Here is a 40,745-nt window from a genome sequence, read left to right as displayed (position 1 = left end):
CGCCACGGCGGGCGGCGGCACGGGGGCCGGGGCGGTGGGCGCGGGCGGCGGCGGGGCTACCGGAACAGGGGGTGGCGGCGGCAACGCATGCCCGGGCAGCGGCAGCACGTGGGAGGCGAAGGCACGCCACAGCGCGCGGTCCTCGTCTGTCAGGGTGCGAGCGCGGCGGGCCATGGTCCGTGTCTTACAGGCGGCGGGCGGCGGGATAAACCGCCGGATTCACTCTGGCTGCTGCGTCGCATCATCCATGGCGCGGCCGGCGCGGTGGCGCCGCAGCATCCACAGCCCCAGCGCCGCCGAGACGACGAACAGCACCACAGCCAGGATGATCTGCCCCTGCCGGTCCACCGCCACGCCGCTGCCGGCGAGCGCGAAAATCACCGTCTGCGGCAGGTAGCCGACCGCGGAACCGGCCAGGAAGGCCAGCAGCGGCAGGCCCGAAAGCCCGGCCAGCAGGTTCAGCGCCAGGTTGTTGCCGATCGGCAGCAGCCGCAGCGCCAGGGTGGTGTTGAAGGGGCTGGCCGCCAGCACGTCCCGCAAGGCCCGCAGCCGCCGGCCGAAGCGCCCGGCCAGCCGCCGTTCCGCCCAGCCACGCCCGACAAGCGCGGCCCAGCCGAACGCCGCCGCGCAGCCCAGCAGCTGCGCCAGCAGGCTCAGCCCGCCACCGATCCAGGCACCGAAGGCATAGCCACCGAGGAACGCCACCGCCTGGCGCGGCACGCCCACGGCGCAGGCCAGCGTGCCAAGTACCAGGAAGGCGGTCTCGCCCCATAGCGTCTGCTGCAGGCCGAAGCGCTCGACCCAGGCTTCCGGCCGGCCGCCGCCCAGCTCCCGCACCAGCCAGCCACCCAGCGCCAGCCCGGCCGCCAGCAGGGCCAGCTTGCCCAGGGAGGCCAGCCGGGGCGGAATGGCGGGCCTGCCGGTCGTAGATTTGCCGGTCATTGATCCCGGGCGGGCAGCAGTTGCGGGCGCTTCCAGCGCCGTTGCAGCCACATCACGCCCATCAGGTCGGTGATGCCGACCAGCGCGCGGTCCAGCGTGCCGTAATTGGAAACGCCGCGCGTGCGCGGCCGGTGGTTCACCGGGCGGCTGACGACGCGCCCACCCACCCGCAGCACCAGGGCCGGCAGGTAGCGGTGCATATGATCGAAGGGCGGCAGCTCCAGGAACAGCGCGCGCGGGAACAGCTTCAGGCCGCAGCCGGTATCCGGCGTCTCGTCGCCCAGCAGCCCGGCGCGGATGCGGTTGGCCCAGCGGCTGGAGAGCCGCTTCACCTGGGTGTCCTTGCGCGTCACCCGCCAGCCGGCGGCCAACAGCCGGGCATTCTCCGGCTCGGCCTGCACGAAGGCCCACATCGCCGGGATATCGGCCGGGTCGTTCTGCCCGTCCCCATCCAGCGTGGCGATCCATTCGGCCCGCGCCGCGCGCACGCCGCTGACGATGGCGGCGGACTGGCCGCAGGACGCCGCATGCCGCAGCACCCGCAATGTGGGCGTCACCGCCGCCACGCTGGCCAGCGCCTGCGCCGTGCCGTCGGTCGAACCGTCGTCGATATAGATGATCTCATGCGCCACATCCGCCAGCGCCGCCGAGATCTCGGCCACCAGGGGGGCGATGTTCTCCGCCTCGTTGCGCACGGGGACGACAACCGCCAGCAGGGGAGAGGCCGGCATCTGCGCCGAGGGGATTACGTCTGACATGTGGAGGCGCGGCGTAGCAGGCACCGCAGCACCGAACAAGCCACATGGCATGCAGCCCTGCCCAACGAGGCCACGGGGCCTGGCCTCCCCGGCAATGTCCGGCCGCACCCCGAACCGCCGACGCGCCCCTGGCGCGTGAGGCATCCGCACCCGCAAGATCAGCGCGCCACCAGGCCCGCCCCCCGCCGCGCAGCCGCAAAGCGCCTGAGAGCCCCGACATACCGGCGAGGCACAAGCGCCGCCGGCTGTGCTAAGAAGCCGCCCTATCATGCCCTTCGATGTGCCCCCCTCCCCAGCCCCTCTCTCCCGCGATGCCGCTGACCGGCAGGCCATCGCCCGCTGGCTGCTGGCCGTGGCCGGCATGGTGTGGGTGATGGTCGCCCTGGGCGGCGCCACGCGGCTGACCGGCTCCGGCCTCTCCATCATGGAATGGGCGCCGCTCTCCGGCACGCTGCCACCGCTCTCCCATGCCGAATGGCAGCGGCTGTTCGACCTGTACCGCACCATTCCGCAATACCAGCTGGTCAACCAGGGCTTCGGGCTGGAAGGCTTCCAGCGCATCTTCTGGCTGGAATGGTCCCACCGGCTGTGGGGGCGGCTGATCGGCCTGGCCTTCCTGCTACCGCTCATCTGGTTCTGGGTGCGCGGCCGCATCCCCGCCGGGCTGAAGCCGCGCCTGGTGGTGCTGTTCCTGCTGGGCGGCATGCAGGGCGCCGTCGGCTGGTTCATGGTCGCCTCGGGGTTCGAGGCGGACCGCACCGCCGTCTCCCCCTACCGCCTCGTGGTGCATCTTGGGCTGGCGCTGCTGCTCTACGGCGTGCTGCTGTGGACGGCGATGACGCTGCGCCACCCCGAACGCGACGCCCCCGCGGCCGCCGCCCCGCTCCGCCGCCTGGCGCACCCCACCGCCGGGCTGGTCGTGCTCGCCATGCTGGCGGGCGGCTTTGTCGCCGGGCTGAAGGCCGGGCTGGACTACAACACCTTCCCGTTGATGGATGGCCGGCTGGTGCCCGCCGGCTACGCCATGCTCTCCCCCTTCTGGCTGAACTTCACCGCCAACATCGCCGCCGTGCAGTTCAACCACCGCCTGCTGGCCACCCTGGCCGGGCTGTGCGCGCTGGCCCTGGCCTTCTGGGGCGCCCGCGTGCTGCCCGCCGGCCGCGCCCGCACCGCGCTGCTGGCGCTGGGTGGCACCGTGGCGCTGCAATACGCGCTGGGCGTCGCCACCCTGCTGCTGGTCGTCCCCGCCTGGCTCGGTACCCTGCACCAGGCGGTGGCGGTGGCGGTGCTGACGGCGGCGCTCGCCACCCTTCACGCCCTCCGCCGGCCCAGGACAGCATGAACGACAGCGCCACCTTCGCCGGCACCTCCCCGGAGGCTGCCGCACTGGCGGTCGCTCCCTTCAACGTCATGGTCTTCGATGGCCAGGGGCAGACCCGCTTCGTCAGCCGCGAAGCGGTGCGCCAGCTGGGCCTGCCGCCGGGTACCGACCTCGCCGGCCGCCCCATGCTGGAAGTCGCCCGGCTCTGCGCCTTCCGCGGCTCCCTCGGCCCCGGGGACCCGGAGGCCCTGGCCCAGCAGCTGATGGCGGTGGACCGCAGCAAGCCACACCGCCGCGTCGTCCGCGGCAATGATGGCCGCTGGCTGGAGATGACGTCGGAACCGCTGCCCGATGGCGGCTTCGCCAGCTACGCCTACGACATCACCCACCACCACCAGGCCCGCGCCAACCTGACGGAGGACATGCGGCGGCTGGAAATGGCGCTGCAGCAGCAGCCCGGCGGCGTCGGCGTCTTCGATGCCGAGAAGCGCCTGCTGCTGCACAACGATGCGTATGAGCGCGTGCTGGGCATGATCCCCGGCACCCTGCATCGTGGTACCTCGCTGGCGGACGTGCAGGCCAACGTGCTCGGCCAGTACGGCATGGACCCCGCCATCCGCGAAGCCAATGCGGAGCGCAGCCAGATCGACCGCAGCAGGCCGCATGACGAGGTGCGCACCCTGCCGGATGGCCGCACCATCCGCACCACCAGCCTGCCCATGGCCAGCGGTGGCTTCCTGGTAACGGTGGAGGACGTGACGGCCCTGCGGCGGGCGGAAGAGGAAGCCCAACTGCGCTTCGCCACCCTGCGCGGCGTGCTGGCGGCCCTGCCCTATGGCATCTGCGTCTATGATTCCAGCCAGCGCCTGACCATGGTGAACGACGCCTACCAGCGCATCCTGAAGGGTGCGGAACTGCAGGTGGGCGAATACCTGCTGGACATCTGCCGCCGCCGCGAAGCCGCTGGCGAGTACCCGCCCGGCATCACCGCCGAGGATATCTACCAGCGCCAGTTCCGCCGGGACCAGCCGCCCCGCACCCGCCGCCGCCACGACGGCACCATGATCGAGGTCCGCAACGCCCCGCTGCCGGATGGTGGCCACATCAATGTCGTCGCCGACGTCACCGCCCTGCACCAGGCGGAAGCCAAGGCCAAGCAGCGCGCGGACCTGCTGCAGGCGATGCTGGACAACATGCGCCACGGCGTCTGCCTGTTCGACCGCGAGTCCCGCGTCGTCGCGCTGAATGGCCTGGCGCGGCAGTTGAACGGCCTGGAGCCGGAGGAATGCCTCCCCGGCACCACGCTCACCGAAATCCGCGAGTTGCAGCGCCTGCGCGGCGAGTACCGCGAGGGCCACATGGCCGCCTACTACGCCTGCATGGCGCCACCGGACAAACGCTCCAGCTACATCCACCAGCGCCTGGACGGCGTGGTCGTCGAGGTCAGTACCGACCCGACGCCGGATGGCGGCTTCGTCCGCACCTATGCCGACGTCACCGAGGAACGCCGCATCCGCCGCGCGCTGGAGGAAGCCCGCCGCACGGCGGAGGATGCCAGCTCCGCCAAGACGCGCTTCCTGGCCACCATGAGCCACGAGCTGCGCACGCCGCTCAACGCCGTCATCGGCTTCTCCGAGGCCCTGCTGGCGGAGGACGGCATGCCGCCCAGCGGCATGGAATTCTCCGCCGCCATCCTCGATGCCGGCCGCCACCTGCTCTCCCTGATCGACGACATCCTGCAGGTCTCCCAGCTCGGCAGCGGCGGCATGGCGGCGCAGACCCGCGCCCTGTTCCTGCCCAGCGTGCTGGACAGCGCCCAGCGCCTGATGCGCGGCGCCGCCGACCAGGCCGGCGTCGCCTTCGTGGTGGAACCGCTGCCGCAGCACCTGCCCCGCGCCCAGGCGGATGAACGCCGGCTGCGGCAGATCCTGCTCAACCTGCTCTCCAACGCCGTGAAGTTCACGCCGTCCGGCGGCACCGTCCGGCTCGCCGCCACCAGCCTGCCGGATGGGCAGGTCGACATCACCGTCACCGATACCGGCATCGGCATCGCCGCCGAGGACCTGCCCCGCGCCTTTGAACCCTTCGTGCAACTGGAAACGACGCATGACCGGCGCTATGGCGGCTCCGGCCTCGGCCTCTACCTCGCCCGGGCCTTCGCCCGCACCATGGGGGCGGAGCTGACGCTGGAAAGCACACGGGGTGCCGGCACCACCGCCCGCCTGCGGCTGGCCGCCGCCCGCACCCCCGCACAGGAGCAGACGGCATGAGCGCCCTCGACACCACCGACCGCCTGTTCTTCCGCGAGCTGGACCCGACCGCCGCCACCCGCATCCTGCAGAACGCCCTGGCCGGCGCCGAGGATGGCGAGCTGTTCCTGGAATACCGGGAAAGCGAGGCCATCAGCCTGGATGACGGCCGCATCCGCACCGCCAGCTTCGACACCACGCGCGGCTTCGGCCTGCGCGCCGTGAAGGGGGAAGCCGCCGGCTACGCCCATGGCGGCGACATCTCCGAACCCGCGCTGAAGCGGGCGGCGGAGACGGTGCGCGCCATCTCTTCCGGCGCCTCCGGCAGCCTCGCCGTTGCGCCGCGTGCCACCAATGCCCGCCTCTATGTGCCGGACAACCCGCTGCCGGAGATGGACTTCGCCGCCAAGACCGCGCTGCTGGCCGCGATCGATGCCCATGCCCGCGCGCGGGACCCGCGCGTCACCCAGGTGATGGCCAGCCTGACCGGCGAATGGCAGGCGGTGCAGATCCTGCGCGCGGACGGTACCCGGGTCGCCGACCTCCGCCCCCTGGTGCGCCTCAGCATCGCCGTGGTGGTCGAGGCCGATGGACGGCGGGAGACCGGCAGCCACGGCCTCGGCGGCCGCTTCACCTACGGGCAGATCACCAGCGAGGCCACCTGGAAGGACGCCATCGAGCAGGCGCTGCGCCAGGCGCTGCTGAACCTCGACGCCGTGCCCGCGCCGGCCGGGGAGATGGAAGTCGTGCTCGGCCCGGGCTGGCCCGGCATCCTGCTGCACGAAGCCATCGGCCACGGCTTGGAAGGCGACTTCAACCGCAAGAAGACGTCCGCGTTTTCCGGCCTGCTCGGCCAGCGCATCGCCGCCCCCGGCGTCACCGTCGTCGATGACGGCACGATCCCCGACCGCCGCGGCAGCCTGACCATCGACGACGAAGGCACCCCCACCGGCCGCACCGTCATGATCGAGGACGGCATCCTCAAAGGCTTCATCCAGGACCGGCAGAACGCGCGGCTGATGGGCGTGGCACCCACGGGCAACGGCCGCCGCCAGAGCTACGCCCACGCCCCCATGCCGCGCATGACCAACACCGTCATGATGGCCGGCCAGCACAGCCCGGACGAGATCCTCGCCTCGGTGAAGCGCGGCATCTACGCGGTGAATTTCGGCGGCGGCCAGGTGGATATCACCAGCGGCAAGTTCGTCTTTTCCGCCTCCGAGGCCTATCTGGTGGAGAACGGCAAGATCGGCGCGCCGGTGAAGGGCGCCACCCTCATCGGCTCCGGCGCCGATGCGCTGACCAAGATCTCCATGATCGGCAACGACATGGGCATGGATCCCGGCATCGGCACCTGCGGCAAGCAGGGCCAGGGCGTGCCCGTGGGCGTCGGCCAGCCCACGCTGAAGATGAACGGCCTGACCGTCGGCGGCACCGCCGTATGAGCATCCGTCCGGCGCGGCCCGGGGAAGACGCCCTGCTGGCCGCGCTGGTCGAACGCGCCTACGCCCACTACCTGCCCGTCATCGGCCGCCGCCCCGCCCCGATGGACGACGACTACGCCGCCCGCATCGCCGCCGGCCAGGCCTGGGTGCTGGAGGACGACGCCCGCATCCTCGGCCTTCTGGTGCTGGAAGATGCGCCGGACCACCTCTGGCTGGACAACATCGCCCTCGACCCCGACCTCGGCCGCAAAGGCCTCGGCCAGTTGCTGATGCGCTTCGTCTTCGATGAAGCCAGACAGCGCGGCGTGCCGGAAGTGCGGTTGCTGACCAATGCGCTGATGACCCGCAACATCGGCATCTACCAGCGGCTGGGCTTCACGGAATACGACCGGCGGGAGGAGAATGGATTCTTCCGCGTCTATATGCGGGCGGCTGTGGATTGAGGCCGTGGCCAGGGGGCGCTGCCCCCTGGAACCCCCGCCGGGGTGGAAAGTCCACCCCGGGCCCCGCTGCCAGTTTTTCTGGGGCCTAGATGCCCAGGCGCGGCGCCGGACGGATGGCGCATTCAAGAGATATCTAAAAGGCCCCGCGGGCTGAACCCTCAGTCGCCGAGGATCATCGATCCTCGGCGCATCCCCACCATACCAAAAGCAAAAACAGACGGCGGGGTCTGGGGTGACCCTGTCACCCCAGTAGGGGTGTCCAGAGGGGGCAACGCCCCCTTTGGCCAAGACGCCGTGCCTTCAGGCCTGAGAGCCGAGCGCCTCGATCAACGGCCGCAGTTCTTCCAGTTCCACATCCGTCAGGTCGCTGATCGGCGAGCGCACCGGCCCGGCGCCATGCCCGACGATGGTCGCGCCGGCTTTGACGATGGAGACCGCATAGCCCGGCTGGCGATTGCGGATCTTCAGGTAGGGAAAGAAGAAGTCGCGCAGGATGCGGTCCACCGTCGCGGTGTCCCCCGTCGTCACGGCCTTGTAGAAATCCAACGCCGTGCGCGGGATGAAGTTGAACACGGCGGAGGAATAGGTCGGCACGCCCATCGCCAGGTAGGCGGCGGCGTAGACTTCGGCGGTAGGCAGGCCGCCCAGATAGGTCAGCCGGTCACCGAGCGCGTTGTGGACCGAGACCATCGCCTCGATCTCGCCCACGCCGTCCTTGAAGCCGATCAGGTTGGGGCACTCGTCGGCCACGGCCAGCAACGTCTCGGCGGAGACCTTGCAGTTGGCGCGGTTGTAGACGATCACGCCCAGCTTGGTGGACTTGCACACCGCGGCGATATGCGCGCGCAGCCCGGCCTGGGAGGTCTCGGTCAGGTAGGGCGGCATCAGCAGCACGCCGGCGGCGCCAAGGCGCTCGGCCTCCTGCGCGTACTCGATCGCCATGCGGGTGCCGTAGCCGGCGCCGGCCACGATCGGCACCTGGCCGCCAGAGCCTTCGATCGCCGTCTTCACCACGTCGGAATATTCGCGCTGGGTCAGCGAGAAGAACTCGCCCGTGCCGCCGGCGGCGAACAGCGTGGCGGTGCCGTAGGGCGCCAGCCATTCCAGGCGGGCGCGGTATCCGGCCGCATCGAATTCACCGGCGGCGGTGAAGTCGGTGACGGGAAAGGAGAGCAGCCCGGTCGGCAGCGCGGCCTTGAGCTCGGCGGGGGTAAACTGGGCGGTCATCCGTATGGCGTCCTCGTTGGGATGGCGAATTTGTCAGTTGTCATACAAGTTCCATTCCCACCCCGCAAGCCCGCCTCAGCTTTCGGCAGAGGCCAATTGTACCAAGGCCTTGCGCAGCCGTTCCCGGCTGTTGGTCAGGTGCAGCCGCATGGCGCCCCGCGCACCCTCCGCATCCCCGCGCCTGATGGCGTCCAGGATATGCGCGTGCTCCACCTGCAAAGTGCGCAGATACAGCACCTTGGCGGCCGCATCGTCCTTGAACAGGTCGATCCGCAGGCGCGGCAGCAGATGGGGGGAAAGCCCGGTCATCAGCGTGCGGAAATAGGCGTTGCCGGAGAGGTCGGCGATGCACAGGTGGAAGGCCTGGTCATGCACCGTGGACTGCTCCGGCGTCTCCACGCTGGCGTCGAACTGGGCAGCAATCCGCTCCAGCGGCTCCACCGCCGCCTCCCCCCGCCGCTGCGCCGCCAGCGATGCCGCCTCGGACTCCAGCGCGATGCGGATCTCCATCAGCTTCAGCACATCCTCGGCCGCGCCGATCTCGGAATGTTCCAGCCGGTAGCTCAGGGGTTGTGAAGCGGGGTCCAGCACGAAGGCGCCCCGGCCCTGCCGCGTCGCCAGCCGCCCGGCGGCGCGCAGGCTGGATATCGCCTCCCGCACCACGGTCCGGCTGACATGGTAGCGCTGCATCAGCTCCCGCTCCGTCGGCAACTGGTCGCCCGGCTTCAGCTCGCCCTGGGTGATGCGGCTCTGCAGGTCGTGCGTCACCTGCTCCGTCAGGCTCAGCCGGCGGGGTTCCTGGATGCGGGGGATGACAAGTGAGACACGATCGGCGGACATGGAGAACCTTGAAGTGGGCGCGGCAGCAAGGGGCTTGCATCGGCTGCGGGGCAGAGTTATCTGCCTAGCATAATTGGTCTGACAACAGACGACAAATGGTGCGGAGCTACCGCACCGGAGGAACAGGACAGGATGGACACGTCGCGTCAACGCGCCGTGGGGCTGCCCGTCAGGCTGACCCCGTGAGATACGATTTCGATTTCGCCGTCCTGCTGGATTACTGGCCCGACTTCCTGGCCGGCGCCTGGGTGACGTTGCAGCTGACCTTCCTGGCCACCGTCTTCGGCATGGCCATCGGCACACTCTGCGCCATCGGCGCCCGCGGCAAGCGCCGCTGGCTGGCCCGCGCCATCGGCATCTATGTCGAGATCATCCGCAACACGCCGTTCCTCATCCAGATCTTCTTCCTTTATTTCGGCCTCGCCAGCGCCGGGCTGCGGCTGCCGGTCTTCACCGCCGCCGTCATCGCCATGGTGTTCAACGTCGCCGCCTATTGCTCGGAAATCATCCGCGCCGGCATGGACACGGTGCATCCGGGGCAGATCGAGGCGGCGCAATCCCTCGGCATGTCCACCCCCACCATTTACTGGGACGTCATCCTCCGCCCAGCGATCGAGCGCGTCTATCCGGCGCTGACTGGCCAGTTCGTGCTGATGATGCTCTCCTCCTCCGTCGCCTCGCAGATCTCGACCGAGGAACTGACGGCGGTGGCCAACAACGTCCAGTCCTTCACCTTCCGCAGCCTGGAGACCTTCCTGGCCATCGCGCCGATGTATCTGGCGCTGGCGGCGCTGCTGAAGCTGTCCTTCTGGGGCATCGGCCTGTTCGCCTTCCCCCGCCGACGCCGCCTCGGCACCGCGCTGTAGGGGCCCGGCATCATGGATATCGTCTTCAACTGGAGCTACTTCGGCTACCTGCTCTACGGCGCCATGTGGACCCTGGTGCTCTCCGCCTGCGCCTTCGTGCTCGGCGGCGCCGCCGGCTTCCTGGTCATGCTGGCCCGCACGGCGCAAAGCCGGCTGATCCGCCAGATCGCGCTGGTCTACGTCGAAATCATCCAGGGCACGCCGCTGCTGGTGCTCCTGTTCATCGCCTATTTCGGCCTTGGCGTCTTCGGGATCGAGGTGCCGCCCCTGGTCGCCGCCGCCATCTCGCTGATGATCAATGCCAGTGCCTTCCTCGGCGAGATCTGGAAGGGCTGCGTCGAAGCCGTGCCGCGCACCCAGCGCGAAGCCGCCGAATGCCTGGCGCTGACCCGCTGGCAGGCTTTCGTCGATGTCATCCTGCCGCAGGCCGCGCGCATCGCCACGCCGCCGACCGTCGGCTTCATGGTGCAGATGCTGAAGAACACCTCCCTCGCCTCCGTCGTCGGCTTCGTGGAGCTGACGCGCGCGGCGCAGGTCATCAACAACTCCACCATCCAGCCCTTCCTCGTCTTCGGCATCGCCGGCACGATGTATTTTGTCCTGTGCTACCCGCTGACGGCGTGGAGCCGCTCCCTCGAAAGGACGCTGAATGTCGGCCGCCGTTAACGCCCCCGCTGTCGCGCTCCCCGCTGTCGCTCTCAAGGACGTCCGCAAGAGCTACGGCCCGCTGGAAGTGCTGAAAGGCGTCTCCTTCGACGTCGCGCCGGGCGAGGTCGTCGCCATCATCGGCGCCAGCGGTTCCGGCAAGTCCACCGCGCTCCGCTGCATCAATGGGTTGGAGAGCATCCAGGCCGGCAGCATCGAGGTCTGCGGCCACCATGTCGGCACCCAGCGCAGCGATGCGGAACTTCGCGCCCTGCGCCAGGATGTCGGCATCGTCTTCCAGAGCTACAATCTGTTCCCGCACCTGACGGTGGAGCAGAACGTCACCCTCGCCCCCCGCCGCGTGAAGCGCATCGGCAACGCAGCGGCGAAGGATCTCGCCCGCGCCTGCCTCGCCCAGGTCGGGCTGGCGGAGAAGGCGGATTCCTACCCGGAGCAGCTCTCGGGTGGCCAGCAGCAGCGCGTTGCCATCGCGCGCAGCCTGGCGATGCAGCCCAAGGTCATGCTGTTCGACGAAGTGACCTCGGCGCTCGACCCGCACCTCACCGGCGAAGTACTGCGCGTGATGGAGAAGCTGGCGCGGGACGGCATGACCATGATCACCGTGACGCACGAGATGGGCTTTGCCCGCCGCGTGGCCAACCGCACCATCTTCATGCGCGACGGCCTGGTCTGGGAAGTCGGCGGCGCCGAGATGTTCGCCGCCCCCAGGACCCCTGAGTTGCAGAGCTTCCTGGGCAGCGAGCTTTAGGCCCGCAACCCACCGACCGGCCCAAATCAAGAATCAACAGAGGACGACCACAGGAATGACCACCATCAACCGCCGCACCCTGCTCGCCGGCGCCGCCGGCCTCGGTGCCACCAGCTTCATCGCGCTGCCCGCGTGGGCGGACAGCCTGGCCGATATCCAGAAGGCCAAGAAGGTCCGCATCGCCGTGGCGATGGGCATCCCCCTCTTCGCCTTCATGGATGCCGGCCTCAACCCCACCGGCTCGGATGTCGAGACGGCGAAGATGGTCGCCAAGTCCCTGGGCGCGGAGCTGGAGCTGGTGCAGATCACCAACGCCGCCCGCGTCCCCACCATCCAGACGCGCAAGGCCGATATCCTCATCGCCTCGCTCGCCATCACGCCGGAACGCAAGCGCGCGATCGACTTCACCATCCCCTACGCGACGCTGGACATCATCGTGGCCGGCATCCCCAGCCTGGCGGTGAAGGACTATGCCGGCCTCGTCGGCAAGCGCATCGGCGTGACGCGCGCCACCGTCAACGACGTCATGGTCACCCAGAACGCCCGCGGCGCCGAGATCATCCGCTTTGAGGATGACGCGACGCTGATCACCGCCGTCGTCTCCGGCCAGCTGGACCTCGTCTCCACGCAGACCGCCGTGCTGGCCAGCATGAACGAGAAGCGCGCCGGCAACACGCTGGACGTGAAGTTCGTGCAGCAGGAGCTGAATCTCGGCATGGCCTTGCCCAAGGGCGAAGACACGCTGAAGACCTGGCTGAACGAATGGATCCGCACCTCGTTCAACAGCGGCGAGCTGAACACGATGTTCAAGAAGTTCCACAACCGCGACCTGCCGGCTGACCTGATCAACCGCGAGACCTGATCGCCCTGGGGAGGGGGGAAGAGGAAGGCTGGGGAAGGAATTCCCCAGACCCCTTCTTTTCTGTTTTCAAGTTTTTGGGGCGTGGCTGTCGAAACGGTGCACCTGAATGACGGCTGGGTGCGCCGGAGGTCCTAGACCTCCGGCGACTGACGGTTCAGCCCTTGTGGCCCATTTAAAAATCATCAAGCAGCGTCCGCCCTCAGTTCTGAAGCGCCACACCAAACTCGAAGAAATAAAGAAGGGGTCCGGGGAATTCATTCCCTGGCCTTCCCCCCTTCAGCAGCCAAAAAAAGGCGGGCCCCAACCGGGACCCGCCTTTTCCGTCAAACGATGTGGGAGAGCGCTTAACCGAAGGCCCAGCCGCGCCCGGCGATCAGCGAGATCAGGAACAGCACCAGGAACACGACGAACAGGATCTTGGCGATGCCGCTGGCAGCCGAGGCGATGCCGCTGAAGCCAAGTACGCCGGCCACCAGGGCGATGACCAGGAAGATGAGAGTCCAGTAGAGCATGGCAGGGAGTCCTTAGAGGCCGGGGTGGATCGGGGTCATGCCCGACCGGCGGTGCCGTGCGCGTGCCGGGGCGGCAGGTCCAGCATCACGCCGTGGCGATGCTGGATGCGCCCGATCAACCGGTCCCGCTGGCCCCGGCGGATGGCGGTCTCATCCGCCACCAGCCTGCCCCAGCCTTCCCTCATCATGCCCGTCATCTGCTTCCAGCTGCCGGCGATGCGGTCCCGTGTCATCGGGCCTGTCCTCCGCTCCGTCCCCGCCCGGCCCATCCGGTGGTACGATGGCAGAGCAACGTGACGGATGACGCCCCGGTTTCAGCTTCGCTGTTCGCTCACTCGATCGGCACCGTAGAGGACACGGCCTGGTAGGTGGCGATCGCCAGCGCCAGCGGCTCGAAGGGCTTGGAGATGACGAAGGCCGGCTCCACCCGTTCCGCCGTCAGCAGCCGCTCGGGGTAGGCGGTCACGAAGATCACCGGCACCTTCAGCTGTTCCTGAATACGGCCCACGGCGGTGATGCCGTCGCCGCCCGCGCCCAGGTTCACGTCGGCCAGGATCAGGCCGGGGCGCTTGGTCTCCGCCAGCCGCACCGCCTGCGCCTCGGTCGCGGCGACGCCGACGACGCGGTGGCCGCAGGCTTCCACCAGCTGCCGCACATCCATGGCGATGATCGGCTCGTCCTCGATCACCAGCACGTCCGTCGCGGCGGCGCTGCGCAGGGCGGTGCGGGCCTCTTCCAGCTCGGTCTCGGCCACCTCGGTGGTGATGCCCAGCACGGCGGCCGCCTCGTCGAGCGAGAGTTCCTCCAGCGCCGTCAGCAGCAGAAGCTGGCGCTGGCGGGCGGGCAGCACCGCGCCCTGCGGCGGCTTGGCCGGCGGCGGCGCCAGCCGGGTCACGCCAGCATATAGCGCCAGGCGGGCCGGCAGGTCCGGCAGCCCGGCCTTCAGGGCGGCGCCCACCAGCGCGTCGCCGGCGCTCTGGCCGCCGGTCAGGGCACGGGCGTAACGGCGGGCCGGCGGCAGGCTCCGCAGCAGATCGGCTTGGGTGACGGCGTTCATGGAGGGCACCTCATGTCAGTCCTGAAGTCTGGCACTGTTTTGCGCGTTGTGGGAAAGGTCGCCAAGGCGTTGTTTATCGCAAGATGTCCGAGACACTGAATGACCGAGACGCGTGCCGAGACGATTCGCGACGCCTTGCCAAGGCTGCTGCCGGACCTGCGCGCCTTCGCGCGCTTCCTGGCACGGGACACCGCCCTGGCGGACGACCTGGTGCAGGAAGCCGTGCTGCGAGCCCTGCGGGCGGAATCGCAATGGGAGCCGGGAACCAGCCCCCGGGCCTGGGTGTTCTTCATTCTCCGGAACGTCTTCCTGGAACAGATCCGTCGCCGCGGCACGGAGCGCCGGGCGCTGGAGCGGATGCCGCCGGCCGATGAAGCCGGCCCCTCCCCGCAGGAGGGTCACGGCGAGATCGACGATCTGGGGCGCGCCCTCCAGACCCTGCCCCTGCCGCAGCGGGAGGCCTTGATCCTGGTGGGCGCCCATGGGCTGTCGCATGAGGAAGCCGCCGTCATCGTGGGTGCGCCGGTGGGCACCGTGAAGGCACGGGTTGCGCGGGCCCGCGCCGCGTTGGCACGCAGCTTTCCTGAACGGGCGCCGCGGGGGTGAGATGCCTGGTCCGGCTCGGGTCGCTGGTAACAGTGTCTCGTCCGTTGGATGGCATGGTTCTCTGGCGTAATGAGCGCCGGCGTGGCAGGGTTTCATCACAAAAAAGTGTGGGTGAATCCCGTGACTCCCTTAACGGCGATGCAACCGGCTCTTCGGCTGCGGCATTGGTCGGACATGCAAGGCGATCACAAGGATACCCATCACGTGGCCACGTCCGAGACCGCAGAAGCCGTCACCGTGAATGAAGGTCCCAGCTTCCACGACCAGCTGGTGGCCCTGCTGCCGCGCTTGCGCGTGCAGGCCGTGTCCATGACCCGGAACCGGGCGGATGCCGACGACCTGGTGCAGGCCGCCGTCAGCAACGCGCTGGCAGCCCAGCACAGCTTCACCCCCGGCACGAATTTCGGCGCCTGGATGTTCCGCATCCTGCGGAACCGCTTCCTGTCCGATATCCGCCGCCGCCGCGACACCTGCGACATGGACAACGCCCCCGCTGAGGCGCTGGCCCGCCCCGCCGCGCAGGAAGACAGCCTGGCCCTGCGGGAGCTCCGCATGCGTCTGGCCGACCTCCCCGCCGACCACCGTACCGCGCTGCTGCTGGTGACGGTGCAGGGCATGTCCTACGAGGAAGCCGCCGAAGTCATGGGTTGCGCCGTCGGCACCGCCAAGTGCCGCGTGTTCCGTGCTCGCCGGCAGCTCGAGGCCTGGCTGACGGGCGACCAGCCCACCAAGGCCGCCAAGCGCAATACGGCTCAGTCCCAGGCTGGCGAAACCCGCCGCCGGAGTGCTACGAACCGTGTGAGCAACAAGATGGCCAGCGAGCAGGGTCTGCACCTGGAAAGCTAATGGACGATCAGTCTGACAAGCGCGCATTAGCGGCGGAGGAGGCCGATGCCTCCGAACGCACGGCTGAGGGACGTGCCCGGAAGGGCACGCCCGACGCCGCCTTTGACTTGTGGCTGCAACGCAGCCTGCACGCCATGTATGACGACATCGCCCGTGAGCCGATCCCCGAGGAACTCTTGAAACTGATTGAGCAGGACCGGTCTCAGTGACGTCCCCACAGTCCCCACCTTCAAGGTGGGGGCCGTGGGTCCTACTCCGCTCAGTGCGGGGGCGGATGCTGCTGCTACTCATCGTCGCCAGCATCCCCGTCATCGGCATCGCCGGTGCCAATGCCATCCTCGGCTACGAATCCGAACGCGCCTCAGGCCTCCGTACCGTCACCCTGCTGGGTGAGGTTGCGGCCGAACGCCATGGCGCCGCCCTGTCCGGCATGCGGGAATTGCTGCAGGGCGTCGCCACCAGCGACGTGCTGGTAGACGCCGCCTCCCCGCAATGCCAGCGCCGGCTGGCCACCCTGCTCGGCATCCACCGCAACCGCTATTCCAATATCTGGCTGCTGGATGGCGAAGGCCGGATGATGTGCAGCGGCGTGCCGACCGACATGGCGCGCGGCAACCAGGAATATGTCGACCTCGCCCAGCGGGCCGCCCGCGCGCCCGTCACCGAAGGCGCACCCCCCTTTGTCATCAACCGCTTCAAGACCGGTACCCTGACCAACCGGCCGATCCTGACCGGCGCCGTGCCCATCATCCGCAACGGCCGGGTGGAGATGATCGTCGCCGCCGGCCTGCTGCTGGACGTGTTCATCCGCAAGGAAAGCCAGTCCATGGCGGTCACGCCGGACCATGTCTGGCTGATGGACCGACAGAACACCCCGCTGCCGCTGACCGGCGCGGAGGAATCCGACCTGCCCGCCGCCCCGCTGATGACCCAGTTGCTCGCGCTGCAGGCCAACCAGGCACTGGAAGGCTTCTCCCGCGGCGGCGGCCACTTCGCCTACGCCATCTCGGACCTGGAGCAGGGGCTGCGCCTTGTCGTCGGCCTGCCCACCACCGAGATCCGCGACAATGCCCGCAGCCTGCTGCTGCGCCGGGCGCTGGAACTGGCGGTGTTCCTGCTGGCCTGCCTCATCGTCATCGTCGTCGGCGCCGATATCGCCATCGCCCGCCCGCTGCGCCTGCTGGCCAGCCGCGTGCGGGGCTGGCGCCCCGGCCTGCCCTTCCCCGGCCTGCCCAGCCGGGGCGAGCCGGAAGAGGTCCGCGCGCTGGAACAGGCCTTCAACGACGCCGCCATCGCCATCGCGGCGCGGGAGGAGCAGCTGAACGGCGCCCTCCGCCAGCGTGACCTGCTGATGGCCGAGATCCACCACCGGGTGAAGAACAACCTGCAGATTGTCGCCTCCCTGCTGAACCTGCAGGCCGGCCGGCTGCGCGACCCCGCCGCGAGGGCCGAGTTCAGCACGGCGCGGGACCGGGTCCAGGCCCTGGCGACGCTGCACCGCCACCTCTACACAAACCGCACCTTCGAGGCGATCGCGCTGCGCCCGTTCCTGGAGGAGCTGTCCAAGCAGCTCTTCAACGCGCTGGGCGAGATCCCCGACCGCCGCATCCGCCTGGTGGTCGAGGCGGAGGACATGGAGATTGTCACCGACCAGGCCGTCTCCATGGCCCTGCTGGTGACCGAGGCGGTGACCAACAGCATCAAGCACGCCTTCCCCGATACCCGCACCGGGACCATCACCATTGCCGTGCGCCATGACGGCGTCATGACCCCGGAAGGCGAGGACGAAGAATTCGAAGCCGTCATCCTGCTGGTGCACGACGACGGCCTGGGCCTTGGCCCGCACGAGGAGGAGCAGGGCATCGGCATGCGCCTCATCCAGGGCTTCGCGCAACATCTGGGCGGCGAGATCGAACGCCAGGCCACCCCCGGCGCCGGTACCGAGTTGCGCGTCCGCTTCCCGCTCCGCCGGCGGGAGGGTGACCTGTCCGGCCGCGCCATGGGCAACCACCAGGCCTGACAGCCCGTTACGAACGCTGCCGGGCTGCCGCTGCGCCCCAGCCGCCGCCCTGGCCCGGACCACCCGGCCGCACCCGGCTGACGGCCCCCAGATCCTACTCCAGATGGCAAAACTGAACGCCACTGCTCACGCTTTCCGCAACTTGTCACGCTGACGCCGCGTTAGGGCGGCATACGGCGAAGGAGACACCGGAATGCGCAAACTGACCCTGCAAGCCCTCACGGCCCTGGCGCTGCTGGCCCCCTTGGCCGCCTGCCACGAGCCTGGCCCCGCCGAACGCGCCGGCCGCAGCCTGGACAATGCCGGCACCGCCATCCGCGACGCGGTCGATCCGCCGGGCCCCGCCGAGCGCGCCGGCCGTAGCATCGACCGCGCCACCCGCTGATCCATCCCTCCGGCCCCTCCTGCGGGAGGGGTTGGAAATGGCCGCGAGACCGGCCAAGCTGAAGCTGGCCAGCGGCCCGACCCGTTATCCCGCTCATCCTTTTATTCACTAGGAGAGACGACATGGCTTCGAACCCGATCCACGGCATCGACCTCGAGCCCGTCGAGGAGCGCATCGCCGACCTTCGCCGCAAGGTCGAGCACCTGATGGAAGAGCGCGTGACGCCTGCCGTCAGCCGCGCCGCCGGCCGCGCCCAGGATTTTGCCGGGCATGTCAGCCACACCGCGCAGAAGGAGGCCGACACCGTCGCCAGCCTCGTGAAGGAGCGCCCCTTCACCGCGATCCTGATGGCCGCCGGTACCGGCTACCTGCTCGCCCGCCTGCTGGGGCGCTGATCCATGCGCGCGCTTCGTCTCGCATCCGTCGCCTGGGAGGCGGAGCGCGCCCGGCTTGGCCTCAGGGTCCAGCGTGAACTGCGCCGCGGCATCCTCTTCGCCGCCGCGGGGGTCATGGCAGCCGCCGCCTTCGCCATGCTGCACCTGGTGGCCTGGATCGCCCTTGGGCCCCATGTGGGCCCGCTCGGCCGCGCCCTGATCATCTTCGGCGTGGATATCCTCCTGGCCCTGATCCTCGGCCTGGTCGCCATGCGGAACCGCCCCAGCCGCGCGGAACTGGAGGCTCTCTCCATCCGCCGCACCGCCCTGGTGGAGGCCCGCAACGGCATTGGCATCAGCATCATACCGCTGGCCTTCGGCCAGCTCCGCCGTCGCCGGCGCCGCTAGAGCTGTTGGCTTGAGGTGGAAGCACCGAAAGCCTGAATTGAGCGGCCAAACACAAGCATGAAGCATGGTGCGGATGCATCATGCTCCAGGCCCGGCTGGCTCCATCCAAATGCGTGAAAAAGGCCGGGGATATCCTTCCCCGGCCTTTTCCGTATCCCACTCCCCTCGCCAGCACCCGGCACGCGGCTTACATCGCCCCCATGCCCGAGCTTCCCGAAGTCGAAACCGTGATGCGCGGCCTGGCCGGCATCCTGACCGGCCAGACCATCCAGCATGCGGAGACGCGGCGCGATGGCATGCGCTGGCCCTTCCCCGCCGGCCTCGCCGCCACCCTGACCGGCGCCCGGGTCGAGGGCTTCCGCCGGCGCGGCAAGTACATGCTGATGCGCCTCTCCAACGGCCAGTCGGTGCTGATCCACCTGGGCATGTCCGGCCGCATGGTGGCCCGCCCACGTGGCGCCAACACCCCGCCCCCCGCCCATGAGCACCTGCTGCTGGAAACCGCTGGCGGCACCCATGTCGGCTTCGTGGATCCCCGCCGCTTCGGCAGCGTCGACCTGATCCCCACCGCGGAGGAAGATACCCACCGCCTGCTGGCCGCCATGGGGCCGGAACCACTGGACGACGCCTTCACCCCCGCCATCCTCGGCGCCGCCCTCGCCGGCAAGCAGACCCCGATCAAGGCGGCGCTGCTGGACCAGGGCGTGGTGGCCGGCCTCGGCAATATTTATGTGGCGGAAGCACTGTTCCGCTCCGGCCTCTCCCCGCGCCGCCTCGCCGGCACCATCCCTGGCGCCCGCGCCGAACGGCTGGTGCCCGCCATCAAGGCCGTGCTGAACGACGCGATCGACGCCGGCGGCTCCTCCCTGCGCGACTACGTCCAGGCCGATGGGGAACTCGGCCACTTCCAGGACCGCTTCTCCGTCTACGACCGCGAAGGGCAGCCCTGCCCGCTCTGCCCCGGCGCACCCGGCTGCCACGGCGTCTCCCGCATCGTGCAGTCCGGCCGCAGCACGTTCTTTTGCGCAAAGACGCAGCGGTGAAGGCAGGGGGCGCTGCCCCCTGGCCCCCGCCGGGGTGGAAAGTCCACCCCGGACCCCGCTGCGAGTTGCCCGCCCTGTGGTGGGAGCGGCATCCTTCTTTGAGAAACTGGAACAAGCCTGCCTGAGGTGAGATGGCCGAAGGCCTGAATCATCTCAAACGCACGCCAGCAAAAGCCACGCTCTGGCTAATGATCATGTTGGAAGCAAAAGCCGCTAAAAGCGGATGCAATATGGCTGGTCGACAGTTGGTTCAGTGTGGAAGAGGAGGTCAGAGGAAGGAATTCCCCTGCGTAAACGGATACGTTTACGCCATTTCTTTTGTCATTGGCGTGGGACTCAGCAGCAGGTGCGGCGTGACAAAGATCACAGCCTATCTGGCCTGAACCAGCAGCCTCCGGCGTCACCCTGGTCCGGGCCGGGAAAGCCGACGCCGCCACATCCACGACCGAAAGACCCGCAGAAAAAAGAACGGGTCCGGGGATTTCCTTCCCCGGCCTTCCTGTCCAAACCGAACGTCGATCCATTCTTATGAATGCCAAGCCCTATTGAATGCCAAGCCCTACCGCATTGCAGTCAGGCGGACCGCGATGAGGCATAGGCACCAAGACGAAATCCCCGCCGGCCTGTGGCGCACACGCCCAAACCCGCCCGCGCTAAAACACCCGGCGGGGTCTGGGGTAGCACTGCTACGCCAGCGGAGGACAGGGCGCAGCGCCCCCTGCCTGCCCCTCCATCCCCCTCGACAGCCGCCCCCAGCCAGCCGACAACAGCCCCCGAGTCGCAGCGAAGGGGGACCCAAAGCGCCATGGCCGAGTTCGAGATGATCCTGACCGAGACCCAGGGCTGTGCCGGCATCATCCGCCTGAACCGCCCGAAGGCGCTGAATGCCCTGTGCGACCAGTTGATGGACGAGCTGGCCCAGGCGCTGCGGGCCTTCGATTCGGACCCCGCCATCGCCGCCATCGTCCTCACCGGCAATGAGAAAGCCTTCGCCGCTGGGGCCGATATCCGGGAGATGCAGCCCCGCAGTTGGCCCGGCACCTACCTGAACGATTTCATCGCGCCGTGGGAGGCCGTGTTGACGGTCCGCAAGCCCGTCATCGGCGCCGTGGCCGGCTTCGCCCTGGGCGGCGGCTGCGAGGTCGCGATGATGTGCGATATCCTCCTGGCGGCCGATACGGCCAAGTTCGGCCAGCCCGAGATCAAGCTCGGCATCCTGCCCGGTGCCGGCGGCAGCCAGCGCCTGACCCGCGCCATCGGCAAGTCCAAGGCCATGGAGATGATCCTGACCGGCCGCATGATGGATGCGGCGGAGGCCGAGCGCACCGGTCTCGTCTCCCGCGTCGTGCCGGCCGATACGCTGGTGGAGGAGGCGGTCTCCCTGGCCCAGCGCATCGGCGAGCACTCCCGCGCCGGCGTCGCCATGGCCAAGGAAGCAGTCAACGCGGCGTTCGAGCTGCCCTTGCGCGAAGGCGTGCGGCTGGAGCGCCGGCTGTTCCTCTCCGCCTTCGGCACGCCCGACCAGCAGGAGGGAATGGCCGCCTTCAACGAGAAGCGTAAGCCCAACTTCGGGGGCTGAGATGCAAGGCGCGGGACGTAAGTTATGCACCGCGCATTGACTCTTATCCCCAGGGGCGGGTAGAAGCGGCGCCTTCCCGTGGGGCTGAACGGCCCGCGTACATCTTAGAAATTGGTCCGAACACACGCCATGGCGAATACGGCTTCCGCGCGTAAGCGCATCCTGCAGACGGCCACCCGCAACGAGCGCAACCGCGCCCGCCGCTCCCGCGTCAGCACCTACCTCGTGAAGGTGGAGAAGGCGATCTCGGGTGGCGACAAGGCCGCCGCCCAGGCCGCCTTCAAGGACATGCAGCCCGAGCTGCACCGCGCCGCCACCAAGGGCGTGATGCACACCAACACCGTGGCGCGGAAGCTGTCGCGCCTGGCCGCCCGCATCAAGTCGCTGGCCGCCGCCCAGGCCTGAGGCCTGGCGGTTCCTCGCGGGGCTCTCCCGCGGGATTGACCGCTGAGGCTCCTGCCCGATGGATATTCCCGTTGCGCCCCGTGGCGCAGCGGAATAGCCTTCAAGAGCAGGTGCTTCTTCTGCAAGTTATCCGACCCTCTCCGTAAATTCGGCCGTACCGCCGGCAGGACTATTATTTTCCTGTCAGTGAAGCACGGATCGCGAACCTGTGCGCATTTCTTGGGTTGCTCCTGGCAGTTCATGATTTTTTGCGCCCATCCCACTTTCAAGTCTCGAAAGTCGGACGGCAGGGGGGAATAATCGGGCCTTCGGAGCCCGATATCCGACCGAACGCTTTCGCCGGACCTCCGGCCAGGGCGCGATTGAGATCAGAGGGTGGCAGATGCTTCGCATGGAGAATGAGCTCGGCATGCCGTCGCCGTCCGCACAAGACCACACAGGGCAGGAACTGATGGGACACAGCCAGGTAGCGGACGACCCTGTCGCCGAGGCCTGGGCCCGGATCCGTGGCCGCCTGCGCGAGGATGTCGGCGAGGTCGAGTACCGCAGCTGGCTGCGCCAGATGACCCTGGCCGCCATCGAGGGCGAAGAGGTCGTCATCCTGCTCCCCACCCGCTTCCTGCGGGACTGGGTCCGTACCCATTACGGGGACCGCCTGCGCCTGCTGTGGCAGGGCGAGCACCCGGGCGTCCGCCGTGTCGATATCCGCGTCGCCGCCGAAGCCCGCCCGGCCGAAGCCGAGGGCGAGGATTCCACCGCCCCCCGCGCCGGTGGCCTGGCCGAGTCGCTGGCCACCCCGCCGCGCCAGCAAGCCGCCGCTGCCGCCCCCGCGCGCGCCGAGGCGCCCAAGGCCGATTCGCGCAACAACGACTGGTCGGCCAAGCTGGACCCGCGCTTCACCTTCGACAGCTTCGTCGTCGGCAAGCCCAACGAATTCGCCTATGCCTGCGCCCGCCGCGTGGCGGAAAAGCCGGCCAGCCCCGGCTTCAACCCGCTGTTCCTGTATGGCGGCGTCGGCCTGGGCAAGACGCACCTGATGCACGCCGTGGCCTGGGCCATCCAGAACGGCGAAGGCGGCGTCGAGCGGCACGTGACCTACATGTCGGCCGAGACCTTCATGTACCGCTTCATCAACGCGCTGCGGAACCAGTCCACCATGCAGTTCAAGGAGAGCCTGCGCTCCGTGGACGTGCTGATGATCGACGACCTGCAGTTCCTCATCGGCAAGGACAACACGCAGGAAGAGTTCTTCCACACCTTCAACGCGCTGGTGGATGCCGGGAAGCAGATCGTCGTCTCCGCCGACAAGTCGCCCAGCGACCTGTCGGGGCTGGAGGACCGTCTCCGCACCCGCCTCGGCTGCGGCATGGTGGCGGACATCCACGCCACCACCTACGAACTCCGCATTTCCATCCTCCAGGCCAAGGCACAGACCGCCGAGGTCGAGGTGCCGTCCCGCGTCCTCGAGTTCCTGGCGCACAAGATCACCAGCAATGTCCGTGAGCTGGAAGGCGCGCTGAACCGCCTGATCGCCCACGCCAACCTCTTCGGCCGCCCGGTCACGCTGGAATCCGCGCAGGAAGTCCTGCACGACATTCTCCGCGCCCATGATCGCCGCGTCACCATCGAGGAAATCCAGCGCAAGGTGGCGGAGCACTACAACATCCGCCTCACCGACATGTCCTCCGCCCGCCGCGCCCGCAACGTGGCGCGCCCGCGGCAGGTGGCCATGTACCTGGCCAAGCAGCTCACCTCCCGCTCGCTGCCGGAGATCGGCCGCCGCTTCGGCAACCGTGACCACACCACCGTCATGCACGCCGTCTCCCGCGTCTCCGAGCTCATGCAAGCCGACGTCTCCTTCGCCGAGGACGTGGAACTGCTGCGCCGCATGCTGGAAACCTGATAAGCTGACGCTCCCCCTCCCCCAGGGGCACTGACCACAGCACCGCCGGAGCCCCCGCCCGGCGTTCAGGCACGGACTTGCCCGATGAGTATTCCAGCGACGCCGTGGCCCGGCGGGGGCACCAGGCGCATCGCCTGCCTTCTGGCATTGCTGCTGCTGGCCGCCTGTGGCGGCGGCGGTGGCCGCGTCGCTACCGGCGGCGGCGCCGGCAATGGCGGCTTCATGTGGTGCGTGCCCTATGCCCGCGCCGAATCCGGCATCCAGCTCAGCGGCGACGCCTGGGAATGGTGGAACGCCGCCGATGGCCGCTACGAACGCGGTACCAACCCACGGCAAGGCAGCCTGCTCGTCCTCAGCCGCACCTCCCGCCTGCGCGAAGGCCATCTCTCCGTCGTCAGCCGCGTCGTCTCCGCCCGCGAAATCCGCGTGGACCACGCCAACTGGGCCAATGGCAGCGCCAAAGGCCGCATCACGCTGGACCAACCGGTGATCGACGTCTCCCCCCGCAACGACTGGTCGATGGTCCGGGTCTGGTACCCACCCATCAACAACCTCGGCAGTTCCTCCTACCCCGTCTCCGGCTTCATCCACCGCCGGGCGCTGATCGCGTCTCGCTGAGGCGCGCTCTGGGTTGGGGAGAAGGCCGGGGAAGGAATTCCCCGGACCCCTTCTTTTATTTTTGCGAGTCTGGGAGGGCGCTTCAGGGAGAAGTTGGAACGTGGTGAAGCTCTCCCATGGCCCTTTGGGGCCTAGGCGCTTCGCCCGACGCCTGTGGGACTGCTGTAAAAAATTCCGGGTTAACCGGGAATGCTCCGTACCAACGCGAAACCGAAGCACAAACAACTGGGCGAAGCCCCATCGAAGCAGGTAGCCACGGGTAAGCCCATCAAGCTTCTAGAGCCGCCTCAAACAATCCGCCGGGCCAAAAACCCACAACCGTCGAACTCCCAGCGCCACGACCCCACCCCCGCCCAAACTCGAAAAAAGAAGATGGGGGCCTGGGGGAATTCCTTCCCCCAGCCTTCTCTCGCTCCAGCCTTCCTCCCCTCACCCCGTATTCCGCAACCCCGCCGCCACGCCGTTGATCGAGATGAGGATGCCGTTCTGCGCCTTCTCATCCACCTGCCCTGCCCGCCAGCGCCGCAGCAATTCCACCTGAAGGTGGTTCAGCGGCGCGATATAGGCGGAACGGTGGGCGATGGAGCGTTCCAGCGCCGGGTTGTCGGCCAGGCGGCGGGACTGGCCGTTGATGGCCTCCACCGCCTTCACCGTCCTGGCCCACTCGGCCTCGATCGCGGCGAAGACGCGCTCGCCCAGTGCCTTATCCGGCACCAGGCCGGCGTAGCGCTGCGCCACGTCCAGGTCGGCCTTGGCCAGCACCATGTCCATGTTGGAAAGCATGGTGCGGAAGAACGGCCATTCGGCGTTCATCCGCCGCAGCAGCGCCAGCCCGCCGTCATCCCCGGCCAGGTATTCTTCCACCGCCGCGCCAAAACCGTACCAGCCCGGCAGGGCCACCCGGCTCTGCCCCCAGGAGAAGCTCCACGGAATCGCCCGCAGATCCTCGATCCGCCGGTTCGCCTTCCGGGAGGCGGGGCGGGAGCCGATATTCAGCTCGGCGATCTCGGCAATCGGCGTGGCGCTGAAGAAATAGTCGGCGAAATCCGCCGTTTCGTAGACCAGCGCCCGGTAGGCAGCCATGGAGCGGGCGGAGAGCGAGGCCGCCGCCGCCAGGAACTCGGGCGTCGCCGCTTCCTCCGGCGCCAGCAGCGTGGCCTCCAGCGCCGCCGCCATCAGGATCTCCAGGTTGCGGCGGCCGATCTCGGGGTTGGCGTATTTGGCGTTGATCACCTCGCCCTGCTCAGTCAGGCGGATCTGGCCTTTCACCGTGCCCGGCGGCTGCGCCAGGATGGCCTGGTAGCTTGGCCCGCCGCCGCGCCCCACGGCGCCGCCACGGCCGTGGAACAGCCGCAGCGTCAGCCCCGGCTTGCGCTCGAACAACGCCACCAGCGCCGTCGTCGCCCGGTACAGCTCCCAGGTGGAGGTGAAATAGCCGCCATCCTTGTTGCTGTCGGAATAGCCCAGCATGATGTCCTGCTCGCCGCCCGAATGGCGGATCAGCGCCTCGATGCCCGGCAGGTCGTAGAATTCGCGCATGATCGGCTCGGCCGACCGCAGATCCTCGATCGTCTCGAACAACGGGCTGACGATCAGGTCCACCTTCGCCGTCGCCGCTTCCCGCGGCGCCAGCGTGCCGTGCATCAGCCCGCACTCCTTCTGCAGCACCAGCACTTCCAGCAGGTCGCTGACGCTCTCGGTATGGCTGATGATGGCGTGGCGGATGGCGTCCGCGCCGAAACCGGCGCGCAGCTGCCGCGCCATCTCGAAGATCGCCAGCTCGCTCTCGGTGTTGGCGGAATACACCGCGTTGCGCACCCGCAGGCCGCGCGGGTCGGCCAGAAGCTCCAGCAACAGCTTCTGCTTCGCTGCTTCCTCCAGTCCGGAGTAATCCAGCTCGATCCGCGCGGTCGCCAGCAACTCGGCCAGCACGGCCTCATGCTGGTCGGAACTCTGCCGCAGGTCGGTGGTGGCCAGGTGGAAGCCGAACACCTCCACCGCCCGCATCAGCGGCACCAGCCGGGGGGCGGCCAGCGCCGCGCCGTGGTGCCGGCGCAGCGAATCCTCCACCACGCGCAGATCGGCCAGGAACTCGGCGGCCCCTTCATAGGGCTCGGCCGGGGCCACGGCATGGCGCAGCGCCTCCGTCCCCGTCAGTGCCTTCAGCGTACCGGCCAGCCGCGCGTATACCCCCGTCAGCGCCCGCCGGTACGGCTCGTCATCCCGCCGCGCATTCGCGTCGCCGGAACGGGCGGCCAGCGCATCCAGGTCGCTGGAACACCCCGCGAGGGTGCGGGAGACGGAAAGCTCCGCCCCCAGCGCGTGCACCTCGGCCAGATAGTGCCGCAGCACCACCTCACCCTGGCGTTGCAGCGCCATGGTCAGCGTGCCGGCATTGACGTTGGGGTTGCCGTCCCGGTCCCCGCCGATCCAGTTGCCCATGCGGAAGAACGGCGCCACCCGCCGGCCCAGTTGCCGCTCCAGGTCCGCGTATAGCCGCGGGATCTCCCGCAGGAAGGTGGTGTTGTAGTAGCTGAGGACGTTCTCGATCTCGTCCCGCACCGTCAGCTTGACGAAGCGCAGGATGCGCGTCTGCCACAACTGGGTGATGCGCGTCTTCAGCAGCGCCTCGTTCTCCGCCCGCGCGCCGGCACCGCGCAGTCCGTCCCGCACCGCCAGCAGCTCCGCGATCGCCCGTTCGGTATCCAGCGTGCTCTTGCGCTGCACCTCGGTCGGATGCGCCGTCAGCACGGGCGAGACCCAGCTGCGGGACAGCGCCCGCCCGATCTGCTCCGCCCCGATCCCCGCCTCCTGGAAGCGGGCAAAGCTGCGGGCCAGGCTGCCCTCCTCCGGCGCCCCGCTCTCCTCGCTGGCTGCCTGCCGGCGTAGATTGTTGCGGTCCTCCGCCAGGTTCGCCAGATGGGAGAAATAGCTGAAGGCGCGGATGACGGAGACGGTCTCCGCCGGGCTCAGCCGCGTCAGCAGCCGGTCCAGGTCCTGCCCCGCCTCGGCATCCGCATGCCGCTCGAACGCCACGGAAAAGCGGCGGATGGCCTCGATCAGCTCGTAGGTGGTCTCGCCCTCTTGCTCCCGCACCACCTCGCCCAGCAGGTGGCCCAGCAGGCGCACGTCCTCGACCAGCTTCTGGTCACGCTCCCCGCCGCGCGGCGCCCCAGGCTCCGTGGCGAACGCCCCCTCCACGAGGGACCGGGTGGTATCGGGCATAACAGGCCTCCCTGGACGACGCTTGGACACGGCAGGCTGGCAGAGCCAACCGCACCGCACAATGGAAACGGCGCGGCCCAGCGATGCGCCAAGCCGCTGGACGGCCCTGCCGCCCCATGCTCAACCCCGAAGCAAGCCGACCGTTGAGGAACACCACCGTCATGCTGCCCCGCCGTACCCTGCTGGCGCTCACCGCCGCCTTGCCGGGCGCCGCCCTGCTTCCGGGCGCCCTGGCCCGGCCCGCCGCCGCCCAGACTGCCGCTCATCCCGCCGCTCATCCCTGGCCGGACCGGCCGGTGCGGCTGGTGGTGCCCTACCCCGCCGGCTCCACGCCCGACATCGTGGCCCGCACCGTGGCACAGCATTTCAGCACGGTCTTCGCCCAGCCCTTCGTGGCGGATAACCGCGCCGGCGCCGGCGGCAACCTGGGCACCGACGCGGTGGCCAAGGCAACGGACGGCCTGACCATCGGCGTCTCCATTAACGGCCCGCTCTCCACCGCGCCGTCGCTCTACCCCAACCTGCCCTACAACCCGGCCAAGGACCTCGCGCCGGTCTCGCTGCTGGTGCGCGCCGGGCAGGTGCTGGTGGTGCACCCCTCCGTCCCCGCCCGCACGCTGGCGGAGTTCGTCGCCTACGCCAAAGCCAACCCCAACGCGCTGACTTACGGCTCCGTCGGCCCCGGCTCCGGCGGCCATCTGGCGATGGAGGACCTGAAGGCCCGCGCCGGCATCCAGGCCGAACACGTGCCCTATCGCGGCTTCCCGCAAGCGACGCTGGACCTGGTGGCCGGGCGCATCAACGCCATGATCATCACCGTCGCCGGCATCCTGCCCCAGGTGCGCGAAGGCCAGGCCATCGCCCTGGCCGTCACCGCCGAGGGCCGCCTGCCCCAACTGCCTGAAGTGCCGACGCTGGAAGAATCCGGCATGCCCGGCGCCACATCCTACGCCTGGATCGGCCTGATCGCCCCCGCCGCCACGCCGGCAGACCGCGTGCAGGCCCTGGCGCGGGAAGCCCAGGCCGCCCTGGCTGCCCCGCAGGCCAAGCTGGCCATGGCCACCGCCGGCTTCGAAGTGGTGACCAACACCCCCGAGGAATTCGCCAGCTTCATCGCCACCGAGACAGCCCGCTGGGGCGGCCTCATCCAACGCCTCGGTATCCGCGCGGAGTAAGGGGCAGCGAAGAAGAGAAGGCCGGGGAAGGAATTCCCCGGGCCCCTTCTTTCCTTTTTTCCAAGTCTTCGGTCGGGGGCTGCTGAGGGCTCTGGTCTTAAGCACGGCTGGGTTCGCCGAAGGTCCTGGACCTCCGGCGACTGACGGTTCAGCCCACGTGGCCCATCATTGATTCATCAAGCAGAGCCCGCTCTCAATCCTGAGGCGTGACGCTAAACTCGCAAAAATAAAGAAGGGGTCCGGGGAATTCCTTCCCCGGCCTTCCGCCTTTCCGCCCACCGCGCCAACCGCCCAGGCAAGCAGCCAAGCTGCCGCCAAGCCGCGCGAGTTTCTGCGCCGCATCGGTCGAAGAAGCGTTGGTGACAGGTTGTTTCCACCCCCGATTCGGGCCATCTGCAAGTTTGCGCGGAGCCCGCCGGGACGGTAGGATTGCCTCCGTAGCACGAATGAATGTGCGTCCACGCGTGGGGGAAGAAGCCCCTGCGCCAGGGATGCCCCACTGGATCGAGGCTTGGCGATGGGTTCCTTCAGCATCTGGCACTGGGTTATCGTGCTGCTCGTTGTCCTGCTGCTTTTCGGCAGCGGCAAGATCAGCACCCTCATGGGCGATTTCGCCAAGGGCATCAAATCCTTCAAGAATAACATGAAGGAAGACGAGCCCGACGCCTCCATGGCGGCCGAGGCGCATCCGCCGCAGCAGACCGGCAACATTGCCGGCCCGACGACCGTGCAGCCCACGCAGGCCGCACCGCAGCCGAACCCGACCCGCCCGGCGGCCTGAACCGGTTTGCGCGGGGCCTCGCGGCCCCGCGCGATCCAGTTGGGCTTAGCCCGGCTTCGGCATGCGGGCAGCGCCACGGGCGCTGGCCGTCGACGTGTGTTCTGCTCCCTAGCCTGTTGCGCTCTTGTCATGCGCTCTTGTCATGCGCTCTTGTCACTGGCCCCTCCCGGCCGGCGCTGCTACGCCCCCTGCCGCGCTTACCGGTAGAAGGTGGAAGCCTTGCAGATTGTCAGCACCCCAGGCCCTACCGGCCTCGATACCCCCATCTCACCTGGCATTCCGGAAGACGTGGCCCAGGCCATTGTCGCCGCCGGCCGCAGGCTGGACCAGCGCAACTGGGTGCCCGCCACCGCCGGCAACATCTCCATCCGCCTGCCCGAAGGCCGCGTGGCCATCACCCGTTCCGGCTTCCACAAGGGCCAGCTGAGCGCCGACGCGCTGATGGTCGTGGACCTCGATGGCCGGCCGGAGCAGCCAGGCCTGCGCCCGTCGGCCGAGACGCTGCTGCATTGCGGCGCCTACCGCCGCTTCCCGGAAGCCGGCGCCGTGCTGCACGGCCATTCCATCGCCAACACCGTGCTGTCCCGCGCCGTGGGGGACCACATCACCCTCGCCAGGTATGAACTGCTGAAGGCTTTCCCCGGCCTTGCCACGCATGAGGCCGAGGTGGTCCTGCCGGTGTTCGACAACGACCAGGACATCGCCCGCCTGCAGGCAGCCGTCGAAGCCCGGTGGGATTCGATGAAAGAGATTCCGCCCGGGTATGTGCTGCGCGGCCACGGTATCTATGTATGGGGCCGCGACATGGATTCCGCGCTGATCCGCATGGAAGCACTGGAATTCATGCTAGAATGCGAATTCCACGAAAGGAGTGCGCGATGAGCCTGCTCACCGTCAAGAACGCCGCCACCGGCGCCCTCGAAGTCAGCACCAGCGACGCGGCGGAGATCGCCGCGGCCCTGGCCCCCATCAATGTCCGCTTCGAGCGCTGGCCGGTGGCCGAGCTGCCCGCCGGCGCCGATGCCGAAACGGTGCTGGCCGCCTACCGCCCGCAGCTGGACAGCTTCATGGGTGCCACCGGCGCCGGCACCGCCGATGTCATCAAGCTCGACCCCTCCCATCCCCAGAAGGATGCGATGCGGGCCAAGTTCCTGTCCGAGCACACCCATACCGAGGACGAGGTCCGCTTCTTCCACGAAGGCGTGGGCAATTTCGTCATCCATGCCAACGGCAAGGTGTACGACGCGCACTGCACCCAGGGTGACCTGATCAGCGTGCCCGCCAACGCCCAGCACTGGTTCGATGCGGGGCTGGAGCCGTCCTTCACCGTGCTGCGCATCTTCACCGACACCACGGGCTGGACGCCGCACTACACCGGCACCGACATGGCCGACCGCTTCCCGGCGGTGATCGGCTGATGGCACCCATCAGCGCCATCCTGACCGATATCGAGGGAACCACCAGTTCCATCGCCTTCGTGAAGGACACGCTCTTCCCCTTCGCGAAGGCGGCGCTGGAGGATTTCCTGGCCACCCACGCGCATGACCCCGAGGTCATCGCGTGCCTGGCCGAGGCCCGCCGCCTGGCCAATCCGGGCGAGGACGCCCCCGCCGCCCTCCGCCGCTGGATGGAGGAAGACGCCAAGGTGACGCCGATGAAAGCCCTGCAGGGCCTCATCTGGCGCCAGGGCTACCTGGATGGCCGGCTGGAAGGCCATCTGTGGCCGGATGTCGCCCCCTGCCTGCGCGCCTGGTCGCGCGCCGGCATCGGGCTGCATGTCTATTCCTCCGGCTCCGTCTCCGCGCAGAAGCTGATCTTCGGCCATTCGGTGGCCGGGGACCTCGCCCCGCTGTTCGGCGGGTTCTTCGACACGCAGGTCGGCGGCAAGCGGGAAGCCGCCAGCTACGCCGCCATCGCCCGCGGCCTGCACCTCTCGCCGTCCGAGATCCTGTTCCTCTCCGACGTGGCGCAGGAGCTGGATGCGGCGGCGACGGCCGGGCTGCTGACCTGCCAGCTGGTGCGCGCCGCCGACGGCACCCAGCCCGCACCGGGCCATCGCCAGGCGGCGGATTTCCCCGGCGTCGCCACGCTGTTCGGCCTGCCACAGCCGCGCGGCCACACCGAAGGCGCCGCCGCCTGAACCGGCCGCGCCGGCCCCGCCCGCCGGCGCGCGCCTCGCGCTTGCCCGCCCCCTCCTCTGCCGGGAACCACCTGCCATGATGACGACCTACACCTTGGCCGAGGGGCGCCTGCGCGTGGAGGACGGCATCCTTCCCGCCGAGGCGCTGCGCGCCGCCGTCTGGATCGACCTGCTGACGCCGACGCGGGAGGAGGAATCCGCCGTGCAGGACGCCTTCCGGCTGGAGATGCCGACGCGGGAGGAGATGCAGGAGATCGAAAGCTCCTCCCGCCTGTATCGGGAGGACGACGCGCTGTTCCTCACCGCCAGCTTCCTCTACGGCGCCGATGAGGGCGAGTACGGCTCCACCGCCATCACCTTCGTCCTGGCCGGCAACACGCTGATGACGGTGCGCTACGCCACCCCCAAGGCCTTCACCACCTTCGCGCTGCGCGCCCGCCGCACGCCCGCCGCCCTGCTCGGCAGCGCCGACGGCGTGATGCTGCACCTGTTCGAGCAGGTGGTGGACCGGCTGGCCGACATCCTGGAGCGGATCGGCGCGGACATGGACCGCGCCAGCCAGTCCGCCTTCCGCATCGCCCGCGGCAACCAGAAGAAGAAGGCCAATGTGCGGGACGCCGACCTCAAGGCCGTGCTGCTCGCCCTCGGCCAGGTGGGCGAGGTCACCAGCCGCGCCAGTGAGACGCTGCTGGGCCTGACCCGCATCCTCACCTTCGTCGGCGCCGAGAAGGCCACTGCCGTGCGCAAGGAGAACCAGGGGATGATCAAGATCCTGGTGCGCGACGTCCGCTCCCTGGTCGAGCACGCCAACTTCCTCTCCAGCAAGGCGAATTTCCTGCTGGATGCGGTGCTCGGCATCATCAACATCGACCAGAACGGCATCATCAAGACCTTCACCGTCGCCAGCGTGGCGCTGATGCCGCCCACCCTGGTGGCCAGCATCTACGGCATGAATTTCGCCAATATGCCGGAACTGCAGCTCTCCTTCGGCTATCCGCTGGCGATCTTGTTGATGATTTGCAGTGCGGTGCTGCCGATCGTGTATTTCAAGCGGAAGGGCTGGCTCTAGAGCATGATGCGTCCGCGCACCCCGCTCCACGCCTTTGCCTGACCGCGTGATTCAGGCTTCCCGGTGATGTCACCGCAGGCCATCACGCTCTAGCCACCCACCCTGGCCCACCAGCCCCGTGCCTGCGCCGGACCACGGTCTCCGGCCCGTCCATACGAAGGAAGATTCATGCAGCCCCAGCAAGGCGCCGAAGCGACACCGGGGCACGATGCCTTCTCCGTCTGCCTGCTCGGTACCTCCAACGGCGTCATCAAGGGTGGCTACGCGGATTACTTCCGGCACTCGGCCGCGCTGTCGCGCTTCGACAACTACTCCCTCGGCGCCAGTACCAGCGGCTTCGTCTTCTACCGGGCGGACAGGGTGGATTTCTCCCGCTACCAGTTCTGCATCCTCGACCTCTGCGTGAATGACGGCCGCTGGATGGATACCGGCCATGTGGAGCCGGAAAGCTGGACCCAGGCGGTGATGGATCTGTGCCGCCGCGTACTCGCCACCGGCTGCCTGCCGGTGCTGCTGATCCTGCCCTCCCCCAACCTGCTGGCACGGCCGCCGGAAGTGCAGGCCCGGGCGCGGGACGTCGCGCGCCGCCTCAACCTGCCCTTCTTCGATGGCTACGATCTGCTCCGGCAGGCCATGGCCGCCCGGCCGGGCACCGGCCCCGACGGCTTCTTCCGCGACCCCGTGCATGTGCACGAATGGTTCGGCCAGCAGATCTCCCGCCTGATCGTCGAGAGCCTGCCCCGCCTGCAGGCCCAGCGCCGCCCCGCCGCCCGCGTCATCCTGGAATCGATCGCCCGGCACAGCCTGGTCGACCTCGCCGCCCAGTTCGGCGGGGAGACGATGACGCGCGGCACCTCCCTGCTGCAGGAAACATTCGCCCTGCTGACGCCGCGGGACGGCGCGGTGCACTTCCAGGTGCCGCCGGCCTCCCGCGCCGTCGCCCTCTGCCTGGACCAGAAATCCTCCCACGGCATCGCCGAGCTGCAGGGGCGGCAGACGCACCCCCAGCGCCTGACCAACATCTATTTCAGCCCGGACTGGCGCGCGCCGCAGGCCGGCATGCTGTTCTCCTTCCGCCCGCTGACGCCGGAGGCGGACCTGCCGGACGGCACGCTCGGCCTGCGGGTGCTGCCCCCGGCGCGGGAGACGGACCCGCCCTCGCAGCTCATGCTGCACGGCATTGTCGTCCGCACCGCGCCGGAAGCCGCCGAGGTGCCGGACCTCTTCAGCGGCGAGACGGACATGGTGCGCTGGGTATCCCCCGGCACCTTCCCCGCCCTCGCCGAAGCTTCCCTCTCCTCCCAGGCCGTGCGGACCGAGACGCGGGCGATGGAGCACTGAACACGCGGGCCAGGAATGCGGCGCGCCATGCCTGCCCTGTGGGCGCATTCGCCCCCTTCCCGGCTCGGGCCAGTCGACATTCGGCTTAGGCGAGAGGGAAGGTCAGGGGAAAGAATTCACCTGCGTAAACGTATACGTTTACGCCATCTTTCTTCTGTTAGTTGGCGTGGGGCTTCGGAACCGGCAGTTGCAGCCGTGAGAAAGAGTCATCTCGGCTGAACCATCAGCCTCCGGCATGACCCCGCCCCTGGCCTGAAAAGGCCAACGCCGCCACAGCCACGCCCGAAAGACTCGCAAAAGAAGGATGGGGTCCGGGGAATTCCTCCCCTGGCCTTCCTATCCAGGGCCGAATGTCGACCCCGCTTGGACGGGCCCGTGGCCCCTCGACCCAGGCAGCCCGCCTCCGCACTCTCACCGGCAAGGCGGCAGCCTCACCAAAGCTCCCACACCGTCCCGGCCAACCCGGCCGCGATCAGCACGAAGCCGCAGCCCCGGTAGTAGCCCAGGCTCGCCGCATCCTGCCGCCCGTCCTCCCGCTCCGCCTCCGTCCGCCGCGTGCCACGCGACTCGAACATGCCCCGGCTCCAGGTCGGCACGTCGCGGGAGAGGTCGGCGCTGACGCAGATCAGCGTCGTCAGCAGCCCCAGGATCAGCACGCCGGGGAAGCCCAGCAACCGCACCACCGCCAGCGCCAGCCCCGCCAGCGCCAGGATGCCCACCCAGGCCAGGCCGTTCAGCAGGATGAAGCCGGGTCGCCGCATGCCATTCCTCCGCCAGGCGCCCAGGGGTGAGCGCCCTGTCACTCGCGCGTGCCTTGACTCCGGCACGGGTCGGGTCCTGCCTGCCCGCATGCCCCGCCTCCCCCTCGAATCGCTGATCGACCCTGTCACGCCACCCGGCCAGAACGCCAGCGCGGCCTTCGGCGTCCCCGTGCCGGTGCAGCCGCCGCCGGCCAACCTGCTCGGCTTCTACTGGTACTTCATCCGCCAGGCGCGGCTGCTCTTCGTGCTGCTGTTCATCGCGGGCCTGGCCGTCGCGCTGCTCGACGGCCTCATCCCGGTCTTCATCGGCCATGTCATCGGCCTGCTCGGCAGCCACGCCCCCGGCACCCTGTTCGCCGAGGCCTGGGCACCGCTGCTGGGCATGGCCGCGGTGCTGCTCATCGCCCGCCCGCTGGCCATCTTCACGCAGAACCTGGTCGGCCAGCAGGCCATCAACGCCACCGTCACCAGCCTGATCCGCTGGCAGAGCCACTGGCACGTCGTCCGCCAGGGCTGGGCCTTCTTCCAGGAAGATTTCGCCGGCCGCATCGCCAACCGCGTCATGCAGGCCGGCCCGGCGCTGCGTGAGAGCGTGATGCAGTCCATCAACGCCGTCTGGTACATCCTGGTCTACGGCACCGGCGCCATCATCTACCTCGCCACCGCCGATCTGTGGCTGGCCGCGCCCATCCTGCTGTGGTTCGTCGCCTATGCCTGCCTGCTGCGCTACGTCGTGCCGCGCATGCGGGTGCGGGCCCGCGTCGCCAGCGAACAGCGCAGCCTGCTGACCGGACGCATCGTCGACAGCTACACCAACATCCTCACCCTCAAGCTGTTCGCAAAGTCGGAGCAGGAGGACGCCTTCGTCCGCGAAGGCATGCTCGGCCTCACCGCCGCCTTCCAGCGGCAGATGCGGCTGGTCACGCTGAACAGCCTGATGCTCTCCACCCTCAACGCCATCATGCTGACCAGCATGGCGGCCATTTCCCTGACGCTGTGGAACCGGGGGGACATCCCGGTCGCCACCGTCGCCGCCGCGCTGCCGATGGCCTGGCAGATCGCCAACATCTCCGGCTGGGTCGCCTTCAACGTGGCCGGCATCTTCGAGAATATCGGCGTGGTGCAGGAAGCCACCGGCAGCATCGCCGTGCCCCCCACGGCGCCGGACCCGGAAGGCGCCCAGCCGCTGCGCGTCACCAAGGGCGAGATCGACTTCCAGCATGTCCGCTTCGCCTATGGGCGGGACAGCGGCGTGCTGCAGGACCTCGACCTCCGCATCCGGCCGGGGGAGCGCGTGGGTCTCGTCGGCCATTCCGGCGCCGGCAAGACCACGGCGGTCAACCTGCTGCTGCGCTTCTTCACCCCGGAGGGCGGCCGCATCCTGGTCGATGGCCAGGATATCGGCACTGTCACGCAGGAAAGCCTGCGCGGCGCCATCGGCATGGTGACGCAGGATACCGCCCTGCTGCACCGCTCCATCCGCGACAACATCCGCTACGGCCGCCCCGACGCCACCCAGGAACAGATCGAGCAGGCGGCCCGCGATGCCGAGGCCGAAGCCTTCATCCACGACCTGTCCGACTGGCGCGGCCGCACCGGCTACGACGCCCATGTGGGCGAACGCGGCGTCAAGCTTTCCGGCGGCCAGCGGCAGCGCGTCGCCATCGCCCGCGTGCTGCTGAAGAACGCCCCCATCCTGGTGCTGGACGAAGCCACCAGCGCGCTCGATTCCGAAGTCGAGGCCGCCATCCAGCAGTCGCTGGACCGGCTGATGCAGGGCAAGACGGTCATCGCCATCGCCCACCGCCTCTCCACCCTCTCCTCCATGGACCGGCTGGTGGTGCTGGAACACGGCCGCATCGTCGAGCAAGGCACCCACGCCCAGCTGCTGGAGCAGGACGGCCCCTACGCCCGGCTGTGGCAGCGGCAATCCGGCGGCTTCATCGGCGCCTAGAGCATCACCGACGACGCCCCTCGCGCGGTCAGGCAGACGATCGGGGCTTGCCTGCCGCGTCGATCCGCCGCCGGTCAGCGCCGGAAGCGAAAGAAAGGCCAGGGAGGGAACTCCCCATCAAACCTACAGGTTTGATCCTTCTTTTTTCTGCCGGTTTGCTGGCCGGAACATGGGCAGCGCCCTGCTCTTCAGCGCGCCCCGCCGACAGATAGGACAGCCCCACTCACTTGATCGGCCCCTTCGGCCAACAGCATACCGGTGCGGATTTTCTGTCCGGAGACTGCTCATGCTTCGCCACCCGGCCCGCCGCCAGTTGCTCGGCGCCGGCCTCGCCCTCGCCGGCGCCGCCGCGACCTCCGGCATCTCGCTGGCCGCCGAACCCTGGCCTACCCGCCCCGTCCGCCTGCTCATCCCGTTCCCGCCAGGCCAGGCGACCGACACCATCCTGCGCTATATCGCCGACGAACTCTCCCGCCAGTGGCCGCAGCGCCTGGTGGTGGAAAACCGCGCGGGCGGCGCCGGTGTCGTCGGCATGGAAGCCGGCGCGCGCGCCACGGCCGATGGCTACACGCTGGTCGCCTCCACCAGTGGCACCAACGGCATCAACCCCAGCATCATCCCGAACCTGCCCTACGACGCGGTGAAGGACTTCACCTACATCACCACGGTCTTCACCGTGCCGCTGGTGATCGTGGCCAACCCCGCCTTCGCGCCCAGCACGGTGCCGGAACTGCTGGCGGCGGCGAAGGCCGACCCCGGCGGCATCAACTACGGCAGCGGTGGCCCCGGCACCTCGCAGCACCTCTCGGCGGAAATGTTCGCCGCGCGCGGCGGGGTCAAGCTGACGCACGTGCCCTATCGCGGCTCCGGCCCCGCCATGGCCGACCTGCTCGGCGGCAACATCCCGATGATGTTCGACAGCGTCGCCAGCGCCCTGCCGCACATCCAGGGCGGCCGCATCAAGGCCATCGCCGTCACCTCCGCCGGCCGCGCGCCACAGCTGCCCGACGTCCCGGCCATCGCCGAGACCCTGCCCGGCTACGACGCCATCGGCTGGGCCGGCCTCTGCGTCCCCGCCGCCACGCCGCGCGCCATCGCCGAACGCGTGAACACCGACGTCACCGCCCTGCTGCGCGACCCCCGCATCGCCGCCCGCGTGCTGGAACTCGGCGGCGCCGCCGCGCCCCAGACGATCGAGGAAGCCAACGCCTTCGTCGCCAGCGAAATCCGCAAATGGGGCGACGTCGCCCGGGCGGCCGGGGTGAGACTCGAAGGCTGAAGCGCCGCGCTGGACGTAGGGAGCGGAAGGCCGGGGAAGGAATTCCCCGGCCCCCTTCTTCTCTTTCTGCCAGTTTGGCGAGGCACTTCAGGACTGGGAGGGGGTGCTGCTTGATGACTTTGATAATGGGCCGCGCGGGCTGAACCCTCAGTCGCCGGAGGTCCTAGACCTCCGGCGCACCCAGCCGTCTCTCAAGCGCACGGCTTCAACAGCCCCACGCAAAAAACTCGAAAAAAGAAAAGAAGGGGCCCGGGGAATTCCTTTCCCCGGCCTTCCCTTTCGCCTTGCTCCCGCCCCACCGAACATCTGCCAGCCAGGGCGGGCCCGCCGCAAACTTGCCCGAATGCCCTGGCCGGATGCCCACGGCCTCTTGACCCCATTCTCTCCGCGCGGGACTCTGCCCGCCCCGGACGGAGAGCCTCGCCATGAGCACCACCCACACCCTGCCCGCGAAGCCGGAGACGGTGCGCTTCGGCGCCTTCGACGCCAGTTTCGGCCCGGTCCTGACGGTCCAGTCGGGCGACACGGTGGTGATGGAATGCGTCTCCGGCCATGCCGAGATCATGCCGCCGCCGGAAAGCGGCCTGAAGGTGCCGCCGGCCCTGGCTGCCATCCATGCCGCCGGTATCCCGCGACTTGGCCCGCATATCGTCACCGGCCCCGTCGCCATCGAGGGAGCCGAGGCCGGCGATGCGCTGGAGGTCTTCATCGAGAAGGTCGAGCTGGGCGCGGACTGGGGCTACAACCATTTCCGCCCGCTGGTCGGCACCCTGCCGGAAGATTTCCCCTATCGCCGCCTGCTGCATATCCCGGTGGACCGCGCGGCCAACACCTGCAAGCTGCCCTTCGGCCCGGGCGGCGGCCTCAGCCTGCCGCTCTCGCCCTTCTTCGGCGTCATGGGCGTCGCCCCGCCGATCGAGTGGGGCCAGATCTCGACCAAGGAACCGCGCGCGCATGGCGGCAACCTGGACAACAAGGAACTGGTGGAAGGCACCACGCTGTGGCTGCCCGTGCACGCCCCCGGCGCGCTGTTCAGCGCCGGTGACGGCCACGGCGTGCAGGGCGATGGCGAGGTCTGCGTTACCGCGCTGGAGATGTGCCTGACCGGGCATTTCCGCTTCACGCTGCACAAGGGCGGCGGCGCGCGCAGCCCGGTGCTGCGCTTCCCGCGCGCCGAGACACCTACCCACTACATCTCGATGGGCATCCACGAGGATCTCGACCTGGCGATGAAGCAGGCGCTGCGTGAGATGATCGCCTTCATCGTCGCCCGTGCCGGCGTGTCGGAGGCCGATGCCTACCAGTTCTGCTCCCTGGCGGTGGATTTCCACGTCACGCAGACGGTGAACGGCGAGAAAGGCGTGCATGGCATGCTGAAGAAGGGCCTGATGTTTTGACGCCGCCGGACCTGCTGGATGCCGAATGGCTGTGGCAGGTCCACCTGGGCCGCCGCCCATCACCCAAGGAAGCTCAGGCCGCGCTGGCTGAAGCGGCCGGGGAGCCAGAGGCGCTGCGCCGCATCATCGGCACGCATCCGGATGCGCTGAAGCGCTCCCCGCACACGCCGCCGCCCCCGGCCGGCAGCTTCTTCTCCTGGCGCTCCGGCGCCCCGCGCGTGCTGATCCTCAGCAACTGCCAGGCGCAGAACATGGCCCGCGCGCTGCTCGGCGTCTGTGCCCGGCCGCTGTCCATCATGGCGCTCGACATCACTCATTTCGCGCGGGACCGGGATGCGTTCCTGCGCGCGGCGGCAGGCGCCGACATCATCGTGACCGCCGCCACCCGCGCGCCCGAATTCGCCGAGATCGCCGCCGCCACCCTGCGCACGACGACGCGGGCCGAGGTGGTCGGCCACGTGCCGCTGCATTTCACCGGCTTGTTCCCGGACATCACCTACCTGCTGCCGCGCGGCCAGCGCCTCGCCTCACCCATCGGCGACTACAATTCCGGAGTGGTGGTGCGCAGCTACCTGCGTGGCGACACGCCCGAGGAATGCCTGGCCAGCTTCACCGAGGAGACCTTCGCCACCCTCGGCTATTTCGCGCAGTTCGAGGCCGCGCGCGACGAATGGCGGCGGCGGGAGGAACGGCTGGTGCCGGGCGACCTGACACTGCGCGACTGGTTCCTGGACCACGTGCTGGAACAGCCGCTGCTCTACAGCGTCAACCACCCGACCAGCGCGATGCTGGTGGAATCCGTCCGCCGCCTGTGCGCCAGGCTCGGCCTGCCGGTGCGGGAGGGCAGCGACCACGTGTATCCCACCACCTTCAGCTTCGGCGCCATCTGGCCCATCCTGCCCGCCCTGGCGGGCAAGCTGGGGCTGGGCTATTCCACCGCGCACGTGTACTCCAACAACACGGCGATGATGGATGCCGAGGAGTTCGTCTGGCGCAGCTACCAGCTCTACCCGACCTATGAGCGTGCCCTGCTGGAGGAAGCCGCGAGTGCCCGCGGCATCACCTGGCAGCGAGCGTAACAAGTTTTCCACAACTTTCCGCCCTGGCAGCGGGCGGCCCATCTTGTGTTCACCCCGCCGCTGCAACTACCGTATCTTGTAGAAGCGAATGCGGAAGGCGGAGCCCATGGACTGGACACCAGAGGCGATCGAGGCCCTGCGCGGCTTTTGGGCAGAAGGCCATTCGACCGCTGAAATCGGCCGTCGCATGGGAATCTCCAAGAATGCCGTGGTGGGCAAGGCGCATCGCCTGACCCTGCCGCCCCGCCCCAGCCCCATCCGTCGCGAGGCCACCATCGGCACCGCGCCGGCCCCGCGCCCCGCAGCTCCCGCTGCGCCGGCCCAGCCCCGCACGGTCCAGGCCCCCGCAGCCCAGAGCATGCCGGCTCAGGCCGCCCAGCCTGCCGCCAGCCCCACCCCGGCCCAGCCGGCGGCCCCCGCC

General features: G+C 69.0%; 41 protein-coding genes. 32 read left to right on the top strand and 9 right to left on the bottom strand.

All coding sequences use genetic code 11. From position 1 onward, the window contains the following. Positions 1 to 219: 219 nt before the first annotated feature. Together IBL26_RS20480 and IBL26_RS20475 are read right to left on the bottom strand one after the other, a co-directional pair. Positions 220 to 942, bottom strand: coding sequence for a TVP38/TMEM64 family protein (locus IBL26_RS20480; RefSeq protein WP_187786373.1), 723 nt, complete (start codon positions 940 to 942; stop codon positions 220 to 222). Continuing rightward, positions 939 to 1,700 carry a glycosyltransferase family 2 protein gene (locus IBL26_RS20475; protein ID WP_241749631.1) on the bottom strand — a complete coding sequence of 254 codons (762 nt, stop codon included), beginning with the start codon at positions 1,698 to 1,700 and terminating at the stop codon, positions 939 to 941. Before IBL26_RS20475 ends, IBL26_RS20480 begins: the two co-directional genes overlap by 4 nt. 268 nt (positions 1,701 to 1,968) lie before the next feature. On the opposite strand from IBL26_RS20475, the gene IBL26_RS20470 reads away from it, so the two are divergent. Genes IBL26_RS20470 through IBL26_RS20455 form a run of 4 tightly spaced genes read left to right on the top strand, consistent with a single transcriptional unit; the run spans position 1,969 to position 7,158 of the window. Continuing rightward, positions 1,969 to 3,042 carry a COX15/CtaA family protein gene (locus tag IBL26_RS20470; RefSeq protein ID WP_187786371.1) on the top strand — a complete coding sequence of 358 codons (1,074 nt, stop codon included), beginning with the start codon at positions 1,969 to 1,971 and terminating at the stop codon, positions 3,040 to 3,042. Then, positions 3,039 to 5,291 (top strand): PAS-domain containing protein, encoded by a 2,253-nt coding sequence (locus tag IBL26_RS20465; protein WP_187786370.1) that lies wholly within the window; start codon positions 3,039 to 3,041, stop codon positions 5,289 to 5,291. The genes IBL26_RS20470 and IBL26_RS20465 overlap by 4 nt, the downstream gene beginning before the upstream one ends. Further along, positions 5,288 to 6,715: a metalloprotease TldD gene (gene tldD, locus IBL26_RS20460; protein ID WP_187786369.1), complete on the top strand. Its 1,428-nt coding sequence runs from the start codon at positions 5,288 to 5,290 to the stop codon at positions 6,713 to 6,715. The genes IBL26_RS20465 and tldD overlap by 4 nt, the downstream gene beginning before the upstream one ends. After that, entirely contained in the window at positions 6,712 to 7,158 is a 447-nt protein-coding gene (locus IBL26_RS20455) for a GNAT family N-acetyltransferase (RefSeq protein WP_187786368.1), read from the top strand. The genes tldD and IBL26_RS20455 overlap by 4 nt, the downstream gene beginning before the upstream one ends. A gap of 300 nt (positions 7,159 to 7,458) precedes the next feature. On the opposite strand, the gene kdgD is transcribed toward IBL26_RS20455, so the two are convergent. Both kdgD and IBL26_RS20445 read right to left on the bottom strand, forming a co-directional pair. Further along, a complete protein-coding gene (gene kdgD, locus IBL26_RS20450) occupies positions 7,459 to 8,385 on the bottom strand; it encodes a 5-dehydro-4-deoxyglucarate dehydratase (RefSeq protein WP_187786367.1) in 927 nt (308 codons plus the stop codon). Between the two features lie 75 nt (positions 8,386 to 8,460). After that, positions 8,461 to 9,225, bottom strand: coding sequence for a FadR/GntR family transcriptional regulator (locus IBL26_RS20445; protein ID WP_187786366.1), 765 nt, complete (start codon positions 9,223 to 9,225; stop codon positions 8,461 to 8,463). A gap of 182 nt (positions 9,226 to 9,407) precedes the next feature. Here IBL26_RS20445 and IBL26_RS20440 point away from each other — a divergent pair, with 182 nt between their 5' ends. The 4 genes from IBL26_RS20440 to IBL26_RS20425 are packed head-to-tail and all read left to right on the top strand — an operon-like array spanning position 9,408 to position 12,367. Beyond that, on the top strand, positions 9,408 to 10,091 hold the full coding sequence (locus tag IBL26_RS20440; RefSeq protein WP_187786365.1) for an amino acid ABC transporter permease: 684 nt from the start codon (positions 9,408 to 9,410) through the stop codon (positions 10,089 to 10,091). 12 nt (positions 10,092 to 10,103) lie between these two features. Beyond that, positions 10,104 to 10,757: an amino acid ABC transporter permease gene (locus tag IBL26_RS20435; RefSeq protein ID WP_187786364.1), complete on the top strand. Its 654-nt coding sequence runs from the start codon at positions 10,104 to 10,106 to the stop codon at positions 10,755 to 10,757. After that, a complete protein-coding gene (locus IBL26_RS20430) occupies positions 10,741 to 11,505 on the top strand; it encodes an amino acid ABC transporter ATP-binding protein (protein ID WP_187786363.1) in 765 nt (254 codons plus the stop codon). Before IBL26_RS20435 ends, IBL26_RS20430 begins: the two co-directional genes overlap by 17 nt. 55 nt (positions 11,506 to 11,560) lie before the next feature. Continuing rightward, on the top strand, positions 11,561 to 12,367 hold the full coding sequence (locus tag IBL26_RS20425; RefSeq protein WP_187786362.1) for a transporter substrate-binding domain-containing protein: 807 nt from the start codon (positions 11,561 to 11,563) through the stop codon (positions 12,365 to 12,367). A gap of 344 nt (positions 12,368 to 12,711) precedes the next feature. Here IBL26_RS20425 and IBL26_RS20420 read toward each other — a convergent pair whose 3' ends face one another. The 3 genes from IBL26_RS20420 to IBL26_RS20410 all read right to left on the bottom strand — a co-directional run bounded on the left by IBL26_RS20420 (position 12,712) and on the right by IBL26_RS20410 (position 13,936). Continuing rightward, entirely contained in the window at positions 12,712 to 12,879 is a 168-nt protein-coding gene (locus IBL26_RS20420; protein ID WP_187786361.1) for a DUF1328 domain-containing protein, read from the bottom strand. 35 nt (positions 12,880 to 12,914) lie between these two features. Next, positions 12,915 to 13,112, bottom strand: a complete 198-nt coding sequence (locus tag IBL26_RS20415) for a CsbD family protein (protein ID WP_187786360.1) — start codon at positions 13,110 to 13,112, stop codon at positions 12,915 to 12,917. Between the two features lie 98 nt (positions 13,113 to 13,210). Beyond that, complete coding sequence (locus tag IBL26_RS20410) at positions 13,211 to 13,936, bottom strand: response regulator (protein WP_187786359.1); 726 nt, start codon at positions 13,934 to 13,936, stop codon at positions 13,211 to 13,213. Positions 13,937 to 14,035: 99 nt separating this feature from the next. Between IBL26_RS20410 and IBL26_RS20405 the strand changes: the two genes are divergently transcribed. From IBL26_RS20405 to IBL26_RS20350, 12 genes are all read left to right on the top strand, one after another. Beyond that, complete coding sequence (locus IBL26_RS20405) at positions 14,036 to 14,542, top strand: sigma-70 family RNA polymerase sigma factor (protein ID WP_187786358.1); 507 nt, start codon at positions 14,036 to 14,038, stop codon at positions 14,540 to 14,542. Positions 14,543 to 14,851: 309 nt separating this feature from the next. Next, complete coding sequence (locus IBL26_RS20400; RefSeq protein ID WP_241749634.1) at positions 14,852 to 15,388, top strand: sigma-70 family RNA polymerase sigma factor; 537 nt, start codon at positions 14,852 to 14,854, stop codon at positions 15,386 to 15,388. Then, the gene (locus IBL26_RS20395; protein WP_187786356.1) at positions 15,388 to 15,597 is read left to right on the top strand and encodes a NepR family anti-sigma factor; all 210 of its coding nucleotides are present in this window, start codon (positions 15,388 to 15,390) and stop codon (positions 15,595 to 15,597) included. Before IBL26_RS20400 ends, IBL26_RS20395 begins: the two co-directional genes overlap by 1 nt. A gap of 65 nt (positions 15,598 to 15,662) precedes the next feature. After that, on the top strand, positions 15,663 to 17,408 hold the full coding sequence (locus IBL26_RS20390) for a sensor histidine kinase (protein ID WP_187786355.1): 1,746 nt from the start codon (positions 15,663 to 15,665) through the stop codon (positions 17,406 to 17,408). A 193-nt stretch (positions 17,409 to 17,601) separates the two neighbouring features. Beyond that, complete coding sequence (locus IBL26_RS20385) at positions 17,602 to 17,793, top strand: hypothetical protein (RefSeq protein ID WP_187786354.1); 192 nt, start codon at positions 17,602 to 17,604, stop codon at positions 17,791 to 17,793. 122 nt (positions 17,794 to 17,915) lie between these two features. Next, a complete protein-coding gene (locus IBL26_RS20380) occupies positions 17,916 to 18,188 on the top strand; it encodes a hypothetical protein (RefSeq protein WP_187786353.1) in 273 nt (90 codons plus the stop codon). A gap of 3 nt (positions 18,189 to 18,191) precedes the next feature. Next, on the top strand, positions 18,192 to 18,575 hold the full coding sequence (locus tag IBL26_RS20375) for a hypothetical protein (RefSeq protein WP_187786352.1): 384 nt from the start codon (positions 18,192 to 18,194) through the stop codon (positions 18,573 to 18,575). A gap of 200 nt (positions 18,576 to 18,775) precedes the next feature. Further along, entirely contained in the window at positions 18,776 to 19,618 is an 843-nt protein-coding gene (gene mutM, locus IBL26_RS20370) for a bifunctional DNA-formamidopyrimidine glycosylase/DNA-(apurinic or apyrimidinic site) lyase (RefSeq protein WP_187786351.1), read from the top strand. An 805-nt stretch (positions 19,619 to 20,423) separates the two neighbouring features. Further along, positions 20,424 to 21,197: an enoyl-CoA hydratase gene (locus IBL26_RS20365; protein ID WP_187786350.1), complete on the top strand. Its 774-nt coding sequence runs from the start codon at positions 20,424 to 20,426 to the stop codon at positions 21,195 to 21,197. A 129-nt stretch (positions 21,198 to 21,326) separates the two neighbouring features. Then, entirely contained in the window at positions 21,327 to 21,602 is a 276-nt protein-coding gene (gene rpsT, locus IBL26_RS20360; protein WP_187786349.1) for a 30S ribosomal protein S20, read from the top strand. Positions 21,603 to 22,053: 451 nt separating this feature from the next. Further along, a complete protein-coding gene (gene dnaA / locus IBL26_RS20355) occupies positions 22,054 to 23,505 on the top strand; it encodes a chromosomal replication initiator protein DnaA (RefSeq protein ID WP_187786348.1) in 1,452 nt (483 codons plus the stop codon). 84 nt (positions 23,506 to 23,589) lie between these two features. Beyond that, entirely contained in the window at positions 23,590 to 24,123 is a 534-nt protein-coding gene (locus IBL26_RS20350) for a CHAP domain-containing protein (RefSeq protein WP_187786347.1), read from the top strand. Between the two features lie 429 nt (positions 24,124 to 24,552). On the opposite strand, the gene ppc is transcribed toward IBL26_RS20350, so the two are convergent. Next, on the bottom strand, positions 24,553 to 27,348 hold the full coding sequence (gene ppc, locus IBL26_RS20345) for a phosphoenolpyruvate carboxylase (protein WP_187786346.1): 2,796 nt from the start codon (positions 27,346 to 27,348) through the stop codon (positions 24,553 to 24,555). Positions 27,349 to 27,509: 161 nt separating this feature from the next. Between ppc and IBL26_RS20340 the strand changes: the two genes are divergently transcribed. The 7 genes from IBL26_RS20340 to IBL26_RS20310 all read left to right on the top strand — a co-directional run bounded on the left by IBL26_RS20340 (position 27,510) and on the right by IBL26_RS20310 (position 33,854). Continuing rightward, positions 27,510 to 28,523: a Bug family tripartite tricarboxylate transporter substrate binding protein gene (locus tag IBL26_RS20340; protein WP_187786345.1), complete on the top strand. Its 1,014-nt coding sequence runs from the start codon at positions 27,510 to 27,512 to the stop codon at positions 28,521 to 28,523. 517 nt (positions 28,524 to 29,040) lie between these two features. Beyond that, entirely contained in the window at positions 29,041 to 29,304 is a 264-nt protein-coding gene (locus IBL26_RS20335; protein WP_187786375.1) for a twin-arginine translocase TatA/TatE family subunit, read from the top strand. 225 nt (positions 29,305 to 29,529) lie between these two features. Continuing rightward, on the top strand, positions 29,530 to 30,186 hold the full coding sequence (locus IBL26_RS20330) for a methylthioribulose 1-phosphate dehydratase (protein ID WP_408901960.1): 657 nt from the start codon (positions 29,530 to 29,532) through the stop codon (positions 30,184 to 30,186). Beyond that, positions 30,183 to 30,722, top strand: coding sequence for a 1,2-dihydroxy-3-keto-5-methylthiopentene dioxygenase (locus tag IBL26_RS20325; protein WP_187786344.1), 540 nt, complete (start codon positions 30,183 to 30,185; stop codon positions 30,720 to 30,722). Before IBL26_RS20330 ends, IBL26_RS20325 begins: the two co-directional genes overlap by 4 nt. Continuing rightward, a complete protein-coding gene (gene mtnC, locus IBL26_RS20320; RefSeq protein ID WP_187786343.1) occupies positions 30,722 to 31,444 on the top strand; it encodes an acireductone synthase in 723 nt (240 codons plus the stop codon). The genes IBL26_RS20325 and mtnC overlap by 1 nt, the downstream gene beginning before the upstream one ends. 76 nt (positions 31,445 to 31,520) lie before the next feature. Then, the gene (corA, locus tag IBL26_RS20315) at positions 31,521 to 32,513 is read left to right on the top strand and encodes a magnesium/cobalt transporter CorA (protein ID WP_187786342.1); all 993 of its coding nucleotides are present in this window, start codon (positions 31,521 to 31,523) and stop codon (positions 32,511 to 32,513) included. 168 nt (positions 32,514 to 32,681) lie between these two features. After that, positions 32,682 to 33,854, top strand: a complete 1,173-nt coding sequence (locus IBL26_RS20310; RefSeq protein ID WP_187786341.1) for an SGNH/GDSL hydrolase family protein — start codon at positions 32,682 to 32,684, stop codon at positions 33,852 to 33,854. A gap of 431 nt (positions 33,855 to 34,285) precedes the next feature. Here the strand turns inward: IBL26_RS20310 and IBL26_RS20305 are convergent, their stop codons facing one another. Continuing rightward, entirely contained in the window at positions 34,286 to 34,615 is a 330-nt protein-coding gene (locus IBL26_RS20305) for a hypothetical protein (protein WP_187786340.1), read from the bottom strand. A gap of 88 nt (positions 34,616 to 34,703) precedes the next feature. Between IBL26_RS20305 and IBL26_RS20300 the strand changes: the two genes are divergently transcribed. The 5 genes from IBL26_RS20300 to IBL26_RS20280 all read left to right on the top strand — a co-directional run. Then, positions 34,704 to 36,569 (top strand): ABC transporter ATP-binding protein, encoded by a 1,866-nt coding sequence (locus IBL26_RS20300; RefSeq protein ID WP_187786339.1) that lies wholly within the window; start codon positions 34,704 to 34,706, stop codon positions 36,567 to 36,569. A 286-nt stretch (positions 36,570 to 36,855) separates the two neighbouring features. Beyond that, on the top strand, positions 36,856 to 37,848 hold the full coding sequence (locus tag IBL26_RS20295; RefSeq protein WP_187786338.1) for a Bug family tripartite tricarboxylate transporter substrate binding protein: 993 nt from the start codon (positions 36,856 to 36,858) through the stop codon (positions 37,846 to 37,848). 425 nt (positions 37,849 to 38,273) lie between these two features. After that, positions 38,274 to 39,245 carry an acetamidase/formamidase family protein gene (locus tag IBL26_RS20290; RefSeq protein WP_187786337.1) on the top strand — a complete coding sequence of 324 codons (972 nt, stop codon included), beginning with the start codon at positions 38,274 to 38,276 and terminating at the stop codon, positions 39,243 to 39,245. Beyond that, the gene (locus IBL26_RS20285) at positions 39,242 to 40,324 is read left to right on the top strand and encodes a WcbI family polysaccharide biosynthesis putative acetyltransferase (RefSeq protein ID WP_187786336.1); all 1,083 of its coding nucleotides are present in this window, start codon (positions 39,242 to 39,244) and stop codon (positions 40,322 to 40,324) included. The genes IBL26_RS20290 and IBL26_RS20285 overlap by 4 nt, the downstream gene beginning before the upstream one ends. Positions 40,325 to 40,412: 88 nt before the next feature. Then, positions 40,413 to 40,745: GcrA family cell cycle regulator (locus tag IBL26_RS20280; RefSeq protein WP_408901959.1), on the top strand; the 333-nt coding region annotated here is incomplete at its 3' end.

Origin of the sequence: Teichococcus aerophilus, assembly GCF_014490485.1 — a bacterium.
Classification (GTDB): Bacteria; Pseudomonadota; Alphaproteobacteria; order Acetobacterales; family Acetobacteraceae; genus Pseudoroseomonas; species Pseudoroseomonas aerophila.
This window is presented reverse-complemented; position numbering and strand designations above follow the sequence as displayed.

Bases quoted from the DNA above. Each gene is read 5' to 3' on its own strand.
- IBL26_RS20480 (WP_187786373.1), bottom strand. From the start codon at position 942: ATGACCGGCAAATCTACGACCGGCAGGCCCGCCATTCCGCCCCGGCTG.
- IBL26_RS20475 (WP_241749631.1), bottom strand. From the start codon at position 1,700: ATGTCAGACGTAATCCCCTCGGCGCAGATGCCGGCCTCTCCCCTGCTG.
- IBL26_RS20470 (WP_187786371.1), top strand. From the start codon at position 1,969: ATGCCCTTCGATGTGCCCCCCTCCCCAGCCCCTCTCTCCCGCGATGCC.
- IBL26_RS20465 (WP_187786370.1), top strand. From the start codon at position 3,039: ATGAACGACAGCGCCACCTTCGCCGGCACCTCCCCGGAGGCTGCCGCA.
- tldD (WP_187786369.1), top strand. From the start codon at position 5,288: ATGAGCGCCCTCGACACCACCGACCGCCTGTTCTTCCGCGAGCTGGAC.
- IBL26_RS20455 (WP_187786368.1), top strand. From the start codon at position 6,712: ATGAGCATCCGTCCGGCGCGGCCCGGGGAAGACGCCCTGCTGGCCGCG.
- kdgD (WP_187786367.1), bottom strand. From the start codon at position 8,385: ATGACCGCCCAGTTTACCCCCGCCGAGCTCAAGGCCGCGCTGCCGACC.
- IBL26_RS20445 (WP_187786366.1), bottom strand. From the start codon at position 9,225: ATGTCCGCCGATCGTGTCTCACTTGTCATCCCCCGCATCCAGGAACCC.
- IBL26_RS20435 (WP_187786364.1), top strand. From the start codon at position 10,104: ATGGATATCGTCTTCAACTGGAGCTACTTCGGCTACCTGCTCTACGGC.
- IBL26_RS20430 (WP_187786363.1), top strand. From the start codon at position 10,741: ATGTCGGCCGCCGTTAACGCCCCCGCTGTCGCGCTCCCCGCTGTCGCT.
- IBL26_RS20425 (WP_187786362.1), top strand. From the start codon at position 11,561: ATGACCACCATCAACCGCCGCACCCTGCTCGCCGGCGCCGCCGGCCTC.
- IBL26_RS20420 (WP_187786361.1), bottom strand. From the start codon at position 12,879: ATGCTCTACTGGACTCTCATCTTCCTGGTCATCGCCCTGGTGGCCGGC.
- IBL26_RS20415 (WP_187786360.1), bottom strand. From the start codon at position 13,112: ATGACACGGGACCGCATCGCCGGCAGCTGGAAGCAGATGACGGGCATG.
- IBL26_RS20410 (WP_187786359.1), bottom strand. From the start codon at position 13,936: ATGAACGCCGTCACCCAAGCCGATCTGCTGCGGAGCCTGCCGCCGGCC.
- IBL26_RS20405 (WP_187786358.1), top strand. From the start codon at position 14,036: ATGACCGAGACGCGTGCCGAGACGATTCGCGACGCCTTGCCAAGGCTG.
- IBL26_RS20400 (WP_241749634.1), top strand. From the start codon at position 14,852: ATGACCCGGAACCGGGCGGATGCCGACGACCTGGTGCAGGCCGCCGTC.
- IBL26_RS20395 (WP_187786356.1), top strand. From the start codon at position 15,388: ATGGACGATCAGTCTGACAAGCGCGCATTAGCGGCGGAGGAGGCCGAT.
- IBL26_RS20390 (WP_187786355.1), top strand. From the start codon at position 15,663: ATGCTGCTGCTACTCATCGTCGCCAGCATCCCCGTCATCGGCATCGCC.
- IBL26_RS20385 (WP_187786354.1), top strand. From the start codon at position 17,602: ATGCGCAAACTGACCCTGCAAGCCCTCACGGCCCTGGCGCTGCTGGCC.
- IBL26_RS20380 (WP_187786353.1), top strand. From the start codon at position 17,916: ATGGCTTCGAACCCGATCCACGGCATCGACCTCGAGCCCGTCGAGGAG.
- IBL26_RS20375 (WP_187786352.1), top strand. From the start codon at position 18,192: ATGCGCGCGCTTCGTCTCGCATCCGTCGCCTGGGAGGCGGAGCGCGCC.
- mutM (WP_187786351.1), top strand. From the start codon at position 18,776: ATGCCCGAGCTTCCCGAAGTCGAAACCGTGATGCGCGGCCTGGCCGGC.
- IBL26_RS20365 (WP_187786350.1), top strand. From the start codon at position 20,424: ATGGCCGAGTTCGAGATGATCCTGACCGAGACCCAGGGCTGTGCCGGC.
- rpsT (WP_187786349.1), top strand. From the start codon at position 21,327: ATGGCGAATACGGCTTCCGCGCGTAAGCGCATCCTGCAGACGGCCACC.
- dnaA (WP_187786348.1), top strand. From the start codon at position 22,054: ATGGGACACAGCCAGGTAGCGGACGACCCTGTCGCCGAGGCCTGGGCC.
- IBL26_RS20350 (WP_187786347.1), top strand. From the start codon at position 23,590: ATGAGTATTCCAGCGACGCCGTGGCCCGGCGGGGGCACCAGGCGCATC.
- ppc (WP_187786346.1), bottom strand. From the start codon at position 27,348: ATGCCCGATACCACCCGGTCCCTCGTGGAGGGGGCGTTCGCCACGGAG.
- IBL26_RS20340 (WP_187786345.1), top strand. From the start codon at position 27,510: ATGCTGCCCCGCCGTACCCTGCTGGCGCTCACCGCCGCCTTGCCGGGC.
- IBL26_RS20335 (WP_187786375.1), top strand. From the start codon at position 29,041: ATGGGTTCCTTCAGCATCTGGCACTGGGTTATCGTGCTGCTCGTTGTC.
- IBL26_RS20325 (WP_187786344.1), top strand. From the start codon at position 30,183: ATGAGCCTGCTCACCGTCAAGAACGCCGCCACCGGCGCCCTCGAAGTC.
- mtnC (WP_187786343.1), top strand. From the start codon at position 30,722: ATGGCACCCATCAGCGCCATCCTGACCGATATCGAGGGAACCACCAGT.
- corA (WP_187786342.1), top strand. From the start codon at position 31,521: ATGATGACGACCTACACCTTGGCCGAGGGGCGCCTGCGCGTGGAGGAC.
- IBL26_RS20310 (WP_187786341.1), top strand. From the start codon at position 32,682: ATGCAGCCCCAGCAAGGCGCCGAAGCGACACCGGGGCACGATGCCTTC.
- IBL26_RS20305 (WP_187786340.1), bottom strand. From the start codon at position 34,615: ATGCGGCGACCCGGCTTCATCCTGCTGAACGGCCTGGCCTGGGTGGGC.
- IBL26_RS20300 (WP_187786339.1), top strand. From the start codon at position 34,704: ATGCCCCGCCTCCCCCTCGAATCGCTGATCGACCCTGTCACGCCACCC.
- IBL26_RS20295 (WP_187786338.1), top strand. From the start codon at position 36,856: ATGCTTCGCCACCCGGCCCGCCGCCAGTTGCTCGGCGCCGGCCTCGCC.
- IBL26_RS20290 (WP_187786337.1), top strand. From the start codon at position 38,274: ATGAGCACCACCCACACCCTGCCCGCGAAGCCGGAGACGGTGCGCTTC.